At 28.4% G+C, this 44501-nt stretch carries 44 protein-coding genes and 5 tRNA genes; 30 read left to right on the top strand and 19 right to left on the bottom strand.

Features of this window, described 5'->3' with window-relative positions:
- Nucleotides 1-804: 804 nt before the first annotated feature.
- The 5 genes from AVBRAN9333_RS06860 to modA all read right to left on the bottom strand — a co-directional run bounded on the left by AVBRAN9333_RS06860 (nt 805) and on the right by modA (nt 3720).
- Entirely contained in the window at nt 805-1083 is a 279-nt protein-coding gene (locus tag AVBRAN9333_RS06860; protein WP_336609666.1) for a hypothetical protein, read from the bottom strand.
- A gap of 32 nt (nt 1084-1115) precedes the next feature.
- On the bottom strand, nt 1116-1571 hold the full coding sequence (locus tag AVBRAN9333_RS06855) for a hypothetical protein (protein ID WP_336609665.1): 456 nt from the start codon (nt 1569-1571) through the stop codon (nt 1116-1118).
- 139 nt (nt 1572-1710) lie between these two features.
- Complete coding sequence (gene modB / locus AVBRAN9333_RS06850) at nt 1711-2373, bottom strand: molybdate ABC transporter permease subunit (protein WP_214118254.1); 663 nt, start codon at nt 2371-2373, stop codon at nt 1711-1713.
- Nucleotides 2361-3065 carry an ATP-binding cassette domain-containing protein gene (locus tag AVBRAN9333_RS06845; RefSeq protein WP_239803243.1) on the bottom strand — a complete coding sequence of 235 codons (705 nt, stop codon included), beginning with the start codon at nt 3063-3065 and terminating at the stop codon, nt 2361-2363. The genes modB and AVBRAN9333_RS06845 overlap by 13 nt, the downstream gene beginning before the upstream one ends.
- Nucleotides 3028-3720 (bottom strand): molybdate ABC transporter substrate-binding protein, encoded by a 693-nt coding sequence (gene modA / locus AVBRAN9333_RS06840; RefSeq protein WP_214118250.1) that lies wholly within the window; start codon nt 3718-3720, stop codon nt 3028-3030. The genes AVBRAN9333_RS06845 and modA overlap by 38 nt, the downstream gene beginning before the upstream one ends.
- 168 nt (nt 3721-3888) lie before the next feature.
- Between modA and AVBRAN9333_RS06835 the strand changes: the two genes are divergently transcribed.
- Complete coding sequence (locus AVBRAN9333_RS06835; protein WP_336609664.1) at nt 3889-4518, top strand: c-type cytochrome; 630 nt, start codon at nt 3889-3891, stop codon at nt 4516-4518.
- A 47-nt stretch (nt 4519-4565) separates the two neighbouring features.
- On the opposite strand, the gene AVBRAN9333_RS06830 is transcribed toward AVBRAN9333_RS06835, so the two are convergent.
- From AVBRAN9333_RS06830 to AVBRAN9333_RS06820, 3 genes are read right to left on the bottom strand one after another with little or no spacing between them, the layout of a single operon-like run.
- Nucleotides 4566-5771 carry a glucose-6-phosphate isomerase gene (locus AVBRAN9333_RS06830; protein ID WP_336609663.1) on the bottom strand — a complete coding sequence of 402 codons (1206 nt, stop codon included), beginning with the start codon at nt 5769-5771 and terminating at the stop codon, nt 4566-4568.
- Nucleotides 5768-6589 carry a UTP--glucose-1-phosphate uridylyltransferase GalU gene (gene galU, locus AVBRAN9333_RS06825; protein WP_214118246.1) on the bottom strand — a complete coding sequence of 274 codons (822 nt, stop codon included), beginning with the start codon at nt 6587-6589 and terminating at the stop codon, nt 5768-5770. Before galU ends, AVBRAN9333_RS06830 begins: the two co-directional genes overlap by 4 nt.
- A 12-nt stretch (nt 6590-6601) precedes the next feature.
- Nucleotides 6602-7405, bottom strand: a complete 804-nt coding sequence (locus AVBRAN9333_RS06820) for an alpha-2,3-sialyltransferase (protein ID WP_239803246.1) — start codon at nt 7403-7405, stop codon at nt 6602-6604.
- A gap of 64 nt (nt 7406-7469) precedes the next feature.
- Here AVBRAN9333_RS06820 and AVBRAN9333_RS06815 point away from each other — a divergent pair, with 64 nt between their 5' ends.
- The 3 genes from AVBRAN9333_RS06815 to AVBRAN9333_RS06805 are packed head-to-tail and all read left to right on the top strand — an operon-like array spanning nt 7470 to nt 10277.
- Nucleotides 7470-8501, top strand: a complete 1032-nt coding sequence (locus AVBRAN9333_RS06815) for an N-acetylneuraminate synthase family protein (RefSeq protein ID WP_239803247.1) — start codon at nt 7470-7472, stop codon at nt 8499-8501.
- On the top strand, nt 8494-9618 hold the full coding sequence (neuC, locus tag AVBRAN9333_RS06810; RefSeq protein WP_239803248.1) for a UDP-N-acetylglucosamine 2-epimerase: 1125 nt from the start codon (nt 8494-8496) through the stop codon (nt 9616-9618). The genes AVBRAN9333_RS06815 and neuC overlap by 8 nt, the downstream gene beginning before the upstream one ends.
- Nucleotides 9615-10277 (top strand): acylneuraminate cytidylyltransferase family protein, encoded by a 663-nt coding sequence (locus AVBRAN9333_RS06805; RefSeq protein WP_239803249.1) that lies wholly within the window; start codon nt 9615-9617, stop codon nt 10275-10277. Before neuC ends, AVBRAN9333_RS06805 begins: the two co-directional genes overlap by 4 nt.
- Here the strand turns inward: AVBRAN9333_RS06805 and AVBRAN9333_RS06800 are convergent.
- The 3 genes from AVBRAN9333_RS06800 to AVBRAN9333_RS06790 all read right to left on the bottom strand — a co-directional run bounded on the left by AVBRAN9333_RS06800 (nt 10251) and on the right by AVBRAN9333_RS06790 (nt 13052).
- A complete protein-coding gene (locus AVBRAN9333_RS06800; RefSeq protein WP_336609662.1) occupies nt 10251-11186 on the bottom strand; it encodes a glycosyltransferase family 2 protein in 936 nt (311 codons plus the stop codon). The two genes, AVBRAN9333_RS06805 and AVBRAN9333_RS06800, sit on opposite strands and share 27 nt — an antisense overlap.
- A 7-nt stretch (nt 11187-11193) precedes the next feature.
- Nucleotides 11194-12192: a glycosyltransferase family 8 protein gene (locus tag AVBRAN9333_RS06795; protein WP_336609661.1), complete on the bottom strand. Its 999-nt coding sequence runs from the start codon at nt 12190-12192 to the stop codon at nt 11194-11196.
- Between the two features lie 590 nt (nt 12193-12782).
- On the bottom strand, nt 12783-13052 hold the full coding sequence (locus AVBRAN9333_RS06790; protein ID WP_275591997.1) for a phosphorylase family protein: 270 nt from the start codon (nt 13050-13052) through the stop codon (nt 12783-12785).
- A 243-nt stretch (nt 13053-13295) separates the two neighbouring features.
- Here AVBRAN9333_RS06790 and AVBRAN9333_RS06785 point away from each other — a divergent pair, with 243 nt between their 5' ends.
- Together AVBRAN9333_RS06785 and AVBRAN9333_RS06780 are read left to right on the top strand one after the other, a co-directional pair.
- Nucleotides 13296-14816, top strand: coding sequence for a YifB family Mg chelatase-like AAA ATPase (locus tag AVBRAN9333_RS06785; RefSeq protein ID WP_214149829.1), 1521 nt, complete (start codon nt 13296-13298; stop codon nt 14814-14816).
- 530 nt (nt 14817-15346) lie between these two features.
- Complete coding sequence (locus AVBRAN9333_RS06780) at nt 15347-16000, top strand: hypothetical protein (protein WP_336609660.1); 654 nt, start codon at nt 15347-15349, stop codon at nt 15998-16000.
- A gap of 38 nt (nt 16001-16038) precedes the next feature.
- Here AVBRAN9333_RS06780 and AVBRAN9333_RS06775 read toward each other — a convergent pair whose 3' ends face one another.
- Genes AVBRAN9333_RS06775 through AVBRAN9333_RS06765 form a run of 3 tightly spaced genes read right to left on the bottom strand, consistent with a single transcriptional unit; the run spans nt 16039 to nt 17384 of the window.
- Nucleotides 16039-16605: a hypothetical protein gene (locus AVBRAN9333_RS06775; protein WP_336609659.1), complete on the bottom strand. Its 567-nt coding sequence runs from the start codon at nt 16603-16605 to the stop codon at nt 16039-16041.
- The gene (locus tag AVBRAN9333_RS06770; RefSeq protein ID WP_336609658.1) at nt 16586-16897 is read right to left on the bottom strand and encodes a hypothetical protein; all 312 of its coding nucleotides are present in this window, start codon (nt 16895-16897) and stop codon (nt 16586-16588) included. Before AVBRAN9333_RS06770 ends, AVBRAN9333_RS06775 begins: the two co-directional genes overlap by 20 nt.
- The gene (locus AVBRAN9333_RS06765) at nt 16887-17384 is read right to left on the bottom strand and encodes a hypothetical protein (RefSeq protein ID WP_336609657.1); all 498 of its coding nucleotides are present in this window, start codon (nt 17382-17384) and stop codon (nt 16887-16889) included. The genes AVBRAN9333_RS06770 and AVBRAN9333_RS06765 overlap by 11 nt, the downstream gene beginning before the upstream one ends.
- A gap of 169 nt (nt 17385-17553) precedes the next feature.
- Here AVBRAN9333_RS06765 and AVBRAN9333_RS06760 point away from each other — a divergent pair, with 169 nt between their 5' ends.
- Nucleotides 17554-17685 (top strand): alpha-amylase, encoded by a 132-nt coding sequence (locus tag AVBRAN9333_RS06760; RefSeq protein ID WP_214118213.1) that lies wholly within the window; start codon nt 17554-17556, stop codon nt 17683-17685.
- A 64-nt stretch (nt 17686-17749) separates the two neighbouring features.
- Here AVBRAN9333_RS06760 and AVBRAN9333_RS06755 read toward each other — a convergent pair whose 3' ends face one another.
- Genes AVBRAN9333_RS06755 through yaaA form a run of 3 tightly spaced genes read right to left on the bottom strand, consistent with a single transcriptional unit; the run spans nt 17750 to nt 19303 of the window.
- Nucleotides 17750-18346, bottom strand: a complete 597-nt coding sequence (locus tag AVBRAN9333_RS06755) for an NAD(P)H-dependent oxidoreductase (protein ID WP_214118211.1) — start codon at nt 18344-18346, stop codon at nt 17750-17752.
- Nucleotides 18343-18567, bottom strand: coding sequence for a hypothetical protein (locus tag AVBRAN9333_RS06750; protein WP_214118209.1), 225 nt, complete (start codon nt 18565-18567; stop codon nt 18343-18345). Before AVBRAN9333_RS06750 ends, AVBRAN9333_RS06755 begins: the two co-directional genes overlap by 4 nt.
- A gap of 1 nt (nt 18568) precedes the next feature.
- Nucleotides 18569-19303: a peroxide stress protein YaaA gene (gene yaaA, locus AVBRAN9333_RS06745; RefSeq protein WP_336609656.1), complete on the bottom strand. Its 735-nt coding sequence runs from the start codon at nt 19301-19303 to the stop codon at nt 18569-18571.
- 87 nt (nt 19304-19390) lie between these two features.
- Here yaaA and AVBRAN9333_RS06740 point away from each other — a divergent pair.
- From AVBRAN9333_RS06740 to AVBRAN9333_RS06635, 22 genes are all read left to right on the top strand, one after another.
- A tRNA-Thr gene (locus AVBRAN9333_RS06740) sits at nt 19391-19466 on the top strand.
- A 56-nt stretch (nt 19467-19522) separates the two neighbouring features.
- Nucleotides 19523-19607, top strand: a tRNA-Tyr gene (locus AVBRAN9333_RS06735).
- Between the two features lie 8 nt (nt 19608-19615).
- A tRNA-Gly gene (locus tag AVBRAN9333_RS06730) sits at nt 19616-19692 on the top strand.
- Between the two features lie 108 nt (nt 19693-19800).
- A tRNA-Thr gene (locus tag AVBRAN9333_RS06725) sits at nt 19801-19875 on the top strand.
- Nucleotides 19876-19937: 62 nt separating this feature from the next.
- Nucleotides 19938-21137 carry an elongation factor Tu gene (gene tuf / locus AVBRAN9333_RS06720; protein ID WP_214118205.1) on the top strand — a complete coding sequence of 400 codons (1200 nt, stop codon included), beginning with the start codon at nt 19938-19940 and terminating at the stop codon, nt 21135-21137.
- A gap of 50 nt (nt 21138-21187) precedes the next feature.
- Complete coding sequence (gene rpmG / locus AVBRAN9333_RS06715) at nt 21188-21346, top strand: 50S ribosomal protein L33 (RefSeq protein WP_214118203.1); 159 nt, start codon at nt 21188-21190, stop codon at nt 21344-21346.
- 4 nt (nt 21347-21350) lie between these two features.
- Nucleotides 21351-21426: transfer RNA gene (locus tag AVBRAN9333_RS06710), tRNA-Trp, on the top strand.
- A gap of 15 nt (nt 21427-21441) precedes the next feature.
- Entirely contained in the window at nt 21442-21621 is a 180-nt protein-coding gene (secE, locus tag AVBRAN9333_RS06705; protein WP_214118201.1) for a preprotein translocase subunit SecE, read from the top strand.
- A gap of 9 nt (nt 21622-21630) precedes the next feature.
- Entirely contained in the window at nt 21631-22164 is a 534-nt protein-coding gene (gene nusG / locus AVBRAN9333_RS06700) for a transcription termination/antitermination protein NusG (RefSeq protein WP_214118200.1), read from the top strand.
- A gap of 17 nt (nt 22165-22181) precedes the next feature.
- Nucleotides 22182-22607 carry a 50S ribosomal protein L11 gene (gene rplK, locus AVBRAN9333_RS06695; RefSeq protein WP_214118198.1) on the top strand — a complete coding sequence of 142 codons (426 nt, stop codon included), beginning with the start codon at nt 22182-22184 and terminating at the stop codon, nt 22605-22607.
- A 56-nt stretch (nt 22608-22663) separates the two neighbouring features.
- On the top strand, nt 22664-23365 hold the full coding sequence (gene rplA / locus AVBRAN9333_RS06690) for a 50S ribosomal protein L1 (protein ID WP_214118196.1): 702 nt from the start codon (nt 22664-22666) through the stop codon (nt 23363-23365).
- Nucleotides 23366-23551: 186 nt separating this feature from the next.
- A complete protein-coding gene (rplJ, locus tag AVBRAN9333_RS06685; protein ID WP_214118194.1) occupies nt 23552-24031 on the top strand; it encodes a 50S ribosomal protein L10 in 480 nt (159 codons plus the stop codon).
- A gap of 18 nt (nt 24032-24049) precedes the next feature.
- Nucleotides 24050-24424, top strand: a complete 375-nt coding sequence (gene rplL / locus AVBRAN9333_RS06680; protein WP_214118192.1) for a 50S ribosomal protein L7/L12 — start codon at nt 24050-24052, stop codon at nt 24422-24424.
- Nucleotides 24425-24513: 89 nt separating this feature from the next.
- Complete coding sequence (gene rpoB / locus AVBRAN9333_RS06675; protein WP_336609655.1) at nt 24514-28644, top strand: DNA-directed RNA polymerase subunit beta; 4131 nt, start codon at nt 24514-24516, stop codon at nt 28642-28644.
- Nucleotides 28634-33172: a DNA-directed RNA polymerase subunit beta' gene (rpoC, locus tag AVBRAN9333_RS06670; protein WP_442862233.1), complete on the top strand. Its 4539-nt coding sequence runs from the start codon at nt 28634-28636 to the stop codon at nt 33170-33172. Before rpoB ends, rpoC begins: the two co-directional genes overlap by 11 nt.
- A 250-nt stretch (nt 33173-33422) precedes the next feature.
- On the top strand, nt 33423-34790 hold the full coding sequence (locus tag AVBRAN9333_RS06665) for a hypothetical protein (RefSeq protein WP_336609654.1): 1368 nt from the start codon (nt 33423-33425) through the stop codon (nt 34788-34790).
- A 51-nt stretch (nt 34791-34841) separates the two neighbouring features.
- Nucleotides 34842-35696, top strand: coding sequence for a hypothetical protein (locus tag AVBRAN9333_RS06660; RefSeq protein ID WP_336609653.1), 855 nt, complete (start codon nt 34842-34844; stop codon nt 35694-35696).
- A gap of 678 nt (nt 35697-36374) precedes the next feature.
- Nucleotides 36375-37475, top strand: coding sequence for a hypothetical protein (locus AVBRAN9333_RS06655; protein ID WP_336609652.1), 1101 nt, complete (start codon nt 36375-36377; stop codon nt 37473-37475).
- Nucleotides 37476-37477: 2 nt separating this feature from the next.
- Nucleotides 37478-38401: a penicillin-binding protein activator LpoB gene (locus AVBRAN9333_RS06650; RefSeq protein WP_239803259.1), complete on the top strand. Its 924-nt coding sequence runs from the start codon at nt 37478-37480 to the stop codon at nt 38399-38401.
- A 9-nt stretch (nt 38402-38410) separates the two neighbouring features.
- Nucleotides 38411-39769, top strand: coding sequence for a hypothetical protein (locus tag AVBRAN9333_RS06645; protein ID WP_336609651.1), 1359 nt, complete (start codon nt 38411-38413; stop codon nt 39767-39769).
- A gap of 8 nt (nt 39770-39777) precedes the next feature.
- A complete protein-coding gene (locus AVBRAN9333_RS06640) occupies nt 39778-40947 on the top strand; it encodes a hypothetical protein (RefSeq protein ID WP_336609650.1) in 1170 nt (389 codons plus the stop codon).
- Between the two features lie 162 nt (nt 40948-41109).
- On the top strand, nt 41110-41532 hold the full coding sequence (locus AVBRAN9333_RS06635; protein ID WP_336609649.1) for a hypothetical protein: 423 nt from the start codon (nt 41110-41112) through the stop codon (nt 41530-41532).
- Between the two features lie 405 nt (nt 41533-41937).
- On the opposite strand, the gene AVBRAN9333_RS06630 is transcribed toward AVBRAN9333_RS06635, so the two are convergent.
- Both AVBRAN9333_RS06630 and AVBRAN9333_RS06625 read right to left on the bottom strand, forming a co-directional pair.
- The gene (locus AVBRAN9333_RS06630) at nt 41938-42606 is read right to left on the bottom strand and encodes a cytochrome b/b6 domain-containing protein (RefSeq protein WP_336609648.1); all 669 of its coding nucleotides are present in this window, start codon (nt 42604-42606) and stop codon (nt 41938-41940) included.
- On the bottom strand, nt 42596-43537 hold the full coding sequence (locus AVBRAN9333_RS06625) for a 4Fe-4S dicluster domain-containing protein (protein WP_336609647.1): 942 nt from the start codon (nt 43535-43537) through the stop codon (nt 42596-42598). The genes AVBRAN9333_RS06630 and AVBRAN9333_RS06625 overlap by 11 nt, the downstream gene beginning before the upstream one ends.
- Nucleotides 43538-43599: 62 nt before the next feature.
- Between AVBRAN9333_RS06625 and AVBRAN9333_RS06620 the strand changes: the two genes are divergently transcribed.
- A complete protein-coding gene (locus AVBRAN9333_RS06620; RefSeq protein WP_336609646.1) occupies nt 43600-44205 on the top strand; it encodes a Crp/Fnr family transcriptional regulator in 606 nt (201 codons plus the stop codon).
- Nucleotides 44206-44501: the final 296 nt, after the last annotated feature.

The following is a 44501-nucleotide window of genomic DNA, read 5'->3' as shown; positions in this document are numbered from 1 at the left end:
AAAAGTTTATATTAAATAAAATTTCTGTAAAACGAAGTTTATGTAAAATGGAGTTTTTAAAAATTAAGCTTATATAAAATTTGGATTTAAATTCTTTTGCAGTAATTAGGGCTTAGATTGTTTTTAGAAGATAAGTAATTAATACTAAAGTATTTTTATGCTAAGTTTAATTAGTGATTTAAAGTAATAAAAATTAAACTTAATTAAATACTTTAGAGTAATTTAATACTAAGCTTATTAAGTAATTAAATTAATTAGATTTATGGATTATATAAAAGTATTTATTACGCATATAAAACATAATTAGGATATGAGTTTTTATGTTGGGGGGGGTAGGATTAAGTTTTATATAGGTTTAAAATATTTAAATAATCAAACCATATAAACTAATTTTATACCTTTACAGGATAAACAATGTTTTTAAAAGCTTTTTTAATGAAATAAATAAGCTGTGGATAATATAGATTTAATGATGTTGGGTAGTTGGTTTTCTGCAAATTGATAGATAAATTTTTTATTTTATTTAATATAGGAATTTATCTTAAATATTTTTAATATAGTTTAATAAGAGTTATTTAAAAAATGCTTTATAAGATGATTTAGGGAATGATTATAGTATTATTTTTAGTGTAATAAAAAAATAGCTTATAAATTAGTGGATTTAGTGACTGATTGAATTGTTGGTGCGGTGTTAATATAATTAATAAGATTTATAATAGTGGCTTAGCCTTGCTTATTAGATTTAAATTTAGCTATTAGTAAATTAATTTTTTAGATTAATAACATAGCTTATAAATTTTTAATCTAAAGGGTTAGATTAAGGCATAATAATAGTATTCCAGAATACAAAAGCGTATATGAAAGAACTAATATTACAAATTTAAAATAATAAAGAAAATTTTCTATAAAATTATAATATATGTGGTTTTTATCTTTTGGTTTATATTCTTTTGAAATTACTTTAAAATAACGAAAGCAAAATACACATTTAAAGAAAAGTTTAGCATTAAATTTTTTATACGGGTAAGCTTCACATAAGAATGCAAATCCTACAACTATCATAGCAAGAAATACTAGTTTCATAAAATCCTTTCAGTAGTATTTACAATACTTAATTAATCAAACCAACTATAACGCTTGATATTGTTTTTTTCTAAAATTTCAATAAAATTTTTAATTTCATCTTGTGTAAACATATTTTGATTTATATGTATCGGAAATTGAAATTTCTTAAACCTAACTACTATATTATTATTAGTAATAGAAGTAAAAAACCAATAATCTTTAAATTTTCTATAGCAAACTTTTTGAGTGCAAAACTTTCTCTTAATTATGAAAAAATCTTCATAACAAATAACCGTTTTAATATCAATTGCACAAAAAAAATGATAAGGTATAATAGCAACTATAATAAAACCAATAATATTTGCTAAAAAATTATCTAAATCTATAAAACATATTCCAATCAGTAAAGTTGCTAAATCCCATATAAAAACAAATATATAATAAAGAGATACGAAAAAAGATTTTTTTCTATTCATCACAAAAATAGGTTCATTGTTGTTTTGCATAATATTTTCCTATATTATTTATTTTTATTTTGAAAATAGGCTCTTCTTTAAGTTTTACCCTACAGCTTTTAACCTATTATTATGTTCTCTATACTCTCAATTTTTATCATTATTTATTCTTTAGTTTAAAGAATTTAAATTAGGATTTATATTTATTTTGTTTTATAAATTGTAAGGCAAATAAAATAATAAAAGAAATAGCTAATAATATTATACTAAGCTCATTTGCTTTATTTAAATCTAGTGTTTCTAATGCTTCAAATACGGCAATAGAAGCGACTTTTGTCTCTCCTGCTACGCTACCGCCTATCATCATTACTACACCAAATTCTCCCATAGTATGAGCAAAACTCATAACACTAGCACTTATTATACTAGGGATTATTAGCGGCAAACAAAGGCGAAATATTATGTTAGCTTGAGATTTTTCAAGTAATTTAGCTCTATCAAAAAGATTTTTGGGCAAAGCATTAAACGCACTATAAATAGGATTAAACATAAAAGGCATAGAATAAATTATTGAAGCAATCAATAAAGCCTTAAAATTAAAAACAAGTTTAATATCAAATTTAGCTAAAAATTGCCCTAAATAATTATTAGGACTTAATAGCACCAATAAATAAAAGCCTAAAACGGTAGGGGGTAGCACAAGTGGCAATGAAATTATGCTTAATAGTATTTTTTTACCAAAAAACTCTTTTTGGCTTAGATAAAATGCAGGATATAAGCAAATAAAAAATAATATTATAGTAGTTACGAAAGATAACTTAAGTGATAAGAAAATTGGTGTTAATTCTTGCATAAAAACTCATTATTTTGGATTTTTTCTATAAAAAATTCTTCTTTATTAAGACATTTTTCAAAACTACCATTTTTTACAAAATATATTTTATCAGCAAGGGCATTTATTTCAAAACACGAATGAGATACAAAAATAATTGTTCTTTTGTAGTCTTGATTTATTTTTTTGATTAGTTTTATAAGTGCTATTTTGTTACTATCATCAAGTGCACTTAAAGGCTCGTCTAATAATATATATTTTGCATTTTTGCTTAAGGCACAAATTAATGCTAGTCTTTGTTTTTGTCCTCCGCTTAGAGTGCTGATTTTTTTAGTTTTGTGCTCTTCTAAATTAGCTAGCTTTAATAATTCATCGTAAAAATTACTTGTATTTTTATCTAATTTTTTACCAAAAATATATTTTAAATCATCTAAAAGAGTTTTAGTATTTGTAAAAACTAGATTTTCATATACATTAAAATTATCAAATAATGTGCAATCTTGAAATAAAAAAGCAATATCTTTTAGCAAAGGCTTATTAATAAGCCCAGCTATTAATTTTAAAATAGTGCTTTTACCACTTCCGCTATCACCAAACAATGCGATAATTTCTCCATCATCAAAGCTTAATCTAGCATTTATTTTAAAGTCTTTAAAATCGTGTTTTAAATCCAGCTCATTCATAGCCATATTTATTAAAAATTTCCTTTGCATCAGGGCTTAATATAAAATCATAAAACACTTTAGCATTTTTTTCTTTACTTGTAATTATCATACCTTGTAAAATTGGTTCGTATAATTTATCATCAATTTTTAATATGTTTTCATCACTAAAACCTAATTCTTTAATTTGCTCTACGCTAGACGCTGCTACAAAAGCATAATCACAAGCTTTTGTAGCTTGTAGTAATGTTGCTGAAATATTTGTAGCCGTTATTATGTTTGAACTATTTGGAATTTGATTTAATACTTCTTTAGCTGCTTTTCCATAAGGAGCTGTGTTTGGGTTTGCTATAGCTATACAAGATGCGGTTTTTAAATCATCTAAATTAGGCTTTTTTTTAGCTGAAAATAATATTAGCTTTCCTTTTGCATAAGTGATTGCTTGATTTTTAGTTAATTCTTCTAAATCTTTAGCAAATTCCATATTTGCAGATAAGAATACATCATAATTTGCTCCATTTTTAATTTGTGCGTTAAAGCTACCACTAGCACCTGTATTGACATTAAGTTTTATATCTGGGTGTAGTTTTTCAAATTTTTGCTTTAATTCGTTTAGTGGATAGCTTATGTTTGCAGCTGCTGCGATATTTAAAGTATTTGCTAATGCAAAAGAACTTAAACTTAAAAATAATAATGCTTTTTTCATACTTACTCCTTTAAAATATAAAAAATTATATATTAAAAAATCTTTAATAAAACTGAATTTAAAAGCTTATTATATAAAATAATATATAATAAATTAATTTTTTATTTTAATATTACAATTATTAAAAAATGCTAGTATTTTGCCTTTTAATTTATTTAAGGAGAAAATATGAAAAAAATATTTTTAAGTTTAGCAGCAATTAGTGCTTTAATAATTCAAACAGGTTGTAATGATAAAAAAGAAGAGCAAAAACCAGCTCAAGAGCTTAGTCAAAATGTAAAATCAAGCACTGAAGAAGTGGCTAAGAAAATAGATACAATTGTAGATAATGTGGCAACAAAGGTTGATGAACATATAAATACTGCCGCAAATCAAGTTGAACCTATGATAAATTCTGCAGTAGATAGCATTAGTGATACTACAAAAAGCGTTGCTAACAATTTAAAAGAAAGCACCAATGAAGTTGCAAATACGATAAAAGAAAGCACAGATAGTGCAGCTAAAGCAATTACTGATGGCATTGATAAGGTTAGTAGTAGTGTTGAAAATGTTTTAAAAACTGATGCGGCGACTTTATTTAAAAAATGTATTGCCTGTCATGGAAAAAATGCAGAAAAATTAGCTCCTGGGGCTGAAGTTGCAATAAATACTTTAAGCGAGAGCGAAATTTATGAAGCTTTAAGTGGATATAAGGCGGGAACCTTTGGTGGTAAATCTCAAAAAACTATGCAATTACAAGTAAAAAATCTAAATGATGAAGACTTTAAAGCTTTAGCTAAATACATTAAGACTTTATAAGATAGTTAAAAATTAGGAATTTCAAATTCCTAATTTTGTTTTTATGATTATTTTGTAGTTAATAATATTTTTAGAAGTTTTTTTGCACTTTCAACACCAGGTTGATCGTAAGTGCTAATGCCTATCATAAGCCCACAAGCACCAACTAATAACTCATAATAGTATATTAAATATCCGATATTATAAGCACTTTTGCCATCAAGCTCAATTAGACTTGTTTCTATTCCTTCAGCTTTTATCGCATCAAGACACGATTTGCTTTGAGCATAAAGTAGCTCATCTAAACTATGTCCTACGCTTTGATTTTCAAGATTTTCAAGTCCTTTTATGTGCTTTATTTTGGGGCTATTTGGATTTGGTTTTATACGGATAAATTCTACGAATTTATCTTTTGGCCCTTCAATTATGAGTTGTAAAAACGAATGCTGGTCTTTTGGTCCTATTAGACTAATTGGTGTAAGTCCTACGCGTTTATATTCTTTAAATTTCCCAAGACTTTCGGCTACAAGCTGAACGAACCATTCGTTAAAATGGCGCAATTCTTCACAATAAGTGAATAAAACATAATTTTTATTTATCATTTTTGTGCTTAGCGTGTAGGCTAGATTAAGTATATGTTCTTTTGTTTTTTGCTCGTTCATACAATCTTTAGCGCCTTTGATAAGCTCATCAACATTAGCCCCTGCTAAAAATAACGGCACAAGTCCAACATTACTAAGCACTGAAAATCTACCGCTAACGTTTTCTTCTATATCAAAATGTGTTATTTCATTTGTCTTTAAAAACTCATAAAATTTGGTATTTTGCATACAAATTCCTATTAAGTGATGCTTTAAATCATCTACATTTAAACCTAAAACATCAAGCAAAATCCTAAAATAACTTATACATTCAATTGTATTTCCAGATTTTGATACTAATATAAAAAGCGTTTTTTTAAGGTCAATTTTTTCTAATATTTCATTAAAAAGAGTGCTTGAAATATTGTCTAAATAATCAATATTTTTTATCCCCAAAAAACTCGTAATCGCCCTAGTGCCAACACTACTTCCACCCATTCCAATAACTATAAAATGACTTTTGTTAGCAAATTTTTCTTTTACTTTTTGAAGTTTTGAAATTCCTAAATCAAATTCTAAAGGCAAATCATAAAACCCAACTTCGCCACTTTGCCTTTCTTCATTCATTCTTTTTAGATAAAGGCTTATGTTTTCTTGCGAAGTTTTTTCAAAATACTCTTGATAGGTAATCATTTGTAATCTCTTTCATAAAAGTATTTAGTCGCCTCAAAAAAACCTTCTACACTACCACAATCAAATCTAAGACCACTAAATACTAATCCTATACATCTACCTTCTTTTGCTTGAGTATTAAGAGCATCAGTAATTTGAATTTCTCCACCACGACCAGGTTTGGTATTGTCTAAAATATCAAAAATATCAGGGGTTAGAATATATCTTCCAATAATTGCTAGATTTGTTTTTGCGTCTTTTGGGTCTGGTTTTTCAACCATATCTGTGATTTTGTAAATATTATCTTCTAATTTTACGCCTTCAATAATCCCATATTTTTTAGTATCTTTATTTGGAACTTCCATAAGTGCAACAATACTGCAACGATATTTTTCATATGCTTTTACCATTTGGCTCATTACACCACAAGCATCATTTACACACAAGTCATCTGCTAAAATTACCCCAAAAGGTTCATTACTAACCATATTTTTAGCACAATTTATCGCATCACCTAATCCATTCATTTTTCTTTGCCTAGTAAATGTGAAGTTACATACTTCCATTTGTCTACGAACATCATCAAGTAATTTTTCTTTTTCACTGCCTTTTATTGCGTCTTCAATCTCATAAGATATATCAAAATAATCTTCTAAAGCTCTTTTTGTTCTGCCTGTAATAATACCTATATTTGTAAGTCCTGCTTCAATAGCTTCTTCCATAGCATAGTGTATTAATGGCTTATCTAAAATAGGTAGCATTTCTTTAGGTAAAGTTTTTGTTGCAGGTAAAAATCTAGTTCCATAACCTGCTGCTGGAAATATGCAAGTTTTTATCATCTTTCTTCCTTTTTAAAATTGTTGATATTTTTTAAAACCTAGTTTTTTCTTTATTTTACGTCTTAAATATTTTTCTATTGTTTTTAAATAATTTGCTTTTTTATCAAATGATAGATTACGTTCTAATATAAAATCATTTATATAATCTATTTTTTTTTCAGCTAATAACTCATTGGTTGTTCTTAGTGGTATAAAGTTAAATTTATTAATTAAGGATAAATCATATTTAGAATTATGCAATTCATCCATAAAGTTTGTTATATTATTATTTTTATAAACTGTATTGCATATATTGCTATTTTCAATATAAATCATTTGTTCTTGATTGTTGTTTAATGCAAAATCCATACCAATAAAATATATATTTTTGTACCCTAGCGATTTTCCAAGCAACATTAATAAAACTCCAGAAGTTGGTCTTAAGTTATCAAATTCGTCAAATAAGCATACATCTTTTAGAATTTGCTTATCTAAAATATCTTTTAATATATATACAAAAGGCATTTTGCTTTTAAACTTGTTTAAACAAAAATTGGTATCCCAATTATTATTTATATAGTTTAAACATATGTTTTCGATTTTGTATTCATTTCTTTTAATAATTTCATGAATTGTTCTTATTTGGTGATGAATAACTATTGGATTAAACATTACTAATTTTATATTTTTTCCAATATAATATCTATCTTCGCAATAGAATTGATTACATCTAAAAACATCAAAATCATTGGGTAATGAATTTAAGTCTATGTTTTTGAGGCTAGGTCCATTTCCCGCTACAATTAAATTATCGCTGTCTCTTTTAAAATCAATCATAAATTAAATCCTTTTATAATCTATGATATATTATAATATCTAAAATAAAAATAAAAGGTTTAAAATGCAAATTTTAAATAGAATTATAGATACAAATCATCCAGCTCTAATTATTGCGGAAATTGGTATTAATCATGGTGGTAGTTTAGAAGTAGCTAAACAAATGGTAGATGCGGCTCATCGTGCAGGAATTGAAGTTGTAAAACATCAAACCCATATAGTAGAAGATGAGATGAGTAAAGAAGCTAAGAAGGTAATTCCAGGAAACTCAAACGATAGCATATATGATATTATGGCTAGATGTGCCTTAAATGAAGTTGATGAACTAGAGCTTAAAAAATATGTAGAAAGTAAAGGTATGATTTTTATATCAACCCCATTTAGCCGTGCAGCAGCTCTTAGATTAGAGAGTTTTGGAGTAAGTGCATATAAAATAGGTTCTGGCGAGATGAATAATTACCCACTTTTAAAATTAATTGCTAGCTTTCATAAACCGACAATTATATCAACAGGCATGAATGATATAGCTTCTATTAAAAAAGCTGTGAAGATTTTTAAAGATGAGAATACCCCTATTGCATTACTTCATACTACAAATCTTTATCCAACACCACCACAGTTAGTAAGGCTTGGGGCTATGCAAGAGATGATGAGAGAATTCCCTGATTTAGAAATTGGACTTAGCGATCATACTTTAAACAATAACTCATCAATTGCAGCTATTGCTTTAGGGGCAACAATAATTGAAAGACATTTTACCGATCATAAAAATAGAGTTGGAGAAGATATAGTTTGTTCTATGGATGAAAATGAAGCAAGAGAGCTTGTAAATGCTGCAAAAGAACTTCATCAAATGAAAGGTGGCAAAAAAGAAGCAGCTAAAGAAGAAAAAGTTACCATTGATTTTGCGTTTGCAACTTGCGTAAGTATAAAGCCTATTAAAAAAGGAGAAGTGTTTAGCGTAGATAATCTTTGGGTAAAACGCCCTGGAACAGGTGAGATACTAGCTGAGTATTATGAGAGTTTATTGGGTAAAAAAGCAAAATGTGATATAGAAAACGACACTCATATAACTTGGGATATGATAAATGAGTAAAAAAATACTTTTTGTAAGTGGAACTAGAGCTGATTGGGGAAAGATTAAACCACTTATAAAAGAGATTGATAAGTGCTATGACTTTTCTTATATGATTTATGCTTGCGGTATGCATTTACTAGAGCAATTTGGAAGCACTTATAAAGAGATTATTAAAGACGGATTTTCAAATTTATATTTAGCAAAAAAATATGAAACAAATAAAACTGATATTAATTTATCCCATTTTATAAGTGATTTTAGCGAGTTTGTAAGTTCGTATAAACCTGACATGATAGTAATTCACGGGGATAGACCAGAGGCGTTAGGTGGAGCTATTGTTGGGGCATTTAATAATATTTTAGTAGCACATATTGAAGGTGGAGAAAAAAGTGGCACTATAGATGATAGTATAAGACACTCAGTTACTAAACTATCTCATATACATTTTGTCGCAAATGATGAGGCTAAAGCTAGGCTCATTCAATTAGGAGAAGATGAAAATGCTATTTTTATAATAGGTTCGGCTGATATTGATGTAATGCTAAGCGATGATTTACCAACTTTAGAAGATGTTAAAAAATATTATGGTATAGATTTTAAAGATTATGCAATATTTTCATTTCATCCTGTTACAACTGAAGTTAATTCTATGCAATATCAAGTTGAGAATTTAATTCAACTATTAATTAATAGTAATAAAAACTATATTTGTATATATCCGAATAATGATTTGGGTAGTGATATTATTTTAAATGAATTAAAGAAGTTAAAAACTAATTCAAAATTTAAATTATTTCCATCAATTAAATTTGAAAAATTTTTAACACTTTTAAAATATGCTGAATTTATTATAGGAAATAGTTCAGCTGGTATTAGAGAAGCTAGAGTATATGGGACTTATTGTATAAATATAGGTTCAAGGCAAAATTCAAGAGTAAAAGAAAATATAAAATATATAAAAACATTTAAATCAGATGATATGCAATTACTTGATTTTATTAAAACACATAATTTTAATATAAAAAATAAAGATAATTCTTTTAGTAGTGGAAATTGTGCAGGTGAATTTCTTAAAATTTTAAATAATAAAAAGACTTGGAAAATTAATTTGCAAAAAAGGTTCAATGATTTATGAAGGTTTTAGCAATTATTCCGGCAAGAAGTGGTAGTAAAGGTGTAAAAGACAAAAACATTAGATTAGTAAATAAAATTCCTTTAATGGCATATACGATCAGTGCAGCTATTAAATCTGAAATTTTTGATGAAATAATGGTGTCTACTGATAGTATAGAATATGCGAGTATTGCTAAAAAATATGGTGCAAGTGTGCCGTTTTTGCGTAATGAGAAGACAAGTAGCGATACAGCTAAAACTTTAGATTGTGTTTTAGAGGTTTTAGATGAATATAGAAAAATAGGTAAAATATTTAATGTTTTAATAATTTTACAACCAACTTCACCGCTTAGAGATGCCGAAGATATCAGAGGTGCATATGAGACTTTTTTAAAACATAAAAAAAGTGTAGCTAGTGTATGTGAAGGTGATAATGTTGTTTTATTAAGAACTATTAGTGAAGGTATATTGGAAAAAATAGTAGAGCAAAATAGCACAATAAGACGTCAAGATTTTAAGAAAAACTATAAAATTAATGGAGCTATTTATATAAATTATATTAAAGACTTAGATGAGAATACAAGTTTTAATGATAACGAAATAGCTTTTATTATGGAAAAATCTCATTCACTTGATATAGATACTGAGTGGGATTTAAAAATTTTTGAGCATTTGTTGTAAAATATGTTTTGAGCAAATTTTTAGGTATATTCTAAAAGTATTTATATTTTTTAGTTTGTGTGTATTGTAAAACCGAAATAAATATAAGAAATGTAGTTTTTTCATTTTATTTTTATTATATTTTTTTGTGTTGCGTAGTATGTCTGTATATATTTTTACAAATGTTCTATAAAGTCTATAATCAATAAATTGATTATAATTATTTTTTATAAATTTTAAAAGAATTTTAATATCTTTTAGATTCTCATTCATTCTATAGTTTGAATTATCAATTGTTATGCTTGTTTCGTTTTTGTAGTATTTATAAAATGTCGCATTTGTAAAACTAATATATCTTAAATCACTTAATATTATCGCAACTGATAGTATTCCATCATCTAACATACATACTGATTTTATTTGTTGATTTAAAAGCATTGCCCTAGCTTGGAATAAAACGTTTTTTCTAAAAAATTTTGCACAAAGTTGCCAGCTATCTAAATTTGATTTATATGTTTTTGGTTTTAGGATTTGGTTTTTTATAATTTTAAACTTTTTATGATTGTTATATATTGTGCATAGACCACCTATAGCAATATCTATATTTTGAGACATAAGTTTAACCACTTCTTCGCAAGCATTTAATTCTAATTCATCATCAGGATCCAAGAATGTTACAATATCACCAGTAGAATATTTTATTCCCTCTAGTTTTGCGTAGAGTGTTTTTAAATTTGAATGATTTTGTATAATTTTTATTCTATTATCTTTTTTCTGTATGTTTTTTGCGATTTTAATGCTGTTATCCCCCCCCCCATCATCAATTACCAAAATTTCAATATTTTTATATGTTTGATTTAGGCAACTATTTAGTGCACGAAGTATATATTTTTCTTTATTGTATGTTGCCATAATTATTGATATTTTCATTTTTTCCTTACATTAACGTATATTTGCTACGAAAAGCTTTTCTATTTTGTTTTGAGTAAATAAACAACGTGATAAACCTAACAAAAATTTTAGGCAATTTAATGCTTGTCTTATATTCTATAAAGGTATCTAAAAACTCTTCATATGCAAGCGATCTTCTTGCATAAGTCCACCAAATTTGCCCCCCCCCATAAATTTGAGAGTGGTTTTGTATAAGACCACCTGTTTTTACATTTTGAAAAGGTTTTGTGCCTACATAATGTATTAAGCTTGGTTTGTTACCTATTTTTGATATATAATCCTTGTCAGGGTTTTGAAAGTAATCTATATTTAGACAATTCCATTTTAGGTCAAGTTGTTTTATAAGTGTTTTATTTTCTAGAGCTATTAGGTTAAGCATTATTTCATCGTTTATTGTTTTACATTCTTTGTATTTTTCATTTACATCTAACGCTAGTTTTGACAGGTTCATATTTCTACATTTATCTATATTAAAAATCATTACTCCAGCATTAAACCATGAATTTATTTGAAATGGTGTGATTTTTGATACTCTTTTCATATAACATGAATATTTGTTATCTACGCAAGCAGCAAATAAATAATTATCATCGCATTTTTTATATAACTTGCTTATATCATCTAGCACTACTGTATCAGCATCTAAATATATAATATGTTGAAAATTAGTAAATATATCACTTATAAATAATCTATAATAAGTGCTTAAACTAGAATCGCCACAGTACTCATTACAATCTTTAAGTTTTTCTTTTAAATTATTATCTAATGAAATAAATCTTATTGAAATATTTTCTTTCTCATAAAAAGCTTTTATAGTTCTTTTTTTGATTTCATTTCTACTATCATTTAAAATTAATATGTCGTATTGATTATCGTGATTTAGGTTATCTATAATGCTTTGTAATGATACAATCATTTGATTTAAAAATGTTTCGTTTATTGCAAAACAGATTCCTATTTTATGCTGAAATAAAGGTTTCATTAACAATCCTTTTAAATTGATATTAAAATTTTAAATTATAAATATTATTTATGTGTTATTCAAAAAGCAACAGTTGTTACTTACTAGCAATAATAACACGATTTGATTAAATAAAAGAAGCTTTAAAATTAGATATAAAAGAATAGTTTTTAAGAATTTGAAATATGCTTTCCAATTCTTTTTATATTATTTTAATGTTTTTAGATACTCAATTACAAATTCTTGGCATTTTGTAACTGTTTTTTCATCAAAACTTTATTTTCTAGGTTCCACATTTGATATTATTCTAATCCCTATAAAATGTATATCAAAAGCCTTTGTTACCTGAGCGACTGTTACACTTTTCATTTATTCAGTACTTGAGCCATAAGTTTATATAACCCATTCAATCATTTTTTGTTTCTTTTTATATGCATCCGCTGTTGCAATCACACTTTTAATTGTCTTATAATTAGTAGTTTTTGCAAATTCATAAGCTTGTTCTAACAAATTTTCATCACTTGTAAAATAACTTGCTTCTACTTACTTTGCTGTATTGTCTTGTCAAGGCTCTTTATCATAAGTAATAGATTTTTGTGTTGTTGCTGGAACTAATAGGGTAATAGAGATTTCATAGGGATTTTTCCACAAGGATTATAGTATGAACCAACTTTATATATTTTACTAGCTAATACAATATCTCCTACTTTTAAACCTAAATCATGAGCTCCTGCTGTTCCTTGATTTATTATGATAGTAGGTTTATATTTTAATATTCCTATACTAGTTGTAGCTGCAGCATTAGTCATACCAACTAATGTTCTTGATATAACAACATCTTTTCCGTTGATTGTTCCTGAGTAGAATAGATAAGAACCAATTCTTTCTTCTTACTTATTTTCTAAAACATTGATTAAAACATCAGTCTCTTCTGGAAGAGCACCTTGAATAAGAACTTTCGCAAATATAATTTGCGTTAAACAAATTATGAAAAATAATTTTTCATAGCTTCTCCTTGTGTGAAATTTTAAACTTAAGCTCTTAGGCTTAAAAAATCACACAAAGAAAACGAATTGCGAGTATATATTAATAAACTTAAAGTATTCTAAAGAAAAGGTAAAAATATGAAAAATATAAAATCAGCAATTTATACAAACGAACTAAATATAATAAATATTGAAGCAATGATGTCAAAGGGCTTACCTGCTTTTAATATAGTAGGATTAGCAAGCACTAGTATCAAAGAAAGCGTAGATAGGATAAAATCAGCTTTTGCTAATCTTGATGATTTTACAATGCCTTGCAAAAAAATCGTAATAAATCTAAGCCCATCAGATATTCCTAAAAATGGTAGTTATTTTGATTTAGCAATTGCACTTTTAGTATATTTTTATGAAAAAGATTTAGATAATGATTATTATGTATTCGGAGAGCTTGGGTTAAATGGGGATATTAAAAGCACTTCGGGGCTTTTTTCTATTTTATTGTTTTTAGCTAGATTTAAGCCAAATTCTAAGGTCTTAGTGCCTAAAGACTTAGCAAATGAAGTTAGTTTGATTTATAATTTGCAGTGTTATGCTGTCGGGAATTTACTTGAAGCTTTTGAGTTTTTTACTAGCGAAGATAAAGAAAAATTCAGAATAAACTATAATGAAAATATTTTTAATTCTTTAATCAAAATCAATAATAAAAGCTATATAAAAAATACAAATTACCCACTAGATTTTATAGACATTAGGGGGCAAGAACAAGCAAAATTAGCTTGTAAAATAGCAGCTTTAGGAATGCACAATATTATGCTAGAAGGCTCACCTGGAAGCGGTAAGAGTATGTGTGCTAAAAGGCTAGTTTATATAATGCCACCACTTAGCGTTGATGAGATTTTAGAAAATAATGCTTATAGGAGTTTAAATGGTGAGAAGCTTGATTTTTCATCTATTAGAAGTTTTAGAAGTCCGCATAGAAGCTCAACTATTAGCTCAATTTTAGGTGGTGGGACTAAAAATGCTAGGATAGGCGAAATTGCTTTGGCAAATAATGGGGTTTTGTTTTTTGATGAATTTACTTATTTTAATAAGCAAATTATAGAAAGCCTAAGAGAGCCTTTAGAAGATAATCTAATCAATATTTCAAGGGTTAATTCAAAAATATCTTATAAAACTAAATTCTTATTCATATCAGCCTTAAATCCTTGCCCTTGTGGAAATCTCTTTAAAAAAGAGCAAAATTGCAAATGCCTTGAGCGTGATATTATAAGGTATAAAAGTAAGATTTCAGAGCCGATTTATGATAGGATTGATTTATATGTGGCGGTTGATGAGGTTGATATGAACGCAAAAGCAAGTGTTAGTAGCAAGGATTTAGCTGATGAGATTTTAAAGGCTTTTATCTTTCAAAAAGAGATAAGAAAGCAAGATGAGTTTAATGGTAAATTAAGCGATGAAGATATTAAAAAATACTGCATTTTAGAAGATAGTGCAAGAGATATTTTTAACAAAGCTATTAATAATTATCATTTAAGTGCTAGGGCTGCTAATAAGGTTTTAAAGGTTGCTAGGTCTTTGGCTGATTTTGAAGAGAGATTAAAAATAAACGAAAAAGATATAAAAATAGCTTTATCTTTTAGATATAGAGCAAAACATTAGATTTTGATTTTAAATTCTTTAGTTTTAAAGAATTTAAAATTAGTAGTTAAAGTTAAATCAATAATATAACAATTGATTATCAAATACAATACTTTTCATACCTTTTAAAGCAGAGAATAAATAATTTTTCTTTTTGTTATATAACTTATATTTTTCTAAATCAAGATTTTCTTTAGATATAACTTCATTAAAATCTCTTTCAAGTTCTTGAATTAATTTTTAGCTTTTTGTATTGCTGATACTAAGTTTTGATAAGAGTAATTTGTTTCATCTTTTTTTATTAATTCATAATAAGCGTCCAAAAGATATAACAAGCTTTGAAATTATTTATGATTTCGTGCTTTTTGGCAAATTTTTGTCCCATATTTTTAGTATTTTTAGCCTCTTATTTTGCTTAAAAAATTTTTGTGATTATAAAATAATAAATAATTAAATTCCTTAAAAATTGGTTTTAATAATTTTATTTTTAAGCTTTTATTAAGAGTGGGGGGGGGTATTATTATATTTTTAAAATTATTTTAGGAGATATTATGAAAAAATTAGTTTTTTCGTTAATTTGTGTAAATGCTTTTGCAAGCAATTTTGTTGGTTTGGATATTTATGGAACTAGTTTGGTTGAAGAAAATGGAGTTAGTTTAGAAGATAATTTTGTTGGTAGAGCTGATTTGTATGCAAATAGATTTTACACAAATGAAGAAAATCATTTTGTATATGATATTAGATTTACTCATGCTGAAATTAATAGTGATTTTGTAAATTCATATAATGTTAAAGGTAAAATCAAAGATAGCTTTAATAGTTTTTCAGCACTTGGTGGTTATGGAATTTTAGTTGGTAATGATATGTCTTTATCGTTGTTAGGCGGTCTAGGTTATGCTAGTAGAAGTTTTGAAACTAAGTTTTATAATATTGATACAAATGATATTAATGTTAGTGCAAATTCAATGTTTTTAAAGACTGGTGTTGCTGCTAGAAAGCAATTTGAGAATAATTTTACAATGAGTGGCGGTGTGTATCTTAAATATTATTTTGACACTATAAAAGAAAAAGATTTGAATGCAGAATTTGATATATCTTTAGGCTATACATTTGCGAATAATATTTATGCAGGAGTAAGATTTGGTTATGTTAATGATATTAGCAAAGGCGGTAGCATAGGACTTGCATTAAGCTATAAATTTTAAAATTTACTCAAGCCTTTAAAGGTTTGAGTAAAAATATTTTAATAATCAATTAGCTCTACATAAACTTGCTCTTTATCATCTGTGTAATAAGTTTTATATTTTATTGTAGTTTCGTTTTCTCCACCATTCACAACTATGCCTTTTATCTTGCCATTTGTTATTTTACTGCTTAATTCATTTGGCATAGTTGGATAAACAAATTTCAAATTAGCATTACAATATCTTGCTCTATCATCTTCGTTTTTTAGTGTTACAAAGCTAGAAAAATCCATCTTAACATTACTGCTTACATATTTTATTATTTGATTTAATAAATCAATTACGGGTTTATAAGCATTTGCTGTGTAGCTTTCAGCAAAATTACCATTATATGAATAATCATAATCTTTAAACTCTCGCGCTTTAATTATCGTATTTTCTACTTCATCTTGAAATGCTTTAATAACGCCATATTTAAATATTACTTCAGGAGCATTTTCTCTTATAAGCTCTTCTAGGGCTTCAAGTGCTACTTCATCATTGCATTTTGGTGTATTATCAAAAAAAGAAAAATTAAAAGCACTTAAATATGTGCTTAAAAATAAACTAATTATTATTTTTTTCATTGTTACTCCTATTATCTTCAAATATTTTTGCAATAGCTTGAGAGATATTTTCATTATTTGGGTTATTGTCTAATATAAATAATTTTAAAAACTCAACGCCAAAATGCGATGGGAAAATAAAATAACAATCATTGTGAAAATTATCCTTAGGAAAATAATTTGTCCTTATCCCTATTGATAATTCACCCTTATTTGTCTGTGCTTCACCGACTACTACTTCAAAATATTTATCTTTATAAATTAGTTTGAAAGGATAGTTTTTACTATCAATAAAAGGCTTTTTAATTTGCATTTCTTGCCTTTACTAAGTCTATGATATTATTAACCTTTTCTAGGTTTTTATTTCTTAAAAATACACCTATGCTAAATAAATCTATAAACCAAAATGCACAAACTAATAAATAAAATATAAAAGTAATTTGTGGATCAAATCTAATTAAAAGCGTTGCAATATAACTTATTTGATAAATTATAAGAATTAATAATTTTATAATACCTATTTTAAAATGCCCTACCTTAAATCTTGAAACGCCAAATGCCCCTAATAAGAAATTATGCAACCAAAAACATACATTAGGACTATCAAGCTTGTCTTTTTCAAGCATTTTAGCAACTTCGTCAAGTTCGGTTTCGCTTAAATTTTCTAGTTTTTTTAATAATTCTTCATTACTCATAATTGGTTTTGAGTAATTTTGATTTGCTGTAAGAGCTTTTTTAAATCCACCTATTTTCTTAGGCAACTTGTCTTGAATTTGAGAGAATAAAATCGTCGCATTCATTTTTAATCCTTTTAAAATAAAATAAAAACGAGATAATACCCCCCCCCATTCTTAATTTATGCTTAAATATATAACAAGTTTTAAATATATGAATTTTAAATTTATATTTTTTAAGTAAAAATTAAGAATGGGGGGGGGTATAATAAAGTATTTTATGAAAGGAGATATTATGAATAATGCTAATGCAAACCATAAAGCAAATCAAGCTAATGCTAATAAAGGCACTTCAGGTCAAAACCCAGCTCACGCAAAAGTTCATGGAAATCGTGGTGCTCAATTAAATCCAAATAATAAAAAATAATTTTGGATTTACTAGCCTAAAAAGGCTAGTGTATAAAATGTAATTTATTTTGAAGATAGAATGCTTATATAAATTTTACTTTTTCGTTAAATGAAAATCTCATTTTTTTATGTTTTGGTTGTCCGTTTGCTCTATAACCAAAAGTTAAAACCAAAGCGCAAAACTCATCTTTTGGTAAAAATTCTTCATTAATCGGTGCTTCGTCGTATCCTCCGATAATGCAAGAATCAACGCCTAAAGTATGAGCGCAATTTACCATATTTGTCGCTGCTATATAGCATTGTAAAGCTCCATATTCGTGAGCGTTTCTAGTTTCTAAACGCTTTAGATAAGGCGAATATAATTCATAAACTTTATCAAAATCTTCTCTTCTTTTAAGCGCATTTTGAACTACGCTACCCTTTGGGTCAAAATTATTTTTTGCAGCTACAATTACAGCAAAAGCACAAGTTTCAAATTGTCTTTTAGAATTACAAAATTGTTTTAATTTTTCAATGTTTTCAGGATTTTGTAAAACATAAAAAGTCCAAGGCTCAAGCCCTAATGAGCTAGGGCTTAAAACTCCAGCTTCTAAAATAGTATTGATTTTTGCTTGAGAAACTTTTTCGTTATTAAATTCTTTACAAGCAAAACGAGTTTTTAATAAGTGCAAATAATTCATTCTTCGTCCTTTCTAGCTTTTTTTTGAGCTAATATATTTTCTTTATTATCTTCTATTAATAATCTATTTCTTTCTATTAGCTTCATTGCTTCGTTTAATTTATCATCAATTACTGATATTTTTTGTTTTAATAGATTTATTCTTGCATTGAAATATTGCGTAATTAAAAATGCTATCAGTAAAAATACGATTAGTATAACTAGTAAATACAAGCTTCCCATTTTAATCCTTTATATCAATATAAAATATTGTTTTATTTTCTATATTTTCTATATTTATTACAGAAAAATTAGTATAAATCATATTAGATAATTCTTTAATATTAGTAATATTATTTTGTGCTAATAGCCTTAAAACCCTGCCACGATAGACTTTTGAGCTATGAGATAATTGCTTATTATTTTTCATAAAAATAAAAGTTGCGTGTGGAATTTGAATTTGATAATAGTCTTTATAAATATCAGCTCTAAGGTCAATTGCAAATTCTTTTATTATTTCATTTAGATTATTTGTTGTATCTTTTAAATATTCTTTAGCTTGGTTGATTTTGTTTAATTTCACCCCTTGTTTGAGTTTATAAAATGGTATCTCATCATTTGCAAGAATAGGTCCAAAAAGGTTGGAAAATATAATTACATTATCATCAATATATGTTTTTTCTTCATTACTTAAGCTATTGTAATCTAATTCTTTATAGCTAACTCCTTGGTATAAAATTATTGCTTTATATAATTTATTAGAGAAATTATTTAATATATTTTGGGTATTTTTAACACCAAAAATTAATTCTAAATTATCAAAATGATTTATATATTCCTTTATATATGATTTTCTAAATTGAGATTTTATTGAGAGATTGTCTAAATTTAAATTAGTAAAAAATATCTTTAATTCATCTATATTATAAGCATTTAAGCTATTTATTTTTTCTTCACTTGGTGAAAACAAAATTTTCATATTGCTCCTTTTTTTAAAAAAATTATAACTTACTCTTGACAAATGAAAAATTTTTACATATAATGCCGTCTTTCATTTTTGATTTATGCTGGTTTAGCTCAGTTGGTAGAGCAGCTGCCTTGTAAGCAGCAGGTCGGGGGTTCAAGTCCCTTAACCAGCTCCATTTTATTTTTAGCAGTGTTTGACCAGAACAAAAAAGGCTTTATTTTTATAAATAAAGGTGAGTTACTCAAGTGGCCAACGAGGGCAGACTGTAAATCTGCTGGCTTTGCCTTCCGTGGTTCGAATCCACGACTCACCACCATTATAGATGCGGGAATAGCTCAGTTGGCTAGAGCATCAGCCTTCCAAGCTGAGGGTCGCGAGTTCGAGTCTCGTTTCCCGCTCCAACTTTTTTGCAAGAACTGGGAGCTGTAATTTTTATCGCTTCACAAGTTTTTCCAAAAATAGTTTAAGTTTTAGTGTATTTGTTGTCTAAAGTTGTAATTTTTCTGAGCGCTCGTATGGCTCAGAGGTAGAGCACTCCCTTGGTAAGGGAGAGGTCGTGGGTTCAAGTCCCACTATGAGCTCCATTTATTCAAAAAGGTAATAATTTTAGACTAGTAATTAATTTTATTAATACGGAGGAAGTATTATGGCAAAGGAAAAATTCTCACGTAATAAACCACACGTGAATATCGGAACAATTGGTCACGTTGACCACGGTAAAACTACTTTAACTGCTGCTATTTCAGCTGTTTTATCAAGAAAAGGTCTTGCAGAGCTTAAAGATTATGATAATATTGATAATGCTCCAGAAGAAAAAGAAAGAGGTATTACAATTGCTACTTCTCATATTGAGTATGAGACTGAAAATCGTCACTACGCTCACGTAGACTGCCCAGGCCACGCAGACTATGTTAAAAACATGATTACAGGTGCTGCACAAATGGATGGCGCTATTCTTGTTGTTTCAGCAGCAGACGGCCCAATGCCACAAACTAGAGAGCACATTCTATTATCACGCCAAGTTGGTGTTCCATATATCGTAGTATTTATGAACAAAGCTGATATGGTTGATGATGCTGAATTATTAGAGCTAGTTGAAATGGAAATTAGAGAATTATTAAGTTCATATGATTTCCCAGGCGATGACACTCCAATCGTATCTGGTTCAGCTTTACAGGCTTTAGAAGAAGCAAAAGCTGGTAAAGATGGCGAATGGTCAGCTAAAATTTTAGAGTTAATGGCTCAAGTAGATAGCTATATCCCAACTCCAGTTCGTGATACTGACAAAGATTTCTTAATGCCAATTGAAGACGTATTCTCAATTTCAGGTCGTGGTACAGTTGTAACAGGACGTATTGAAAAAGGTATCGTTAAAGTTGGAGATACTATTGAAATCGTTGGTATTAGAGATACTCAAACAACAACAGTTACTGGTGTTGAAATGTTTAGAAAAGAAATGGAGCAAGGTGAAGCTGGTGATAACGTAGGTGTATTACTACGCGGAACAAAAAAAGAAGATGTTATTCGTGGTATGGTTCTTGCTAAACCAAAAACTATTACTCCACATACAGACTTTGAAGCTGAAGTTTATATCTTAACTAAAGAAGAAGGTGGTAGACATACTCCATTCTTTAATAACTATAGACCACAGTTCTATGTAAGAACAACTGACGTTACAGGTTCTATTCAGTTAGCAGAAGGCACAGAAATGGTTATGCCTGGTGATAACGTAAGAATTACTGTATCATTAATTCAACCAGTTGCACTTGAAGAAGGTACTCGTTTTGCTATCCGTGAAGGTGGTAGAACAGTTGGTTCAGGTGTTGTATCAAAAATTATTAAGTAATTTAAATGAGTAGGTTTTTATACCTACTCTAAAAACTAAAAGGAAATGTTATGAGAATTAAAATTGGTTTAAAATGCGAAGAAACAGGCGATATTAATTATAGTACGTTTAAAAATTCAAAGAATACTACTGAAAAGTTAGAACTTAAAAAGTATTGCCCAAGATTAAGAAAACATACAGTTCATAAAGAAGTTAAGTTAAAAAGCTAATTTTAGGGCAATAGCTCCAACGGTAGAGCGCCGGATTCCAAATCCGATGGTTGGGGGTTCGAATCCCTCTTGCCCTGCCAATTAAAGGTTTTAAAATGGAAAAATTAATAAATTATTTTAAGTTATCAAAAGCTGAGTTAGCAAAAGTATTTTTTCCAACTAAAGGACAAGTAAAAAATGCTTTTATTACGGTAGTTGTTGTAGTTACCGTTATTTCTTTATTTTTAGCTTTTGTTGATTTTATTATGTCTTTTTCATTAAAGAGTATTTTATAAGGGCGCGAGATGAATTTTAAATGGTATGCAATTCAGACTTACGCAGGTAGCGAAATGGCTGTAAAAAGAGCTATTGAGAAATTATGTTATGAAAATGGAATTTCTGATAGATTAAAAGAAGTTTTAGTTCCTACAGAAGATGTTATTGAAACAGGTAAGAATGGAAAACAGAAAATTACAGCAAAATGTTTATATTCTAGCTATGTTTTTGCAAACATTGATTTAGATATAGAGTTATGGCATAAAATTCAAAAATTGCCTAAAGTTGGAAGATTTATTGGAGAATCTAAAAAACCTACTCCTTTAAGTGAGAAGGATGTTAATTTGATTTTAGAAAAAGCTAATAATAAAAAAGCTCCAAGACCTAAAATTTTCTTTGAAAATGGAGAAAGCGTTAGGATTACTGAAGGCTCATTTGCGAATTTTACAGGTATTGTAGAAGAATACGATATGGTTAGGGGTACTTTAAAACTTAATGTTTCAATTTTTGGAAGAAGTACGCCAGTTGAAATACTATATTCACAAGTAGAAAAAATTATTTAATAAATTAAGGAGTCATTATGGCTAAAAAAGTTGTTGGGGAAATTAAATTACAAATAGCTGCAACAAAGGCAAATCCATCACCACCAGTAGGACCTGCTTTAGGACAACAAGGTGTTAATATTATGGAATTTTGTAAGGCTTTCAATGAGCGTACAAAAGATATGGCGGGATATAATATTCCAGTAGTTATAACAGTATATGCTGATAAAAGTTTTACATTTATAACAAAACAACCACCTGCTACAGATTTAATTAAAAAAGCTGCAGGTATTTCAAAAGGAACTGATAATCCTTTAAAAAATAAAGTAGGTAAGCTAACTAAAGCTCAAATACTTGAAATTGTTGATAGAAAAATTGCTGACTTAAATACAAAAGATCGTGAGCAAGCTGCTAAGATTATTGCAGGTTCTGCTAGATCAATGGGTGTTGAAGTAGTAGATTAATAAGAACCTAACCGCCGGGTTAAGGCGGAAGCACTTTAAAAAATGCGGAGAAAAATATGGCAAAAAAAGCAAAAAGAATTCAAGAATTATTAAAAAAAGTTGATTTAACAAAAGAATATTCACTAAATGATGGTATTAAAGTTATTAAAACTTTATCATCAGCTAAATTTGATGAAACCGTTGAAATAGCAATGAAATTAAATGTTGATCCAAGACATGCTGATCAAATGGTAAGAGGTTCAGTAGTATTACCAGAAGGAACTGGCAAAAAGGTTCGTGTAGCTGTAATTGCAAAAGATATTAAAGCTGATGAAGCGAAAGCAGCAGGAGCTGATATTGTTGGTGATGATGATTTAGTAGAAGAAATTCAAAAAGGTAATATTAATTTTGATGTATTAATAGCAACTCCAAATTTAATGGGGCTAGTTGGTAAAGTTGGCCGTATTTTAGGACCTAAAGGTTTAATGCCAAATCCTAAAACAGGAACAGTTACTATGGATGTAGCTCAAGCTGTTAAAAATGCTAAATCAGGACAAGTTAATTTCCGTGTAGATAAACAAGGAAATATTCATGCTGGTTTAGGTAAAGTTAGTTTTTCTGAAGAAAAATTATTAAATAACGTTAGTGCTTTTGTAAAAGCAATTAATAAACACAAACCTGCAACTGCAAAAGGTAGATATATTAAGAGTGCAACTCTATCTTTAACAATGAGTCCAGGTTTAAAACTTGAAACTCAAGAATTATTAGATTTAAAATAATTTTTTCTATGAATAGCTATTTTTTAAACTTTTTATGTTAAAAATATAGCTATTCTTTTTCAAATTTTTATTTTAGTTTTTTTTGCGTAAAGAATTTAAATAAAAATTTGATTTGTGACAGCCGAGGTTTATTACTTAATTGACTTTTGTCTCTCTGCTTAAATCATAAATCGGAAAGGAGAAACGATGACAAGAAACCAAAAAGAAGAACTAATAGCTAGACTTTCTGATGAATTTACAACAAACAATGCTGTTGTTGTTTGTAATTATAAAGGTATTATTACTAAGCAATTAGAAGTATTACGTGATTCTGCAAGAGTTGCTAATGTTAAAGTAGAAGTTATTAAAAATACTTTAGCTAGTATTGCTTTAGAAAAATCAGGCAAAAATGGTTTAACACTTAAAGATACAAATATTTATCTTTGGGGAGAAGACGCGTTAGCAGTTACAAAAGTAGCAGCTAAATTTGCTGAAAAAAATAATGCGTTTGAAGTTAAGTTTGGTCACATAGATGGTGAAGTTGCAGATGCTAATAAAATTACTGCATTATCTAAAATGCCATCTCGTGAAGAGTTACTTGCTATGTTATTGCAAGTTTGGAATGCGCCGATTCAAAATTTCACAATCGGTTTAAATGCACTTAAAGAAAAAAAAGAACAAGAATAATTTTATAAAGGATAAAAAATGGCAATTACAAAACAAGATGTATTAGAATATATCTCAAATCTAAGTGTTTTAGAACTATCTGAATTAGTTAAAGAATTTGAAGAAAAATTTGGTGTTAGTGCAGCTCCTGTAATGGTTGCTGGTGCTGTAGGTGGTGCTGCAGCTGCTGCTGAAGAAGAAAAAACAGAATTTAACGTTGTGTTAGTAGATTCAGGTGCTAACAAAATTAATGTTATTAAAGTAGTACGTGCATTAACAGGATTAGGCTTAAAAGAAGCTAAAGATGCTGTTGAAGGTACTCCATCAACATTAAAAGAAGGTGTTAGCAAAGCAGATGCTGAAGAAGCTAAAAAACAACTTGAAGAAGCTGGCGCTAAGGTTGAACTTAAATAATTTATTTAGCCCTATTTTTAGGGCTATTTTTGTATTGTGTTGTTTTTGCAACAAAACTATTCTTTCAAAACTTACCAAGAGGTACATATATGTTAAATAGCTTACATTCAGGAAACAGATTAAGGGTGGATTTTTCAAACGTTCCACAGCAAATTGAGATTCCAAATCTATTACAATTACAGCAAAAAAGCTTTGATTATTTTTTAAATATTGGTAATGAAGACAGGGAAAGTGGTATAGAAAAAGTTTTTAAATCTTTTTTTCCTGTTAGTGATTCTCAAAATAGATTAAGTTTAGATTACGTATCTTGTGAATTTGTAAAGCCTAAATACACAGTAAGAGAGTGTATGGAAAGAGGTCTTACGTATGCAGCTAACTTGCGTGCAAAAATTCGCTTGACGTTATATGATAGAGATGAAAAAACTGGTGAAAAAATTGGAATTAAAGATATAAAAGAACAAGATATTACTATTCGTGATATACCTTTAATGACAGATAGAGTTTCTTTCGTTATCAATGGGGTTGAAAGAGTAGTTGTAAATCAGCTTCATAGAAGTCCAGGTGTTATTTTTAAAGAAAGCGAAGAAGGTAATAAATTACTTTATTCTAGCCAAATTATACCTGATAGAGGAGCTTGGATTTATTTTGAATTTGATTCAAAAAATATTTTATATGCAAGAATTAATAAAAGAAGAAAATTCCAAGCAACACTTTTATTAAGAGTATTAGGATATAGCAAAGAAGATATTATTCAATTATTTTATCCAATTCAAACAATAACACTAAAAAAACATAAATTCTATACAAAATTTGATATTAATGCTATAGGCGATAGAGTTGAATTTGATTTGATTAATGAAAAAGGTGAAGTTGTTCACGAAGCAGGTAAGAAATTAACTAAAAGAAAAATTAAAGAGCTTGAAGAATCAGGTTTAAAATTAATAGAATATCCTGTTGATATTTTAGCTAATCGTCAATTAGCAGAGCCTGTATATGATAAAAATACTGGGGAATTATTATTTGATACTCTTACAATGCTTGATGAAGATAAGCTAATTGCTTTAGTTCATAATGGTAGTGATTTTAAAATAGCTAATGATGTTGGTTCAGGAATTGATGATTCAATGTTAAAAACTCTTCAAAATGATTTAGATATGTTTAAATCATTTAAGCGTTCAGAAAATTATGAAAATGAAGAAGAATTTGCAATAGCTAAAATATTTAGAGTATTAAGACCAGGTGATCCTGTTGTTTTAGAAGCAGCAAAAACTTATATTTTAGATATGTTATTTAACCCTGAAAGATACGATATAACAAGAGTTGGTCGTATGAAAATGAACCATAAATTAGGACTTGATGTTCCTGAATATGTAACCGTTTTAACTAGAGAAGATATAGTAAAAACTATTCAATATCTTTACAGAATTAAATCAGGTCGTGGATATTTAGATGATAGAGACCATTTAGGAAATAGAAGAATTAGAGCTATTGGTGAGTTATTAACTAATGAATTACACATAGGTTTTGCGAAAATTCAAAAAGGCATTAAAGATAAATTAAGCTCAATTACTACTCCTATTGAAGAATTAATGCCAAGTGATTTAGTGAATTCAAAAATGATTACTTCTACACTACTTGATTTCTTTACGGGTGGTCAATTATCACAATTTATGGATCAAACAAATCCACTTAGTGAAGTTACACATAAAAGAAGATTATCGGCTTTAGGTGAGGGTGGTTTAGTAAAAGAAAGAGCAAGTTTTGAAGCTCGTGATGTTCACACAACTCATTATGGAAGAATTTGTCCTGTTGAAACTCCAGAAGGTCAAAATATCGGTCTTATTAACTCACTTTCAACTTATGCAAAAGTTAATGATTTAGGTTTTGTTGAAGCTCCTTATAGAAAAGTTGTAGATGGTAAAATAAGCGATGAAATCGTGTATTTAACAGCTACTCAAGAAGAAGGAATTTGTATTGCACCAGCTTCTACGAAAGTAGATGAAAATGGAAATATTGTTGATGATTTAATTGAAGCTAGAATAGATGGAGAAACGATACTAGCAAAACGCGAAGATGTAGGACTTATTGACCTTACTTCAGGGGCTATCGTTGGGCTTGCAGCTTCGTTAATTCCTTTCCTAGAACACAATGACGCAAACCGTGCGCTAATGGGTTCAAACATGCAGCGTCAAGCAGTTCCATTGCTTACTGCTACTGCTCCAATAGTTGGAACAGGTATGGAAAGAGTAGTAGCAAGAGATGCGTGGGAAGCAATCAAAGCTAAGCGTTCAGGTAAAGTAGAAAAAGTTGATAGCAATAATATATTTATATTAGGCGAAGATGATAATGGTTTATATATAGACCATTACAAACTAGAAAAGAACTTAAGAACAAACCAAAATACAACATTTTCTCAAAAACCAATTGTAAGAAAAGGCGATATAGTAAAAGTAGGACAAGTAATTGCAGATGGTCCTTCTATGGATCAAGGAGAGCTTGCTATTGGTAAAAATGCTTTAATTGCATTTATGCCTTGGAATGGTTACAACTACGAAGATGCTATTGTAATGAGCGAAAAAATGATTCGTGAAGACGCATTTACTAGTGTTCATGTTTATGAAAAAGAAATAGAAGCTCGTGAATTAAAAGATGGCGTTGAAGAAATTACTCGTGATATTCCGAATGTAAAAGATGAAGATATAGCACATTTAGATGAAAGCGGTATTGTAAGAATCGGAACGCATGTAAAACCTGGTATGATTTTAGTAGGTAAAGTTTCTCCTAAAGGTGAAGTAAAACCAACTCCTGAAGAGAGATTATTAAGAGCGATTTTCGGAGAAAAAGCAGGTCATGTAGTTAATAAATCTTTATACGCAGGTGCTAGTGTTGAAGGCGTTGTAATTGATGTAAAAGTATTTACAAAAAAAGGTCATGAAAAAGATGCTCGTGCAAAAGCAGCTCAAGACGCTGAACGCTTAGTATTAGAAAAAGACTATCATGATAGATTATTAATGATGGATAGAGAAGAAAATCTAAAGATTGCTAAATTATTAAAAGAAACTCCTTTAGAAAAAGCTGAAACTATAGGCGGAACATCTTATAAAAAAGGTGAAATCGTAAAAGAAGATGATTTATCTAATTTAAATCGTTTTGCTATTGGAAGTATTATTAAAGCTTATCCTAAAGATGTGCAAGCTTATTATGAGAATTTAAAAAATCATTTCCAAAATGAGAAAAAAGCTCTAAAACAAGAGCATGATGAAAAATTAGAAATATTAGAAAAAGATGATATTTTACAAAATGGTATAGTAAAACTTGTAAAAGTTTATATAGCAACTAAGCGTAAGTTAAAAGTTGGGGATAAAATGGCAGGTCGTCACGGAAATAAAGGTATAGTTTCTTGCATAGTTCCTGAAGTTGATATGCCTTATTTACCTGATGGAAGACCTGTTGATATTGTTTTAAATCCACTAGGTGTTCCAAGCCGTATGAATATAGGTCAAATTCTAGAAAGCCATTTAGGTTTAGTAGGACTTAGACTAGGAGAACAAATTCAAGAAATATTTGATGCAAAAAGAGCTGATTTTATTAAAGAATTACGCCAAAAAATGATTGATATTTGCGATATTTCAAGATTAATGGACGCTAAAGTTTATCTTAAAGATATGAGTGATGATGAGTTTATTCGCCACGCAAGAGATTGGAGTAAGGGCGTTAAATTTGGAGCTCCTGTTTTTGAAGGTGTAACTGCAGAAGAATTTAAAAAACTATTTGCAATGGCTAGAATAGATATGGATGGCAAAAGTGAGCTATACGATGGTCGCACAGGCGAAAAGATGAAAGAGCGTGTAAATGTGGGCGTTATGTATATGCTTAAACTTCACCACTTAGTAGATGAGAAAGTTCACGCAAGAAGTACAGGTCCATATAGTCTTGTTACACAACAACCTGTTGGTGGTAAAGCATTATTCGGAGGTCAAAGATTTGGAGAGATGGAGGTTTGGGCATTAGAAGCTTATGGTGCAGCACATACCTTAAGAGAAATGCTAACTATTAAATCTGATGATATTGATGGAAGATTTGCAGCGTATAAAGCACTTGCAAAAGGCGAAAATGTAACTTCAGCAGGAATTCCTGAGACATTTTTTGTTCTTACAAACGAGCTAAAATCTTTAGCTTTAGATGTTGAGATTTATAAAGAGGATAATGATGATGAATAAGAAATATAAAAAAATCCAACTTAACGAAGAAGAAAAACCAAGTCAATTTGATGCCATAGGGTTTAAAATAGCTAGCCCTGAGGCTATTCGTTCATGGTCATTTGGTGAAGTAAAAAAACCAGAAACTATAAACTATCGCACACTTAAGCCTGAAAGAGACGGCTTATTTTGTGCTAAGATTTTTGGGCCAATTAGAGATTATGAGTGCCTTTGCGGAAAATATAAAAAAATGCGTTTTAAAGGCGTTAAATGTGAAAAATGTGGAGTTGAAGTAACTACAAGTAAAGTTCGCCGCACTAGAATGGGTCATATTGAATTAGTTACTCCAGTGGCTCATACTTGGTATTCAAATGCAATACCTGCAAGAATTTCAACACTTTTAGATATTTCTACAAAAGATTTAAGCCGTGTTTTATACTATGAAGCATATATTGTAGAAGCTGTTGGAGATGCGCATACTGCAACTTATGATGATAATAAAAAAGTTACAAAATATAGCGTAATCAGCGAAGAACAATTCCAAGCTTTAAATGAAAGATATGAAGATACTGGCTTTAAAGCTAGAATGGGTGGAGAAGTAATTCACGATTTATTAGCTGAACTTGATTTAGTAGATATGGTAAGAGAATTAAAAGAAGCTTGCGAGCTAGCTCCAAAATCAAAAAAACCTGCAATTATTAAAAAATTAAAAATTGTAGAAAGCTTTTTAGCAAGTTCTCAAAGTGGAGAAGGAAATCGCCCTGAATGGATGATGATTACATGCTTACCTGTTTTACCACCTGATTTACGCCCATTAGTGTCTTTAGATGGTGGAAAATTTGCTGTTTCTGATGTGAATGATTTATATCGCCGTGTAATTAACAGAAACTCTCGTTTAAAAAGATTAATTGAACTTGATGCGCCTGAAATTATTATTAGAAACGAAAAAAGAATGCTTCAAGAAGCTGTTGATTCATTGTTTGATAACGCTAGAAAACAAACAGGAGCAGCTAAAGGTGCAAACAAAAGAACTCTAAAATCACTTACTGAAATCATCAAGGGTAAGCAAGGACGCTTTAGACAAAACCTACTTGGAAAGCGTGTTGACTTTTCAGGTCGTAGCGTAATTGTTGTTGGCCCAAAACTTAGAATGGATCAATGTGGCTTACCTAAACAAATGGCTTTAGAATTATTTAAACCACATTTATTAGCTAAACTTGAAGAAAAAGGTTATGCAACTACGGTTAAACAAGCTCATAAAATGATAGGCGAAAAGACTAACGAAGTATGGGAATGTTTAGAAGAAGTAGTAAAAGATCATCCTGTAATGCTAAACCGTGCACCAACTCTACACAAGCTTTCAATTCAAGCTTTCCATCCGGTGCTAGTTGAAGGTAAAGCTATTCAGTTACACCCTTTAGTTTGTGCTGCATTTAACGCTGACTTTGACGGCGACCAAATGGCTGTGCATGTTCCACTTAGCCAAGAAGCAATAGCAGAATGTAAGATATTAATGCTAAGCTCAATGAATATTTTATTACCTGCAAGTGGTAAGGCTATAACAGTTCCATCACAAGATATGGTTTTAGGTATTTATTATCTATCACTTGAAAAAACAGATGCAAAAGGTGCTAATAAGATTTGCACTGGTGTTGATGAAGTATTAATGGCTATGCAAACAGGCTCACTTGATATTCACGCTACAATCAAATCAGTTGTAAATGGTAAGAGTATTAAAACTACTGCGGGTCGTTTAATTATCAAATCAATTTTACCTGATTTTGTTCCTGAAGAATTATGGAATAAGGTTTTAAAGAAAAAGGATATCGGAGCATTAGTTGATTATGTTTATAAAAATGGTGGCTTAGAAATTAGTGCAAGTTTCCTTGATAATCTTAAGAATTTAGGTTTTGAATACGCTACAAAAGCTGGTATTTCAATTTCTATTGCTGATATTATTGTTCCTGATGAAAAGAGCGATAATATAGAAAATGCAAAAGCAAAAGTAAGAGAAATCCAAAACTCATTTAACCAAGGTCTAATCACTGCTAGTGAGCGTTATAATAAAATTATTGATATTTGGAAAAATACTAATAATGAATTATCAAAAAATATGATTAATTTAATGAAAAACGATAAAGCAGGATTTAACTCAATTTATATGATGGCTGATTCAGGTGCTAGGGGTTCAACGGCTCAAATTTCACAGCTAGCAGCTATGCGTGGTCTTATGGCTAAACCTGATGGTTCTATTATTGAAACACCAATTACTTCAAACTTTAGAGAAGGGCTAAATGTTCTTGAATACTTTATCTCAACTCACGGAGCTAGAAAAGGTCTTGCCGATACTGCGTTAAAGACCGCAAGTGCAGGACACTTAACAAGAAAGCTAATTGATGTTGCTCAAAATGTGAAAATCACTATGAATGATTGTGGAACTCACGAAGGTATAGAAGTTAGTGAAATTACTGCTGATGGTGTTGTAGTTGAAAACTTACACGATAGAATTATAGGTAGGGTTTTAGCTGATGATGTTATTGATCCAATTAGCAATGAAGTATTATTTAATGAAGGCACATTAATTGATGAAGTAAAAGCAAAAAGCATTGTTCAAAGCAATATCAAATCAGTTACAATTAGAACTCCAATTACTTGTAAAGCTAAAAAAGGAATTTGTGCTAAGTGCTACGGAATTAGCCTTGCTGAAAGTAAGTTAGTTAAAACTGGTGAAGCTGTTGGTATTATTTCAGCTCAATCAATCGGTGAGCCAGGAACTCAGCTAACACTTAGAACTTTCCACAGCGGGGGAACTGCTACAACTGATATGCAAGATAGACAAGTAGAAGTTAAGAAAGAAGGTTTCATAAGATTTTATAATGTTCAAACTTATAAAAATAATGAAGGCAAACAAATTATCGCAAATCGTAGAAATGCAAATATCCTTTTAGTTGAGCCTAAGATTAAAGCTCCATTTGATGGAAGTATTTCATATATTAATGCGCACGATGATATAACTATAGTTGTAAAATCAGGTAAAAAAGAGCAAAAATATATTTTAAGAAAACACGATGTTGCAAAAATCAACGAATTAGCTGGTGTTAGCGGAAACTTATTAGGAAAGCTTTATTTACCTTATAAAGAAGGTGATAAAGTTGTTGAAAATGAAAGTATAGTTGAAGTTATTAAAGAAGACTATAACATTCCAAGACGTATTCCTTACGCATCAGAATTACTAATAGAAGATGGAGCACCAGTAGCTCAAGATATTAGAGCAAATGCGGTTGGTAAATTAAACTATTACATTCAAAAAAGCGATGGTTTAGAAAAAATTGAGCTTAAAAAAGGTCATATAGTTAATGAAAAAGGTTTATTTGTAATTATTTCAGATGGAAATGATAGAGAAGCTATTCGCCATTATGTTCCAAGAAAATCTAAAATAGAATTTGGAAGTAATGAAATAATTAAAAACGCTAATGATTTAATAGTTACAGATGCAAGTAATGAAAGCCATATAATAGCTCAATGGGACCCATATAATAACCCTATAATAGCTGAGAGTGATGGTGTTGTAAGCTTTGTAGATATTGAACCAGGCTTTAGTGTTGAAGAGCAAACTGATGAATTAACAGGAAATAGCTCTTTAGTAGTTAATGAATATTTACCTGCTAGTATGAAACCTGCTATTGTGATTACAAAAGATGATGGAAGCACAATCAGATATCAACTAGAATCAAAAACCGTTATTTATGTAAATAATAATGAAAAGGTAAAAGTAGCTCAAATTCTAGCTAAAACTCCAAAGGCAGCAACTAAGTCTAAGGATATTACGGGTGGTCTTCCAAGAGTTACTGAATTATTTGAAGTAAGAAAGGTTAAAAACCCTGCTACATTAGCTGAGATTGATGGAATTGTAAGACTAGGTCAAGCTAGCCGTATGCGTCAAGTTATTACTATAGAAGGCGCTGATGGCAATTTAGTTGAGCATACAATTGACCGCCATAGCCAAATCCAAGTAAGAGATGGTGAGATGGTTCATGCAGGTGAGCGTTTAACTGATGGAACAATTACAAGTAATGATATTTTAAGAATATTAGGCGAGAAAGCATTGCACCATTATTTAATTAGCGAAATTCAGCAAGTTTATAGTGGACAAGGCGTTGCAATTAGTGATAAACATATAGAAATTATTATTTCACAAATGTTAAGACAAGTAACCATTATAGATAGTGGAGATACTAAGTTTATAGTAGGCGATGTAGTAAGCAAGCGTAGATTTGCTGAAGAAAACGAAGCTGTTATGAAATTTGGTGGAAGCCCAGCTATTGCAGAACCACGCTTAACGGGTGTTACTCGTGCGTCAGTTAGCAGTGATAGTATTATCTCGGCTGCTTCGTTCCAAGAAACTACTAAAGTATTAACTGAAGCTAGTGTAACTGGTAAAGTAGATTATTTAGAAGACTTAAAAGAAAACGTTGTTTTAGGTAGAATGATACCTGTTGGAACGGGACTTTATTCAAGAGCAAAATTACAAATTCATAAAAACGACTAATTGTAAGGGGATATAATCCCCTTATTTATTATTAATATCACAATACATTTATAATTTTTAACTACATTTTTTAGCTTTCAAATCTTGTTTTAAATTCTTTAAAATTAGTAGAATTTAAATAAATGCTTTAGATATTTTTTATTGATATTTTTCATATTTTATATTTTAATTTAAAGGTATTTAAAAAATACAATGATTTTAAAATATAAAAATAGTATTATTTTAAAATATTATAAAAAGTGGGGTAAAAATGGCTTTTGAAAATGTAGTAATCACAAAAGAACTTGATGAAAAATATAAATTATCTAAAATCTTTAACATTTACAATAGAAGGTATAAAACTATTCCAGAAAGAAAAAAGTTTTTATTTGATAGTGATAAAGAGTGTTTTTTGCTTGAATGCTATCATTATGAAGACCCAGAGTTTGATCATGCTTATCTTAGCAAGGCTGTGTATATTATGTGGTATCAAAATACCTTTATAGAGCTTGTGATAGATTATAATTTGCACGAGATGATTGGAAACGAGATGTATGATTATATCTATGAGATTTTAGATATAAAAGTGCTTGATTCTACTATTAAAGATAATAAAGAAGGCTTTAATGTAATAGGGTATGATTATATATGTAGAGTTTTAGACATTAAAGATAAATCACCGCTTAGCAAAGATGAAATCTTTAGCGTAGTAAAAGATGCTTTGTTAGCTTGTAAAGGCTATGGAAGAAAAGTATATGTTTTAGATGAGATAACTAAACAAAAGTTAGAACAAACAAAACTATCATTAGATGAGGCAAACGAGATTTTGGATATTGCTGATGATACAGGGTATTTTGATTATATAGCAAAGCATTTAGATTTAAGATATCTTGGAGTTTTTAATAAATACACCGTTTTTTGCGAAGGGGTAAATGATATAAAAGATACAAGAAGTATTGATAAAACTATCGCTTTAAAGTTTTTGGATATTGATACAAATACAAGCTTGAAAAACGCTTTTATAAGGGTTTTTGATATAGACGAGCAAAGCTTGTTAAAAACCTTAAAAAGCGATATGTTTAAGTGCGTTGATATTTATAATATATTTAGCTCTCGCTTAAACAAAGAATTACATGATACAAAAGAATATAAAGCTTATGTGGAATTTGAAATTATGTATAAGACTCTTTTAAAGCGTTTTGCACGAGAGACATCAGGTGCGGTGCGTGTGATAGTAAGCGATAATCCTAGTCATAGTTTTGTTCATGCTACTTGTAAAGAGATTATGAAAAATGAAAATATAACTATGATAAATGATATACCAAAGAAGTTTTATCATGATTGTGCATGGTATTATGAGGATTTGCTTGATGCTTTTAGACGCGAGAAGGAATTTTTCAAAGAACATGTAAAAGAAACAGAACTACTTCTAAAACAATTGTCAATATATAAAAAATACGGCGTGCGTGGTTTTAATATTTTTAGATTTTTTTATAAATACTATGATAAAGCTTTTAAGTTTTTTAACAAATACTACAATCCTTTTATGAAAGTTGTTATATTTGGTTTGCAGTTAGCTTGTGTTTATTTTGTTATTAGATTAGTTATTGTTTTGCTTAAGATTTTTGGTTTGATTTAGTGTAATAAAGAATGTATTATTACTAAATTAACTTTATTTTAAAGGTAAGATATGAATGAGTTTTTAATATATCTAACATATTTTTTAGATAATTTACATGGTTTAGCTAGTGGAATTATTAGTATTTTAATTCCTATAATTTATGTGCCATTTTTTATTACCTATCCTACGCTTTTTGCCCTTACATTTTTTATAGGAATGAACCTTTATCCTAGATTTATAATAGCTTTATATATTTTATTTTTTTATTTGGTTATAAGAATTGGGCTTATTGATAGAGATGCCGGTGGGTGGTTTGTAGTTTTACAACTATTGCTACCAATTGTATTTTCACTATTAATTTGGTGGTTTTATAAGTTAATAATGAAACAAAATCAAAAATTTATTAAAGGTATCTTTTATTTTTTCTCATTTTTAATGATTGCTTTTCACGGAATATTATTAATAAGTCATTTTAATTTACAGCAAAGTCCAAGACACGAAGTAACAGAACTTAAAAAACCAAATATCTTATTATTAAGCACAATTGAAAAGCAAAACTATACGATAGATGGTAAGTTTTTTAAAAGTGTAAAATTGATAGTTGATAAAGAAGTGCAAATATATGAAGATTATAAAAAATATGAAAAACGCTTTGAAGAAGAAGCTTCAAAATTACCAACTAGACTTAGTAAAGATAAGCTAATAAATTATGATATTTATGGTTATTATAAACCTTGTAGTTATGCAATAACAAATTTAAATAATTTGAGTTTAGAACTTAGCCCTAATCTTAATAGAATTTATGATTCTTTTACTAGGTTATTTATTGATAACTATTATCTTAGTTTAGACAATTATATAAGTGATTGCTCTAATGATGTTTATCAAAATTATTTAAATAAATTAAAAGAAGAATTAAAATGAGTTGTAGTTTAGAATACACATTTTTATTTTTAATATAATTATTTGAATTAATTTTTCATAATTAAATATATTAAACAAAATATTTTTATATTAATTATAAGTTAAAAATAAAATTAATAAAGTTTTATAAATATTAGTTTGATAATATTTTTTATTATTTTTAACCAATAACCACAAAATATTATCTTTTATATTGATATTTTTTTATTTTTTTATATAATAATAATCTAATTTTAACTCAAGGAGAAACAATGAAAATTAAAATTTCACTACTTACATCGGTGTTGTTGGGGGGGGGTATTAACATTTAGTGCTTGCTCTTTTTCTACAGGAGGACAAGGCGATTTAGATTCAAAACTTAGCAATCTATACAATATTCAAGCAAACAAAGATAGCGTTTGCAAATACAACGAAGTTACAAAAGACCCTATATATAACGGAAGTGCAGAAGGTATTAAATTATTATATTGTGGTGATTATACAAATTCTTATACATCTTTTAATGCAGCTGTAAATGGCTTTAATGATTCTGGTATACTTGATTACAAAGGTTTATTTTATGAATTACCGATTTTAAGAACTTATCAAGGAATAGACCAATTATTATCAACAAGTGTTTTATTTGATAAAGAAGCAGTAGAAGGTAGTAATAATCCTATTTTTGAATCAGCTAATAGATTGTTTAGATTAGCCGGTGATGAACAAGAAAAAATTGAAGAAAAATATAAAAAAGAAATAGTAAAAGCAGCAAAAGATATGGGCGGCGAAGATGGTTTTTTATTTAAAATTATTCAAAATTTAGCAAATAGTGCTATTAAGGACAATACAAGTGAATTAATGGGTATGAATTGCAAAAACGATAAAAAATCAGAAGATATTTTTATAGATGATGATTGCAAAATTCTTCAAGCAGAGCAAGGATTTATTAATACTTATGTTGAATTTATGCAATTTGTAGGTGGAATCTTAGAAGGTGGCGAAGAAGTTGATGAAGTTAGAAATAAATTATTAAAAATCAAAGAGAAAAATGTTGATAATAAAGTATTAGCAAGTGTTTTTGATAAAATTTATGGTGATAACAAATCTGATACAAATAATGTATTTGTAGTATATGAAAACGGGGAATCAAAAGGTTTAGAAGATTATGAAATCAGTTTTCCTATTCCAGCTGACTTAAACCATTTAAAAGATAATGCTGTTAAATTAGCAGTTACTTATGCGGCTTTAAATATTAATACAAAATTAGATGATGATATTATCAAAGCTATTGGTGGGCTTACCGATGCTCGTGGGGTATTTCCAAAATTAACTGATAGCAAATCATCTTATGAGTATTTAGAAGTAAGCAACAATAAAAATAAAGAAAATACAAAACAATTAGCCGATATGGATAAAATAATTACTAAAGATTACAATAGTAATTTAACTGTTACAATGATAAAAGCTATTTTTGATGCAGCTGTTAAAACTTCTTTAAATGCTAGTGCAGCTAATAAAAGTCCATTATTAGGATTTGCAGCAAATAAAGCTACTGAAGCTGTTAGTCTTAGTGATTTAAGACGTATTGTGGGACTTCCAAAAGATTATCAATTAACAATACTTGATAATACAGGAGATATTAAAATCACAGATAATAAAGGAAATGAAATATTTTCAAAATCTAATTTAGATAAAGATAAAAACTACTTAATTTATGTTAAATCTCCAAAAATAGGCACAAATTATATAAAAGTAATTGAAGGTAAAAAAGTAACACAAGTAAATGTAGGGGAGAATTAATAATGAAAAAATATTCAATTTTATTAGCTGGATTATTATTTAGTGCTTGTGTAAGTAATCAAAATTCTCCTGCAAATACAAATAATACTATAGGAGCATTAGATAAATGCCCTAATGTAACTTATGCAAATGCTAAAGACTTAAAATATTTAGGTTGTGAGTTAGTAAAGAGTAAAAAAGGTAATCGTGAAGTTGTGAATTTAAAACTAACAAGTCAAACTAAAAGCCAAAAGGCTTATAAGGTAAAAATTACTTGGGAAGATACAAATGGTATGACAACAGATGCGTTTAGCGAAAGATTAACTACTGATTATTTAGAAGTATCAAATCATGATACAAAAAATTTATTATATTTAGCTCCAACCGATGATTCTGTAAATTATAAAGTATTGATTACCGGAATTAGTGAAATACCTAAAGGTGCTTTATATGATAGTAAGCATTCAAAAATTGGCTCAAATGATTTTTCTTTAACAACCGATAAACTTGTAAAACAAATGTATTACGCAAAAGTTAGAAGTGATAAGTTTTTAAATTGCGGAGATTACCCGTGCAATTTAATGGTAGAAAGAATTAAAAACAATACAAGACAAAACTTTAGCCCTAAAATTATAAAAGAAGAATTAGTAAATGCTATCAATGATTATCAATTAGCAAATTATATTGATAGTGTATCGGGTGATGGTAGCACGAGTAATTCTTATGCGATAGCTAAATCTCTTGAAGGAAATGAAGATTTTGACCAAGATAAAATTGTTCAATCAGGACATTTAGTAGGTCCTACTCATTCTTTAAGGGGTGTTATCACTCAACAAACTAATTTAGAAACAGGTGAAGTTGCGTATTATCTAGATGTATCTATTAATAGATTAGCAACAGGCGTGGTAGAGTGGAAAGGCAGAGAAATCATTAATAAGAAATTTTAAGGGGTAAAAATGTTAAAGAAAACACTTTTGAGTTTTATAGCTACATTATTAATGAGTCAAATAACATTTGCAAGTGAAAGTCCAATAAAAGTTTGTGAAGGTGAAAAAGGTAAGTTTGATAAATATATAGCTTGTATAAAAAATGAATTACAAAACAAAGATGAGATTTTATTTGTAGGGGCAAAAATTGTCTCTTTAGCACAAAATAAGAGTGGGGCAAATTTTTATAGTTATGTAGATACAGCTTTTCAAAAGGCTATGCTAGAAATTAAAAGCAAAGCAATAGCTGAGAATGGTTTAAGGCATATAAGTAGCGCTATTTTGGCTATAACTGATAAAACAGAAGATGCACAAAAGCTAAAAAGTGAGCTTGAAAATGAAGCGAAAGCTGAATTAAAAGCTATGAAAAGAGAACAAAGCTATGAAGAAATTGTGGATGGTGTTTTAAATAGAATAAAAACTATAATAGACCCCAATTTAGATATACAAGATTACTCACAAGCTCAAAAAGAACAAGCAAAAGCAATAGCAAAAAGTGCAATATTTTCAGATACATTTGCTTCTAATATAAGTCAAAGTGGTTCGGGTATAGCACAAGGTTTGGTAACTTATATGAGCGTAATTGATACAGATAAAGATGGTAATTCAAGACTTGGGGTGATTGCTTATGTATCTGATAGGTCAATTCAGCTTTATAATAGTCTTACTAAGGGTATTGAAATTCCAGAACTAGAAAATAAAGCAATTTGCAAAAAAGTAACAGATATTATAAAAGCTATGAGCGATGAAGAAAGATTAGGCAGGGTAGGAACAATGTTTTATTGGGATGAGAATTGTAGACCCGCATTATTATCATTTTCTTTAAAATCATACAAGCAAAAACCTGCTTTAAAATATCAATTACAAGAAACAAATACAGAAAAATCAGAAATGGTAGCTCAAGATAATTTAGCACAATTTTTAGGTTCTTATGTAGATTTACAAAACAATTACACTGCCGAAATGAAAACTATTCAAAATGCTATGTTTACCGTAATTGAAGGCGCTATTAATGATGGAGTATATGAAGAAGGTAGTGTTGAAAATACTATATCAAGTTCTTTTTCTAAAATAGTAAAAACTCATAGTAAAGTAAATACTAAAGGAATGAAGACAATAGAACAATGGTATCAAGATTTAGGCGATGTTGGAGTTGTTGGTTCTATGGTTTCTTATTCTTTAAGTAATATTAAACAAATTGATAAAAAGAATGAACAAATTAGTGCAGTAAAAACTGGTCAAAAAACTGCAACAAGCAAAGATGTAAAACCTGTTAAAGTGCAAAAATCAATGCTAATTTATAGCAATCAAGTAACAGATGATTTTTAGGAGCTTGTATGAAAAAGTTATTAATTATGATTTTAGGCTTAGTAATAAGCCTAAATGCTGCTGTTGCTACTAAAACTAGCGTAAAAACTGCTACTGGTGAAGGATATGGTCTAACGTATGAACAAGCAGTTGATAATGCTCTTGCAGAAGCCATTGGGAAATTAAATGGTGCTTATATAAAAAGCACTCATCAAAATAAAGTTCAAGCAAGTAATAATAACGGCGATATAAATTATCAAGAAACTTATAATAAAAAGATATCTCGTGCAACACAAGGTAGATTTAATTCATTTGATGTAATTAGCAAAATGCAGACTGCTGATGGTTATAAGGTAGTAGTTCAGATTAAAAAAATTAGCTCTAGCAAATACTATAAAATCCCAGGTCAAAATACAAATAAGCATAATTTGATTGTAGTTCCTAGAATTAGTGAATTAAATATGATGAGTATTGGTTATGAAGAGTTGGTGTTTTTAAATATATTAAAAACAGCCATACAAAATGAGATTTATAAGGCTAGAAAATTTAATTTATTAGATAGAGATAATCAAAACATAACCGAAAATGAAGCAAGATTTATTAAAAATAATGCTAGTAAAGATGAAGCATTAAGATTAGGCCATACTTTAGGGGCTGATTATGTATTTTTGTTTGATGTAGCATCATTTAAATATATTCCTGGTAAGCATTCAAGCTATACAAATAGCATAGGCAAATCAAACCTTAGTGCAACTATAAATTATCAAGTTATTTTAATGGCTACTCAAGAGATAAAATATTCAAATACAAGCACAATACAATATGAATTTAAAGAGTTAAATAATGTAGAAATTGATAATTTTATAAATAAAATTGCAAAAGAGTTGGTTGAGAATTTTCATTCAGGTATTTATCCGCCAGTGGTAGAAAATATTAGCAATAATCTTGCTATTTTTACTCAAAAAATACCCATTGGAACTACCTTAGATTGTTTTGCAAAAGGCAAGGTAATTATTGATAGCAGAACAAAGGAGAAGAGTTATACAGAAGATTTTTCAGGAGTTGTAGAGATTATTAGAAACAACGAAAAACAAAGTTATGCAAATATATCAAGCGGTAATATAAAAAAAGGAGATATTTGTAGAATTAAAAAAGAAGAGAAAATCAAGAAAAAAGTCTCAAACGGATATGGTTTGTAGCAAGAAATGGCGCTTTGCCATTTCTTAAAATATTTATAAATTTTTATGTAAAATAATAGAACATAGCTTTAAAAGTTGAATTGCTAAAAGAATTTAAATTAGTGATAAAATCACAAGTATTATCTGATATAAAATAAAACATTTTGTTACAAGGAAATTAAATTGGAAATTATCAATAAAAAGTGTGATATTTGTTCTTGTAAAATCTCAAAATTAACTTATAAAAAAGATTTAGGATTTATTAGTCTAAAATGTCCTAATTGCAATGCTTTTTATATTTTAAAAAGCAAGATTAATGGCTTTTCTTTTAGCAATGCTTTGAGTGTTATTTTTGGTTTTATTAGTGCTATTATTACAATAATTTTTGCCACTTCAAATAAGAATTTAGCTAATGAAAATTTTGTATTTTTTATCTTTATATTATTTGCGATTTTTTTAATATCTATCGCTATTTTTTCTGCTATTGAGCGTTATTTGAATATATTTATATTTTCTAAGTTTTTCTTGGTTGAAGATTTGAGTAAAATCAAAGCTAAAAGTAAAACAATAATAGACTATATTTTAAGCAAATTTAAATTCTTATAAATCATCACAAGCTTTAATTTATCAATGTTTGTTTAAAGTTTTCTTTTAAAGATTTAATAATAGTAATAACTACGAAATAATACAATAGACAAACTTTTTTATACCTGTTATCTAACTGAAAATATTTAATTTAATCTTAAAATATTAGTAGTTCTTAAAACTATATTTTGGTATTACAAAATAAATATAATATTTTTATTTGATTATATGATTTATGCCTTTTTTAGTAAAGTTAGTAATAATTTTGGCTTTGTTTAATACTTGCAAAGTTGCTTAAATTTGTCCTTTGTTTTTACTAATTTTTCTTATTTTTATATTATTAAAATTTATTTTCTTAAGTATATTTCATCGGTATTAATTTCAACTAAACAAATAATCAAATTTATAATTTAGTTCTAGTAAAGCTCATAACATATTTAAAACCTTTTTAGCGGCTTTTACACCTTCATGCCATAATTTATGTCTTTTTAATACATATTTAGCATCAATTTTTCCACCAAACATAGCACCTAAAAGTGCTCTATTAGTCTTAAAAACAAAAGCAAATAAATGTATAAATATCCAAAAAATCATTAAAAACATTCCAATATTATGTAGTAATGCTACTAAAAATATAGAGTTTTCACTAATTGAAATTCCTGCTAAATTTTTATAAGTTTTAATAAGCCCTGTAATAATCAAAATAACCATAATAATTACAAGTCCTAAATACGCAAGGCGTTGTTCTGGTAGGTATTTTTCGCAAGGTTCTTCTTCTTTGTTAAAAATTATTGCATAGATTAATTTTATGCTTTTTTTAATATCACCTTTTTTTGGAAGCATTGAAAAATCTTTGCGTAAAATATAATATGTAATATGCAAAAACACAAAAAATATCAAGCTAATACTAAAAATATAATGAATCATCAAACTAATATAATAATCCACACTCCAAGACATTAAAGGTAATTTATAAATCATATATCTTTTTGCGACAGGCATTTGCAAAATACCACTAAAAATCAATGCAAAAACACTAATCATTATTCCTAAATGAGTTATTTGATTAAATATACTTTGTCTTTTAATTTTCATTTTTTTTCCTTAGTAAAACACCTGCTAAAACACCTGCAATCGGGCTTAATAAAACACTTTTAATAATTTTGTCATTACTGGTTATTTTGTTATTTATATCTACTTTCATATGTGCTATTCCTTGGGTGTTGTTTGCGTGTTTTTTGCTTATTGCTTCTTGAATTTTTTCAAACGAAATCGGTGATACATAAAAAGTCGCAGTTCCGCCGTTTTGTTTATCTCCGTAAATATATGTGCCATCATCTTTAGCTAAATCTTTATATTCTTGTGCCTTTTTTAGGGCTAGTAATTTTATTTTTTCCTTATTTGCATATATCATTGCGTTTTTAGGACAAGCACTCACACAAGCAGGAATGCTAATATCAGCACATAAATCGCATTTATACATAACTCCACCACCTGCTAATTTAGGTGCTATTTTAAGATAAGCCCCAACTCCTGCTTGTCGTTGTGGTATGTGCCAAGGGCAAACATCTTTACATTTTGCTCCACCAAAACAAACATTAGGGTTAATCTTAACTGCTGAATTATCTTTGCTAATTGCTCCAAAAGGACATATTTTAAGACAAGTTGGGTCATCACAATGCATACAATGTCTTGGGATATTTATATTTTTATTATCTATGTTTAATTTTTCAACATAGATGAAATTATAAGGATTTAGCCTATTAATCTCATCTTTTTTGTCTTGATAATCTTCATAAAATTTTTGTGGATAATAATTTGGTATTTCGCTAATTGGTTTAGGAAAAACATCTTTATTTTTTACTTTACAAGCACTTACGCATAAAGGTGTTGCTAAATTAGCACAGCCATCGCAAAGGCTTAAATCAATTAGTTTTGCCATTTTTTCTTGATTGGTATTTGCAAAAACCTTGCTTACACTAGCAATTCCTGCGATTTTTAAAAAATTTCTTCTATCTAAACTCATAATATTCCTTTTTTTGATAAAGTATAAGAGTTTTTAAAAATTATGTATGTGATAAAGTTACAATGAAAAAGATTGAAGATTTTTTAAATTCTATATTTACAAATAATGAGCTAATTAAAAAATGTTTAGAAAAAGGTCTTTTTAAGACTTATAAAAAAGGTGATGATTTATGGGATTGTCAAGGGCTTATATTTATAATTGATGGAAGTATTAAGATATTTATTGATAATGGCATTAGAAAGATTGATATTTTTAATTTATCAAATGATGAATATTGCTTATTATCAGCTTCTTGCGTGTTAAATAATATTAGTTTTAATGTTAATATTGAGTTTGTAAAAAACACTAATGTTTGGGTAATTCCTAGCAAAGATTTAGAAGAATTAAGCGAAAAATATTTAGAATTTAAACAGCTAAAACTAGACATTATTTCTAAAAGACTTAGCGAAATTATGCAATTTTTAGAAGATTTTGCTTTTATGCCGCTTTCAAATCGTGTTTTAAAATATATAAAAGATAATGCAAGTAATAATGAATTAAAAATTACTCACGAAGAATTAGCAAGAGTAGTAGGTAGCTCAAGGGAAAGTATTTCAAGGGTTTTAAAAGAGTTGAAAAATGATAATAAAATCGTGTTAAAACGAGGTGCTATTATTGTTTGTACTTAAAGAATTTAAAATAGGAGTTTAAAATAAATCTTAGATATTGCTAGATTTAAAATCTAAATTTCAAATTTAAATTTTTTAAAATTAAATAATTTTTCTAATTGCAATACTTAAAAATAAAGCTATTTAAAACAACTTGAAATAGAATTTTGGTTTTTTTATAATTATTTATATTATAAACTTCATCTATAAATCCTAATAACCATAAACTCCACCAAACCATTATTTCCCAAGTATTTTCAACAATCAATTACCATTGGTCTATTTCAAATAACTTAAAAACTTTTTCACATTTTTTT

This window comes from Campylobacter sp. RM9333 (assembly GCF_020137705.1).
Taxonomy (GTDB): Bacteria; Campylobacterota; Campylobacteria; order Campylobacterales; family Campylobacteraceae; genus Campylobacter_E.
This window is presented reverse-complemented; position numbering and strand designations above follow the sequence as displayed.

Excerpts from the sequence above, each read along its gene's own strand:
- AVBRAN9333_RS06800 (WP_336609662.1), bottom strand. The coding sequence starts at position 11,186 with ATGAAAATATCAATAATTATGGCAACATACAATAAAGAAAAATATATA.
- AVBRAN9333_RS06780 (WP_336609660.1), top strand. The coding sequence starts at position 15,347 with ATGAAAAAATTAGTTTTTTCGTTAATTTGTGTAAATGCTTTTGCAAGC.
- tuf (WP_214118205.1), top strand. The coding sequence starts at position 19,938 with ATGGCAAAGGAAAAATTCTCACGTAATAAACCACACGTGAATATCGGA.
- AVBRAN9333_RS06815 (WP_239803247.1), top strand. The coding sequence starts at position 7,470 with ATGCAAATTTTAAATAGAATTATAGATACAAATCATCCAGCTCTAATT.
- neuC (WP_239803248.1), top strand. The coding sequence starts at position 8,494 with ATGAGTAAAAAAATACTTTTTGTAAGTGGAACTAGAGCTGATTGGGGA.
- AVBRAN9333_RS06640 (WP_336609650.1), top strand. The coding sequence starts at position 39,778 with ATGAAAAAGTTATTAATTATGATTTTAGGCTTAGTAATAAGCCTAAAT.
- rplA (WP_214118196.1), top strand. The coding sequence starts at position 22,664 with ATGGCAAAAAAAGCAAAAAGAATTCAAGAATTATTAAAAAAAGTTGAT.
- rplL (WP_214118192.1), top strand. The coding sequence starts at position 24,050 with ATGGCAATTACAAAACAAGATGTATTAGAATATATCTCAAATCTAAGT.
- AVBRAN9333_RS06750 (WP_214118209.1), bottom strand. The coding sequence starts at position 18,567 with ATGGGAAGCTTGTATTTACTAGTTATACTAATCGTATTTTTACTGATA.
- rplJ (WP_214118194.1), top strand. The coding sequence starts at position 23,552 with ATGACAAGAAACCAAAAAGAAGAACTAATAGCTAGACTTTCTGATGAA.
- AVBRAN9333_RS06765 (WP_336609657.1), bottom strand. The coding sequence starts at position 17,384 with ATGAATGCGACGATTTTATTCTCTCAAATTCAAGACAAGTTGCCTAAG.
- AVBRAN9333_RS06860 (WP_336609666.1), bottom strand. The coding sequence starts at position 1,083 with ATGAAACTAGTATTTCTTGCTATGATAGTTGTAGGATTTGCATTCTTA.
- galU (WP_214118246.1), bottom strand. The coding sequence starts at position 6,589 with ATGATAAAAACTTGCATATTTCCAGCAGCAGGTTATGGAACTAGATTT.
- rpoC (WP_442862233.1), top strand. The coding sequence starts at position 28,634 with ATGATGAATAAGAAATATAAAAAAATCCAACTTAACGAAGAAGAAAAA.
- AVBRAN9333_RS06820 (WP_239803246.1), bottom strand. The coding sequence starts at position 7,405 with ATGATTGATTTTAAAAGAGACAGCGATAATTTAATTGTAGCGGGAAAT.
- AVBRAN9333_RS06630 (WP_336609648.1), bottom strand. The coding sequence starts at position 42,606 with ATGAAAATTAAAAGACAAAGTATATTTAATCAAATAACTCATTTAGGA.
- AVBRAN9333_RS06760 (WP_214118213.1), top strand. The coding sequence starts at position 17,554 with ATGAATAATGCTAATGCAAACCATAAAGCAAATCAAGCTAATGCTAAT.
- AVBRAN9333_RS06785 (WP_214149829.1), top strand. The coding sequence starts at position 13,296 with ATGAAAAATATAAAATCAGCAATTTATACAAACGAACTAAATATAATA.
- AVBRAN9333_RS06835 (WP_336609664.1), top strand. The coding sequence starts at position 3,889 with ATGAAAAAAATATTTTTAAGTTTAGCAGCAATTAGTGCTTTAATAATT.
- AVBRAN9333_RS06660 (WP_336609653.1), top strand. The coding sequence starts at position 34,842 with ATGAATGAGTTTTTAATATATCTAACATATTTTTTAGATAATTTACAT.
- AVBRAN9333_RS06845 (WP_239803243.1), bottom strand. The coding sequence starts at position 3,065 with ATGCAAAGGAAATTTTTAATAAATATGGCTATGAATGAGCTGGATTTA.
- rpoB (WP_336609655.1), top strand. The coding sequence starts at position 24,514 with ATGTTAAATAGCTTACATTCAGGAAACAGATTAAGGGTGGATTTTTCA.
- AVBRAN9333_RS06775 (WP_336609659.1), bottom strand. The coding sequence starts at position 16,605 with ATGAAAAAAATAATAATTAGTTTATTTTTAAGCACATATTTAAGTGCT.
- AVBRAN9333_RS06830 (WP_336609663.1), bottom strand. The coding sequence starts at position 5,771 with ATGATTACCTATCAAGAGTATTTTGAAAAAACTTCGCAAGAAAACATA.
- AVBRAN9333_RS06795 (WP_336609661.1), bottom strand. The coding sequence starts at position 12,192 with ATGAAACCTTTATTTCAGCATAAAATAGGAATCTGTTTTGCAATAAAC.
- AVBRAN9333_RS06625 (WP_336609647.1), bottom strand. The coding sequence starts at position 43,537 with ATGAGTTTAGATAGAAGAAATTTTTTAAAAATCGCAGGAATTGCTAGT.
- nusG (WP_214118200.1), top strand. The coding sequence starts at position 21,631 with ATGAATTTTAAATGGTATGCAATTCAGACTTACGCAGGTAGCGAAATG.
- AVBRAN9333_RS06650 (WP_239803259.1), top strand. The coding sequence starts at position 37,478 with ATGAAAAAATATTCAATTTTATTAGCTGGATTATTATTTAGTGCTTGT.
- rplK (WP_214118198.1), top strand. The coding sequence starts at position 22,182 with ATGGCTAAAAAAGTTGTTGGGGAAATTAAATTACAAATAGCTGCAACA.
- modB (WP_214118254.1), bottom strand. The coding sequence starts at position 2,373 with ATGCAAGAATTAACACCAATTTTCTTATCACTTAAGTTATCTTTCGTA.
- AVBRAN9333_RS06805 (WP_239803249.1), top strand. The coding sequence starts at position 9,615 with ATGAAGGTTTTAGCAATTATTCCGGCAAGAAGTGGTAGTAAAGGTGTA.
- AVBRAN9333_RS06770 (WP_336609658.1), bottom strand. The coding sequence starts at position 16,897 with ATGCAAATTAAAAAGCCTTTTATTGATAGTAAAAACTATCCTTTCAAA.
- yaaA (WP_336609656.1), bottom strand. The coding sequence starts at position 19,303 with ATGAAAATTTTGTTTTCACCAAGTGAAGAAAAAATAAATAGCTTAAAT.
- AVBRAN9333_RS06620 (WP_336609646.1), top strand. The coding sequence starts at position 43,600 with ATGAAAAAGATTGAAGATTTTTTAAATTCTATATTTACAAATAATGAG.
- rpmG (WP_214118203.1), top strand. The coding sequence starts at position 21,188 with ATGAGAATTAAAATTGGTTTAAAATGCGAAGAAACAGGCGATATTAAT.
- AVBRAN9333_RS06645 (WP_336609651.1), top strand. The coding sequence starts at position 38,411 with ATGTTAAAGAAAACACTTTTGAGTTTTATAGCTACATTATTAATGAGT.
- secE (WP_214118201.1), top strand. The coding sequence starts at position 21,442 with ATGGAAAAATTAATAAATTATTTTAAGTTATCAAAAGCTGAGTTAGCA.
- AVBRAN9333_RS06665 (WP_336609654.1), top strand. The coding sequence starts at position 33,423 with ATGGCTTTTGAAAATGTAGTAATCACAAAAGAACTTGATGAAAAATAT.
- AVBRAN9333_RS06855 (WP_336609665.1), bottom strand. The coding sequence starts at position 1,571 with ATGCAAAACAACAATGAACCTATTTTTGTGATGAATAGAAAAAAATCT.
- modA (WP_214118250.1), bottom strand. The coding sequence starts at position 3,720 with ATGAAAAAAGCATTATTATTTTTAAGTTTAAGTTCTTTTGCATTAGCA.
- AVBRAN9333_RS06755 (WP_214118211.1), bottom strand. The coding sequence starts at position 18,346 with ATGAATTATTTGCACTTATTAAAAACTCGTTTTGCTTGTAAAGAATTT.